The following is a 57,671-nucleotide window of genomic DNA, read 5'->3' on the forward strand; positions in this document are numbered from 1 at the left end:
AAGAGATTGCAAGTATAACCAAGGAAAATGCCGATCGATTATTCCGTTTAAATGATTAAATCAAGGTTAATTTGCTTATATTACGGAAATGTAACGTTAATTAGAGAATGTAACCTTTTCTTAATATAGATGAAATAAACCTTCTTAAACCAAGTGCAAACACTGATATCAATGGTTTTAAGTGATTACAGCAAGAGAAAAGCCCATTTGACAGGCCTATACGTTGTTTATATAATACAACAGCGGGAACGAAGGAGGCAAATGAGCATGAAGAATCTTTTAAATTTATTGCCAGCATTTCGATCGAAATTGGTAATCCCTGTTATATCAGTAATAGCATTATTCCTATTTGTAGGCTTTGTATCATTTGAAGCAACTAAGGTAGAAGTTAATGTTACACAAAATGGTGAAACAACAACAGTTGAGACACATGCTGAAACTGTAGCAGACCTAATAGATGAACTAGAACTAAATGTGGGAGAACACGACTTACTTTCGCATAAAACAGACGAACTTATAACAGCTAATATGGATATTCAATATAAACAAGCAAAAAACCTCGTATTAACAATTGATGAGGAAGAAGAGGTTTACTACACAACGCAGGATACAGTAGCTTCGTTTTTAGAAGAAGCGCAAGTAGAAGTTGGCGATCATGATGTGCTATCAGTAGATCCTTCTGCTGCAATTGAAAATGACTTGGAAATTGAACTTAATAAAGCAATGCAGGTAACCATTAATGATGGTGGAGAAGAAAAACAAGTTTGGACTACAGAAGAGACTATATCTGACTTGCTAGCTGATCAATCCATTGAATTAAATGAGTTAGACCGTGTAGAACCGGAAGAAACAAAAGATGTCATAGCTGATTCAGCTGTAACAATAACCCGCGTAGAAAAAGTAACGGATATAGTGGAAGAAACGATAGACTATTCTACTGTAACGAAAAGCGATAACTCTTTAACAAAAGGCAAAGAAGAAGTTGTAACTGCTGGAGAAGAAGGTTTAGTTGAAAAGAAATATGAGGTTACCCTAGAAAATGGGGAAGAAGTAGAGAGAGAACTTATTAATGAAGAAATTAAAAAAGAAAGTGAAAAACGTGTTGTCGCAGTTGGAACAAAAGAAGAAGTTGCAACAACAACTGTAGCAAGCACTGCGACTGAAACGGTTTCTCGTGGAGATAGCAGTAGTAAAACACTTTACATGAAGGCAACAGCATATACAGCGAATTGCAACGGATGTTCAGGTATAACAAGCACTGGCATTGATTTAAAAAGCAACCCAAACGCAAAAGTTATTGCAGTTGATTCAAGTGTTATTCCTTTAGGAACGAAAGTATGGGTTGAAGGATATGGTAATGCTGTCGCTGGTGATACAGGTGGCGCTATAAGTGGAAATAAGATAGATGTACATGTATCTTCAAATAGCGAAGCGCTGAGCTTTGGTGTTAGAAATGTTAAAGTTAAAATTTTAGACTAATTTAAAATAAAGACGCCTTTACCCACTGTGGTGAGGGTGTTTTTTTGTTTCTTAGATATGGCTAGTCTTTCATTTTTTGGTTGAAGACTCTATAATGAAAAAGATAAATGCATACATGAACGGTATGGAGGAAATAAAAGTGCAAATTAAAGAAGTTATTGTAGTAGAGGGAAAAGACGATACAGCAAAAGTAAAACAAGCTGTAGATGCAGATACGATTGAAACAAACGGCTCCGCTGTCAATGATCGAATTATAGAACAAATTATGCATGCGCAACAAAAACGTGGGGTAATCATTTTCACAGATCCAGATTATCCAGGACAGCGTATTCGCCACATTGTTTCGAATGCAGTGCCGGGTTGTAAACATGCATTTTTAACAAAAACAGAGGCGCGAGCAAAAAGAGATAAGGGAATTGGAATTGAACATGCAAAGATTGAAACAATAAAAGAGGCATTAGCTGCTGTTTATCAATTGGATGATACATATGTTAGTGAGATTAGTCGAGAGGATTTACTTGCTTTTGGTTTGATAGGTGGTCGACATGCCAAAGAACGGAGAGAAAAATTAACAGAACAACTCCGAATGGGTTATGCTAACGGAAAACAGCTAATTAAACGATTACAAATGTTTAGAATTACAAGAGAAACCTTTGAAGAAACAATGGTTACTATATTGCAGGAGGAACAAGATGAATAAACATAAGGCAATCGCCACACCAACAAAAACAAAAGAAATATTAAATAAATATGGTTTCTCATTCAAAAAAAGTTTAGGGCAAAACTTTATTATTGATGTAAATATTTTAACAAAAATTTTAGAAAAAGCAGAAGTGACAAAAGAAGTTGGTGTAATTGAAATCGGGCCGGGTATGGGTGCGTTGACCGAACAAATTGCGATTCACGCAAAGCAAGTAGTGGCATTTGAGATTGATCAACGCTTAGCGCCTATTCTAGAAGAAACACTTATGGAATATGATAATGTTTCTATCGTTTATCAAGACGTATTAGAAGCGGATGTGGCAAGTATCATATTAGAACATTTTGAGGTGGATCAAAAGGTCAAACTAGTAGCGAATTTGCCCTACTACGTAACGACACCAATATTAATGAAGTTGCTAATGGCTCGGTTGCCGTTAGCAAGTATAACGGTAATGATTCAAAAGGAAGTAGCAGATCGAATGGCTGCTAAACCTAACACGAAAAGTTACGGTTCATTGTCGATTGCTGTGCAATACTACACAGAAGCGTCCGTCGTATTACATGTTCCAAAGACTGTTTTTATGCCACAACCTAATGTTGACTCTGCTGTCCTTCATTTAGAAATACGCGATAAACCACTTGTAGAAGTAAATGATGAGGATTTTTTCTTTGACTTAGTAAGAGCTTGTTTTGGACAACGCCGAAAAACATTAAGGAACAATTTAGTACGCCATTTTACAGATGAATATACGAAAGAAGCACTTGAAATAAAACTTCAAGAGGCGAATATTGATGGAACAAGACGCGGAGAATCTTTATCGATTCAAGAATTTGCTGATTTAGCAAATGTATTTTCAGGCTAAGATGGGTTCGGTTTATCGTTTCATCCGCACAACTTTTCACCTCGACACATAGGTTATGTTATAAGATTTTTCGACTGTGAATATGAGGTGGAAAGCGAATGTCTTTTATGGTTGGTGAGTTAGTCACAAGAGAGTCCTATCAGCATGATATATTGTTTCGGATAAGTTCCGTTTCAAATCAATCAGCAGTGTTACATGGTGAAGATATCCGTTTAGAGGCAGATGCACTACTGGAAGATTTAGAAAAAGTACCAGAACGAGATATCGAAAAAATTAAAATAAAAGGTAAAGAAAAAGAGGACTATTCTTTTCGTTTATTTCGTCAAGATTATCAATTAATGAAAGAAAAGCGTACCTATGAGTCAACGAGTGGTTATCAGCAAGATTCAAATTTTTTTCAATTACCAGCACGTGTCTTGCATTTAGATGGTGACCGTCTTTACTTAAAGAAGTGTATTGACTTATATCAACGGATGGGTTTACAAGTACATGGTTTGTATGTAGATGAAAAAGAAATGCCAAATGAAATTGGGCGTTTAGTTAAAAAGATTCAACCAGATATGATTGTTATTACTGGGCATGATGCCTTTTCTAGGAACAAAGGTGAGAAAAATGATATTCGAGCATACCGACACTCAAAATATTTCGTTGATACAGTTAGAGAAGCGCGAGCAATAGTCCCTAATGTTGATCAGCTAGTTATTTTTGCAGGTGCATGTCAATCACACTTTGAGTCATTAATTAGAGCTGGAGCTAACTTTGCCAGTTCTCCATCTAGGATAAACATACATGCGCTAGACCCGGTTTATATAACGGCTAAAGTTGCTTACACGTCATTTATGGATAAGGTTAGTGTCTATGAAGCATTACGTAATACGCTAACAGGAGAAAAAGGTTTAGGTGGAATTGAAACAAAGGGTTTACTTCGAACTGGTATGCCGTATGTGAAAGAAGACTTAACAAGTGATTAGAAGAATATCAAAGGAAATGGCTGAAAAACGCTATTTCTTTTTTTGTACACATAATTTTACAGGTTTGTGAGAGAATAATAAATAATTAGCCGCGAACGAAACATTTTGTTGACAAACAAATATGTATATTGTTATAATTAATCCTTTTGTTGACGGTAATACAAGCTTGTGGTATACTAATCTTAGTGAGGTGGAGTATATTGGCGAAAACATTAGTCGAAATAAAACGAGGTCTTGATGGTCAAATTGGTAAACGTTTAAGGTTAACGGCCAATGGTGGAAGAAGAAAGACAGTAGAACGTTATGGTACACTAGAAGAAACATATCCAGCAGTCTTTATTGTGGCTTTGGATCAAGAAGAAAATGCTTTTGAACGTGTTTCTTATAGTTATGCAGATGTTTTGACAGAAACAGTAGAGCTAAACTTCATCGAAGGCAGGACTGCACTAGCAGTTGGAGAACAGTAGACTTTGTTTACTGTTTTTTTGTGCTTTAATTTCCAATAAAACAAATAATTACTAAGGTTTATTTAATTGTTATTGCTCACACTATAAATGCAACCTATTTCATAAAAAGAAAGGAGCGATCTCTCTCCGATGAGCAGACGTAAAGGAATTATGTCCAATCAATTAAAAGAAGAGATTGCAAAAGAATTAGGTTTTTATGAAACAGTTCAAAAAGAAGGTTGGGGCGGTATCCGTGCTCGTGATGCAGGTAATATGGTAAAGCGAGCAGTGGAAATGGCCGAAGAACAATTAATACGAGACAAATCCAATTAGTTGGGTTTGTCTCTTTTTTAAATATATAGTATGTTATCATTGGATAAAGTACGTAAGAGTGCGTAAAACGTGATTATGTAAAGAAGAATGAAGTGGGTGAATGGGATGTATGTTTTAGAGAAGGCGCCAGCTAAAATTAACTTATCGCTGGATGTGTTACATAAACGTCCAGATAATTATCATGAGATTGAAATGGTAATGACAACAGTTGATCTGGCTGACCGAATTGAATTAACTAGCATTGATACGGATAAAATTGTAATGGGTTCAGAAAGTCGATTTATACCAAACGACGAACGAAACCTTGCTTATCGTGCGGCAAAGTTGATTAAAGATAAATACCATATAAATAAAGGTGTACATATAACGGTTGAAAAGTTTATTCCTGTAGCTTCGGGTTTAGCTGGTGGTAGTAGTGATGCAGCGGCTACACTCCGTGGATTAAATCGACTTTGGTCGCTTAATATCCCAACTGCTGAATTGGCGGAGATAGGCTCTGAAATAGGTTCGGATGTTTCATTTTGTGTATATAATTCAACTGCTGTGGTAAGAGGGAGAGGCGAAAAAATCACAGAGTTACCATCGCCTCCAACTTGTTGGGTGGTGCTTGCCAAACCGATGATAGGTGTTTCAACGCCAAGTATCTATCAGCATTTGGAATTAGATAACATTAAACACCCCGATACAGAGGGGATGATAGATGCGATCAAATCAAATGACTATATAAAAATGACGAATAAATTAGGGAATGTATTGGAAGGAGTTACGCTTCCTTTATATCCTGAAGTACAACAAATAAAAAATAAAATGATTAGTTCGGGTGCAGATGCAGTTCTAATGAGTGGGAGTGGTCCAACAATGTTTTCACTTGTTGCACAAGAAAGCCGAGCATATCGAATTTATAATAGTTTACGTGGTTTTTGTGAAGAAGTGTTTGTAGTACAAATGTTAGGGTGAAAACAAGGACTTGATTAAACACGTATAAAATGATATATTTAATTAAAAATATTCGGGTTTTGAGGTGTGAAAATGAAAAGAAGCGATCGGTTGATAGGAATGACACATTATGTTTTGGAACATCCAATGCAATTGATTTCGTTGCCATATTTCTCAGATAAATATTTAGCAGCAAAATCATCTATAAGTGAAGATTTGGCTATCATGAATAATATGTTTCAAAAAGAAGGAATTGGTTATCTAGAATCAGTTTCTGGAGCTGCTGGTGGCGTTCGTTATATTCCGCAGTATGCCCACCAAAAGAGTGAGGATTTTATTGAAAAGTTATGTCGTCGTTTAGAGGATCCGGAACGACTATTGCCAGGTGGTTATTTGTTTATGAGCGATATTTTAGGTGAACCTGAGACAATAAGAGAAATAGGAAGGCTTTTTGCAACGGAATTTTCCTCACTAGGAATTGAAGCAATTGTTACTGTAGCAACAAAAGGAATTCCTTTAGCTTATGCAGTAGCTTCTTTCTTAAATGTTCCGGTTGTAATTGTAAGACGCGACCCGAAAATTACTGAGGGTTCTACCGTTAGCATTAACTATGTTTCTGGATCGACAAGAAAGATTCAAACAATGGTTCTAACAAAGCGTAGTTTAAAACAGGGTACAACAGTTTGTATCATTGATGATTTTATGAAAGCTGGCGGTACAATTGATGGTATGAAAAATTTATTAAAGGAATTTAATGCCAATGTAGCTGCAATCGGTGTGTTAGCGGAGGCTGAAGATGAGGAAGAGGAACGCGTAGTAGAAGAATATACGTCACTTGTACAAATAGCTAACGTTGATGTGCGAAATAAGCATGTTGAACTACGTAAAGGTAACTATTTTGCTCACTAGTAACATCTGTACGTAGAATCCTTAAAGCGTTATCATATTAGATTCTATAGGTATTTATGACATCTTTTTGGCTTATTTTTGTCAAGTTAAACAAAAAACATAATTTAAACAAATAATTTTTAAATATAAGCAGGATTTCCTGCTTTTTTGTTGAATCTATGGTAATAAGTTCAAATTGGGAAAAGGTGGTGAACATAATGGAAGTAACAGACGTTAGATTACGCCGCGTGAATACCGAAGGAAGAATGCGAGCAATTGCTTCTATTACATTAGATCAGGAGTTTGTCGTGCATGATATTCGTGTAATTGATGGCAACAACGGTTTATTTGTAGCTATGCCTTCTAAAAGGACTCCAGACGGAGAGTTCAGAGATATTGCGCACCCTATTAATTCTAATACACGTGCTAAGATACAGGATGCTGTATTAGAAGAGTATCATCAGGCTGGAGAAATAGATGAAGTAGAGTATGAGGAAGCAGGAGCAGGAGCTTCTTAAATTGTTTCATCTGAATGACAGTAAGAGTCTAATCTAAAAAGATTAGGCTTTTTTGTTTATAGAACATATAAAGAATAGAAAGAAGTCTCGATAGATTTACCTCGTATTTTAATAATTACAAGGTTTTAAAAATAATAAAGTATGTAGAACGTTAAGTTAATTAAGTAAGGTATGAGATATTGTAGTATACTGTTGAAATGGTCGCTGTTTTAAGATATATTCGATAATGGATATCTAAAGATGTTTTGAATACGTAGATAAACTGTTATACTTATCTCTAGGTTATAAAATAAAAATATTATTGAAATAGATACATATTGAATGGAGGAAAACTTCATGACGAATAAATATGCTGTTGTGCTTGCTGCAGGACAAGGTACTCGAATGAAATCAAAGTTATATAAAGTATTACATCCTGTAATGGGACGCCCGATGGTGCAACACGTAATTGATCAATTACAAGCAGTGCAACTTAATAAAATTATTACGATTGTAGGTTTTGGAGCAGAAAAAGTGAAAGAACAACTCGGTTCTGATTCAGAATTTGTAATTCAGAAAGAACAATTAGGAACAGGCCATGCAGTAAGACAGGCTGAACCAATACTTCTAAATGAAGAAGGTGTTACACTCGTGATTTGTGGTGATACACCATTGCTAAGCAAAGAAACAATACAGGCGTTATTTGATCACCACGAACAATCAGAAGCTAGAGCCACTGTTCTTACAACTTCTATAACGGACCCTAGTGGTTATGGTCGTGTTATTAGAGATGATAACAATAATGTTGCAAAAATTGTCGAGCATAAGGATGCAACGGCGGAACAATTAGCTGTAAATGAAATTAATACAGGAACTTATTGTTTTGATAACCAAACATTATTTCAAGCACTAAAGAAAGTATCAAACGATAATGTACAAGGAGAATATTATTTACCTGATGTGATGGAGATTATAAAGAATGATGGTCAAAAAATTTCAGCATACCAAACAGAAGATGCTGAGGAAACTATCGGAGTTAACGATCGCATTGCATTAGCAAAAGCAGAAAAATTAATGAAGAACCGAATAAATAACAACCATATGAAAAATGGTGTTACTATTATTGATCCTGATCATACATATATAGAGCCAAAAGTCACTATTGCAAGTGATGTGGTGATTGAACCAGGTTGTGTTCTCCGTGGTGATACATCTATTGCTACTGATTGTGTTATTGGACCAAATAGTGAGATTAATAATTGTGATATAGGGGAAAATACTACCATAAAACAAAGCGTTGCCCAAGATAGTCAGATAGGAAAAGACGTTCAAATTGGACCATATGCTCATATTCGTCCGGAAGCAGAAATAGGCGATGAAGTGAAAATCGGTAATTTTGTCGAGATTAAAAAATCACGTATTGACTCAAAGAGTAAAGTATCCCATTTAAGTTATATAGGTGATGCAGAAATAGGTGAAAATGTAAACGTTGGTTGTGGAACGATTACAGTTAACTATGATGGGAAAAATAAACATCTTACAAAAATTGAAGATGATGCCTTTATTGGTTGTAATTCAAATTTAATTGCCCCGGTTACGATTGGAAAAGGTTCTTATGTAGCAGCGGGTTCAACAATTAGCAAGAATGTCCCGACAAATGCGCTATCAATAGCCCGATCAAAACAAGAAAATAAAATAGATTATGCTGAAAAGATAAAAAATAAACTTAAATAGGTTAAATGGAGGTTCGACTAAATGTCAACGGAATATAAAGATTCTTTTTTGAAAGTCTTTACGCTAAATTCTAATCCTACTCTAGCTGAGGAGATAGCCGAGCAAATAGGCGTTACATTGGGTGAGTGTTCCGTCACTTCCTTTAGTGATGGAGAAATTCAAATTAATATAGAAGAAAGTGTGCGTGGCTGTGATGTATATGTTGTACAATCAACTAGTGGCCCTGTGAATCAGCATATAATGGAATTACTTATCATGATTGATGCGTTAAAACGCGCATCAGCAAAAACAATTAACATCGTCATGCCTTACTATGGCTATGCAAGACAAGATAGAAAGGCGCGAGCAAGAGAGCCGATTACTGCGAAATTAGTAGCAGACTTATTACAAGTAGCTGGTGCATCACGTGTTATCTCATTAGATTTACATGCACCACAAATTCAAGGATTCTTCAACATTCCGGTTGACCAACTAGTAGGTGTACCAATTTTATCAGATTATTGGTCTGAAAAAGGTTTAGAGGATGTCGTAGTTGTCTCTCCAGACCATGGTGGTGTGACTAGAGCAAGACAGTTAGCAGATCGATTAAAGGCTCCTATTGCAATCATTGATAAGCGACGACCTCGTCCAAATGTAGCAGAAGTGATGAACATTGTTGGTAATGTGCAAGGGAAGACAGCCATTTTGATTGATGATATTATCGATACAGCAGGTACAATTACATTAGCGGCAGATGCTCTAATTGAAAGTGGAGCAAAAGAAGTGTATGCTTGTTGTACACACCCAGTTTTATCAGGTCCCGCAATGGATAGGATTGGTAATTCATCTATTAAAGAATTGGTCGTAACGAATTCTATTGCGTTACCTAAAGAAAAACAAACAGAGAAAGTTATTACATTATCAGTAGCGCCGTTGATTAGCGAAGCTATCATTCGTGTACACGAGCAATTATCAGTAAGTGTATTATTTGATTAACTATTTATGTTTAACATTTTTATAATAGGGAAATACAAGAGATACTAGGTAGATAAATATTAAAGTAGTGAAAATTATTGGAGGTCGAGAAACGTGTCAGTAAAACTTAAAGCAAATAGTAGAAAAGATTTAAAAAATTCAAGTACAAAGCAAATAAGAAGTGAAGGATTTATCCCAGCAGTTCTTTATGGTAATGATAAAGAGCCAAAAACGATTTCTGTTAACAGCATTCAATTGTTGAAAACAGTACGTGATGAGGGTAAAAACGCAATTATTTCATTGGATGTAGAAGGCGAAGTAGTGGATGTAATGCTACATGATTATCAGGTTGAACCAATTAAAGATCAATTAATTCATGCAGACTTCTATATTGTTAACATGTCACAAGAAATGGATGTATTAGTTCCAATTCACTTAGATGGCGAAGCGCAAGGTACGAAAGATGGCGGTGTTTTACAACAACCATTATATGAATTATCAGTTCGTGCAAAACCGGCTGATATTCCTGAAGAAATAAAGGTTGATGTATCTGCATTAGAGATTGGTGATAGTATTATGGTCTCAGATCTAAAAGAAGGTAAAAACTTTGAAATCTTAGAAGATGAAAATGCAACAATCGTAACTGTTTCTGTTCCTGATGAAGAACCAGAAGAAGTAACAGAAGAAGAAGATGCAGAGCCAGAAGTTATTAATGAAAAAGCAGCAGAAGAAGAATAATAACAACGAAAAATAGTTAAATAAAAAAGCTTGGGCTTGATTAGCCCAAGCTTTTCCGCTATGTATTAAATCAAATTAGTATACTTATAAACTCAACTGTTTCAAATAAGCACTAATCATTGACTGTGTTATGTTTGGGCTATATTTGATCTTTTACTTAACAGTAATGAAAAAGGCCTGCTTTCTAACATGTACGCTTGATAGAGGTTAAAATTAATATATTAGCTGCTTGTCACAGATTTTTATTATGCTTATTACAACAGGGGCTCACTTTGTGCTGATTGATTGTAGCGTAAGGCAGTCGACTCCTGCGGGAAAAGCAAGATCTGAAGATCCACTTCGTAAAGCGATTTTTCTTTACGAAGTTAGCCTGAAGACTTGCCCGCGGAAAGCGACTGCCTGTAGCGGAAATCAACATGGCAGTTACGACAGAGTCTATGGTATTTCAAATAAAATTGACGAGACTCCAGTAGGAACAGCAAATGTTTTCGATGGGATGAGTAATCGCAATCCCACGGGCTGAAGATCCACTCGGAAGCGTTATTTGCTTCCGAGTTAGCTGAAGCCGTGCCTACGGAAAGGGAGTCAATTTTATTTGAGAAGCTGGTGATAAACTCTAGCTACGACGGGGTTTCTCTCAAGTTCGTCAGATAAAAATGCAGATGATTTTAATAGAAGTATGAAGGAAACTTCAATTTTGGATTGTAATACTTCCTTTTTAAACCAATGATTAAGTGCCTGTTGTACACTTTACACTGTGAAAGTTGAGTTATAAAGTAAATAGTAAGAGAAAGACGTGAACGCTATGAAATGTATTGTTGGATTAGGAAATCCAGGTATGAAATATAAAAATACGCGACACAATATTGGGTTTATGGTTATGGATGAACTAGCGAGACGCAATAAGTGGGAAATTAATAAAAAAAAATTTAATGGTGATTATACAATTGAAATGGTTAATCAAGAAAAAATAATTTTATTGAAGCCGCAAACTTTTATGAATTTATCTGGTGAATCATTACGCCCGTTAATGGAATTTTATGAATTAGAAGCTGAGGATGTTCTTGTCGTATATGATGATTTAGACTTACCAACTGGTAAAATACGTTTACGACAAAAAGGTGGTCATGGTGGACATAATGGTATAAGATCAATAATTGATCAATTGGGTACGAAAGATTTTAACCGATTACGTATCGGGATTGATCGTCCAATAACTAACATGTCTGTAGTTGATCATGTTCTTGGGAAATTTGATAAGTCACAACTAGTATTAGTAAATGATAGTATTGAAAAGGCAGTAGAAGCCTCAGAATCTTGGATGCAAAAGTCTTTTCAAGAAGTCATGAATGATTTTAATCAATAGACATATAATAGAGAACAGTAAATGATGTATAAAGATACCTCCAGTGGACAGACTAATAAAAGGGAAAATGCGCTGTTGGAGGTTAAATGCATGACAATAAATTATAAATGCAAACATTGTAGCCAAGTGCTAGGAACTTTAGAAGAACAAATGGTAGACACAAATACTTTGGGTTGGCAACATTTATCATTACAAGAAAAGAAAGAAATGATCCATTATCAATCAAATGGTGATATTGAAATCCATGCGATATGTGAGGATTGTCAGGAAACATTAGAACATAACCCTGAATATCACGCGTTAGATTATTTTATTCAATAAGAATTTTGGTGTAATGGAGTTTTTGATGAAAAAACAGTCGATAAAAAATGGTAGAAAAGCGAAAATGGCTTTGGTTTGTTAACCAAGGCATTTTTGTACGTTATAGATGGATTGGAAAGCATACACTGTATCGCATCGTTTTAGGGGGAAACATTATGCAAGGAATAAAAGAGTATTTAAATAGCTATGATGATTTTAATTCGGTTATTGACGGCGTAAAAGTTGGTCTAAGTGAGCAACTTGTTAGTGGTTTATCTGGTTCAGCACGTAGTACGTTAGTTGCTATGTTACAAACCGCAGTTGATAAGCCGGTTTTACTAGTAACACATCAATTAACTCAAGCACAGCAGCTCTATGATGATTTAATTGAATTATCAGATCAAGACAATGTATATCTTTATCCAGTAAATGAATTAGTAGCATCCGAAATCGCTATAGCAAGTCCAGAAATGCGAAGTCAACGAATTACCGCTCTAACAAAGTGGTCTCAAGCGAAAAATGGCGTATTAGTTGCACCTGTTTCGGCTTTAAAAAGAGTATTGCCACCAAAACATTATTGGGATACCTATCAATTAAGTTTTGAGATTGGAAAGGAGATCCCAATTAAACAGTATATGACATCATTACTGGAAATGGGCTACGATCGAGTCGACATGGTATCTAGTCCTGGTGAATACAGTATGCGCGGTGGGATTATTGATATGTATCCGATTACAGAGTCAAATCCAATACGGGTCGAGCTATTTGATGAGGAAGTGGATTCAATTCGTTTTTTTGATGCCGCATCCCAGCGTTCATTAGAGAAATTAGATCATATGACAATAACTCCTGTTACGGAGCTTCTTTTAACGAATAAGGATATACAACTAGGTGCAAATCGATTAGAAGCAGAATTAGCTGCATCGTTAAAAAAATTAAAAGACTCTGGTGCAAAAGAAGTGTTGTCAGAAACAATTAGTCACGATATTGATCGAATGAAAGAGCTAGAACGTTTTCAAGAAATGTATAAGTATGGTGGTTTTTTCTATGAGACTCCTGCTAGTTTACTAGACTATTTACCAAAAGACGGTTGTATTGTTTTAGAAGAGATGAGTCGTATACAAGAAACCGCTATACATCTAGACGAAGAAGAAGCCCAATGGCATAACTCGCTGTTGGAAGTTAATAAAATGGTACGTGCTTTATTTATCTCTTATGATTGGCATACAGTTTGGCAAAAAATGACACACCCGAAAATTTATTTATCGGTATTTCTTCGTCATGTTCCAAACACAACACCACAAAATATTGTCAATCTTTCTTGTCGTGTCATGCAAGAGTTTCATGGACAAATGAATTTATTGCAAAATGAAATGGATCGTTGGAAGAAAGGCGATTATTCCATTATTGTTTTAGTTCCAGACGCCCAAAGAGCTGAAAAGGTTCAGTCCATATTACGGGATTATGATATGGAAGCTGTTCTTGCTGACCAATCCATTTCGTTACCTACACAGAATATCACCATTATGATTGGTGGGCTTAATGGAGGCTTTGAGTTACCGCTACATAAGTTGGCGATCTTAACAGAAAATGAATTATTCAAAAAAAATACGATACGTCCTAAAAGGAAACAAAAACAAAACATTTCAAATGCAGAACGAATTAAAAATTACCAAGAATTGAAAATTGGTGATTATGTTGTTCATGTTCATCACGGAATAGGTCGCTTTGTTGGTATTGAAACACTTGTTGTAAATGAAGTTCATAAAGATTATATGCTATTAAAATATTCTGGTGATGACAAGTTATTTGTACCAATTGACCAGATTGACTTAGTACAAAAATATGTAGGATCAGAAGGAAAAGAACCAAAACTTTATAAGCTTGGTGGAACGGAATGGAAGAAAGTAAAAAGTAAAGTTCAATCTACAGTTGAAGATATTGCAGATGATTTAATTGAATTGTATGCAGAACGTGAGGCCGCAAAAGGATATGCCTTTGCAGAGGATACCGCTATGCAACGTGAGTTTGAAGATGTCTTTCCTTATCAAGAAACAGAGGATCAACTACGGTGTATCGAAGAAATCAAACAAGATATGCAACGTATTCAACCAATGGATCGTTTGCTTTGTGGTGATGTAGGGTATGGTAAAACAGAAGTAGCGATTCGTGCAGCTTTTAAAGCGATCACAGAAGGCAAACAGGTCGCTATTTTAGTTCCAACTACGATATTAGCTCAACAGCACTATGAGACGGTTACGGAACGTTTTCAAGATTATCCAATTAACATTGGCTTGTTAAGTCGTTTTCGTACCCGAAAAGAGCAAAAGGCTACACTAGAAGGTATGGAAAAGGGTCTTGTTGACCTAGTGATTGGTACACATCGTTTGTTATCTAAGGATGTTATTTACAAAGATATTGGTTTATTGGTTGTTGATGAAGAACAACGATTTGGTGTGAAGCATAAAGAAAAGATTAAACAATTAAAAACAAATATTGATGTGTTAACTTTAACAGCAACACCAATACCAAGAACATTGCATATGTCTATGCTAGGAGTCAGAGACTTATCTGTAATTGAGACACCTCCAGCAAATCGTTTTCCGATTCAGACCTATGTATTGGAGTATAATCCTGTTTTTCTAAGAGAAGCAATAGAACGTGAAATGGGACGTGGTGGACAAGTATTCTTCTTATACAATCGTGTTGAAAACATTGAAAGAATGGCACAACAGATTAGTTCATTAGTCGGTGATGCTAGAGTAGCCGTAGCTCATGGCCAAATGAATGAGTCAGAGTTAGAGAATATAATGCTAAGTTTTCTAGAAGGTGAGTATGATGTGCTTGTTAGCACTACTATCATTGAAACTGGTGTGGATATACCAAATGTAAACACATTAATTGTGTATGATGCTGATCGTATGGGACTAAGTCAACTTTATCAGTTAAGAGGACGTGTAGGACGTAGTAATCGTATTGCATATGCTTACTTCACTTACCAAAAGGATAAGGTATTAACCGAAGTTGCGGAAAAACGATTACAGTCAATTAAAGAATTTACTGAACTTGGATCAGGTTTTAAAATTGCAATGCGTGATCTATCAATTCGAGGAGCTGGTAATATTATAGGTGCCCAACAACATGGATTTATTGATTCAGTAGGTTTTGATATGTATTCACAAATGCTAAAAGAAGCCATTGATAAGCGGAAAGTTGACTTGACAGATGAAGTGGAAGTTGTACCATTCGAACCTGAAATGAAGCTTACGATAGATGCTTATATTCCAGATACGTATATCCCAGATGGTAAACAAAAAATCGATATGTATAAACGTTTTCAAGCGATTACTACGTTGGAAGATGTAGAAGATGTTCGTGAAGAATTAACCGATCGTTTTGGCGATTATCCATTAGAAGTTGCAAATCTAATTGATGTTACAACTTTGAAAGTGGAAGCGAAAAAGAATAGCGTAGAATCGATTAAAGAGAAGAAGAAACAAATTGAAATAATAGTAGATCAACAAAAAAGCCAAGAGATTGATGGAGAAAAATTATTTGAATATACCACGCAGTTTGGACGCGATATGCAACTTGGTACAGATAATCTAAATTTGAAAATTAGTTTTACATTAACAGAAAAAGTGTATCCCAAGCGCTATGAACACGTGTTAGCTTTTATCAAAGCTTTAGGAGCAATGCAACGAGATGTTATTAAAAAGGATGTATAGTTCTTTTAACAAGCAACCATACTAAATATTACAACGGGTTATTTCTGTTTCTATATAGCCATTCAGAAACAGAACCAGTGTAATAATCATCAGAGAAAGAGAGGTAACACTCATAATGAAAGCTACAGGAATTGTACGTCGCATTGATGATTTAGGAAGAGTAGTTATTCCAAAAGAGATAAGAAGGACGTTACGAATAAGAGAAGGGGACCCATTAGAGATCTTTGTTGATCGTGAAGGGGAAGTGATATTAAAGAAATATTCACCAATTCGTGAACTTGGAACTTTTGCAAAAGAATATGCTGAAGCTATTTTTGAATCTATCGGAAATGGAGTTTTAATTTGTGACCGTGATAACTTTATAGCGGTAGCAGGTGAATCTAAAAAGGACTATTTAGGAAAAAATATATCACAATCAATAGAAAAAGTTATGGAAGATCGGACAGGTTTAATGAAACCTGATAATGTCGCATTAGAATTAGTTGCTGATCAAGAAATATTGAATGCTTCTTACGTCATGCATCCAATTATCGCAAATGGAGATCCGATTGGCTGTGTCATTATATTTTCAACTGAAAAGTCAATGTCAACCGTAGAGCAAAAAGCAGCAGAGACAGCAGCAAGTTTCTTAGCGAGACAAATGGATTGAGAATATGAAAAAAAGTGATGGGCCTTATGGTTAGCCATCACTTTTTTTGCTTTATTATTACTTAGTACTTGCCAATTATAACGTTTGCATATAGGATTAATAGTAGTAATGGGATGAATGGCAATAGCTTTGGGGGATTGTTATGGAACAAGAGCTTATGGTTGAAAAAGTCTTAAATAATAATGTCATTATTGCAACTCATCCGATTTATAAGGAAGTTGTTTTAATAGGAAAAGGCATTGGTTTTAACAAGAAACAGGGAGATGCTGTTCCGTTTGATCAAGCAGATAAGACTTTTCTATTAAAGGATAAGCAAGAAAAAGAACAGTATATGCATTTATTAGCTCATCTAGATAATGAGCTTATTAGCTTTATGAATGATATTTTGTTTTATATCGAAGAGCGAATGGGACATTCTTTGAATGAGCATATTCATGTTGCACTAACGGATCATTTAGCATTTGCGATTAATCGCGTGCATAAAAATATTCAGTTTAACAGTCCATTTTTGTTTGAAATTGAATCACTTTATCCAAAAGAATATCAAGTAGCGACTGAAGTAGTGGCTAAGATAAAAGAACGGTTAGATGTGGTTTTCCCAGATGGAGAAGTTGGATTTATTGCTTTGCATATTCATAGCGCAGTCACAGATAAATCGCTACATGATATTAATAAGCATCATCAGTTAATTACTAAGATGATTAAAGTAATAGAGGAGAACTTAGAGGTAAAAGTAGAAAAAGGAAATGTTAACTACAATCGTTTAATTCAACATTTACATAGAGCTATTGACCGTGTTTATCAAGGGGAAAAACTAGGTGAGCAAAAAACATTAGCAGAAATGTTGAAGATGACTTATCCTTTATGCTATAATCTTTCATGGAAGTTAATCAAAGTGATGCAGAGACAATTAAATAGGCCAGTAGATGATACCGAAGTATTATATTTGACAATTCATCTACAGCGTTTAACTGATAAAATTTAGTTACGTGTTACTGATACGATCAGGCATGAGTACAGAAGTTATCTTAGTTATTGATAGGATACACGTATCCAACCAATAACAAGAACTTTTATACTCATGCCTTTTTTGTGTGTTTATAACCTATAACTATTAGATTTAGTTGTTCTAGTGAGATTTTACAATTATGAAAAACGCTATTACATTCATTATATTTAATTTATTACACATACTAGAACCTGCATTACTATAAAAAGGAGGAATTCGTAATGTCAAACATATTTGGTACATTACAAAAAGTCGGGAAAGCACTTATGCTCCCTGTTGCGTTATTACCAGCTGCAGGTATTTTACTTGCATTTGGAACTAGTTTTGCTCAAGATCAATGGACAGAGCAGTTTACATGGTTTGCTAATCCGGGCGTATTAAAAGTTTTAGAGGTAATGGAAGCAGCTGGGGGAATTGTATTTGATAACTTACCGCTACTATTTGCTGTTGGGGTAGCGATCGGATTATCTAAAGGAGACGGTGTGGCAGGACTTGCTGCAATCATTGGTTATTTGATTATGAATGTAACGATGGGTGTATTCGAAAATGTAACACCAGACATGGCAGCAAATGAACCAGCCTACACAAATATGTTAGGAATTGATACCGTACAAACTGGTGTTTTTGGTGGTATTATAGTCGGTTTGCTTGCCTCGTTTCTCTATAATAGATATTTTAATATTGAATTACCACAATTCTTAGGTTTTTTTGCTGGGAAACGTTTTGTGCCAATTATTACAGCATTTAGTTCACTAATTTTAGGTATTATCATGGTATTTGTATGGCCATTTGCACAAGATGGCTTAAACGCATTATCACACTTAATGTTAGAAACAAACCGTACACTTTCAACATTTATCTTTGGTGTAATTGAACGTTCATTAATCCCGTTTGGTTTACACCATATTTTCTATTCACCATTCTGGTTTGAGTTTGGACAATATACCAACGCAGCTGGAGAGATTGTACGTGGTGACCAAACGATTTTCTTCGCACAATTAAAAGATGGTGTAGACTTTACAGCTGGTAACTTTATGACTGGTAAATTTCCATTTATGATGTTCGGACTTCCAGCAGCTGCACTAGCAATTTATCACACAGCTAGACCTGAAAAGAAAAAGCTTGTTGCAGGTATCATGGGTTCTGCTGCACTTACATCTTTCTTAACTGGTATTACAGAACCACTTGAATTCTCATTTTTATTTGTAGCACCTATATTATTTGGTATTCATGCAGTTTTTGCAGGTCTATCATTTATGACGATGTACTTGTTAGATGTTAAAATTGGTATGACATTTTCAGGTGGGCTAATTGATTTTATCCTATTTGGAGTTATGCCAAATAGAACGGAATGGTTCTGGGTAATTGTTGTTGGTCTTGTATTTGCTGTCATTTACTACTTTGGTTTCCGTTGGGCAATCTTGAAATTCAACCTAGCGACTCCAGGTCGTGAAAAAGCAGAAGAAGGCGATGATGATATACAAGAGAGTGGCGACGAAGATGATCGTCCATATGAGATACTTAAAGCAATGGGCGGACAAGAAAACATCACGAATTTAGATGCTTGTATAACACGCCTGCGTGTAAGTGTTGCTGATAAAGGAAATGTAGATAAAAAACGTCTGAAAAACTTAGGTGCTTCTGGTGTAATGGAAGTCGGCAATAACATTCAGGCAATATTTGGTACATCTTCAGACACGATTCGTGGCCAAATGCAAGATATTATTGATGGCAAAACACCACGTCAAAAGGAAGAAGAAAGTGATTCAACATCGCCTATGATTTCTGGTAAAATCGACTTAAGTAGTCCAATGGCAGGTGAAATTTTACCAATTTCGGAAGTGCCAGATCAGGTTTTCTCACAAAAAATGATGGGTGATGGCTTTGCGGTTAAACCAACTGCAGGAAAAGTAGTTGCTCCAGTAAACGGAAAAGTACTAAATATTTTCCCTACGAAGCACGCAATTGGTCTTCAAGCAGAAAATGGATTAGAACTATTGATCCATATCGGAATTGACACAGTGAAGCTTAAAGGTGAAGGTTTCACACAAAAAGTAGAAGAAGGACAAGAAGTGAAACAAGGAGATATCTTGATGGAAGTAGACTTAGATTATATTGCTGAAAATGCTGCATCAACGATCACACCGATTATTTTCACTAATCTACAAGAAGGTCAATCTATAGAAGTTAAAGCAGGACAAGTAAATGAAAATCAAGGCGGAATCGTCGAGATAAAATAAATAAATGTAACCTCTCTATCCTTAACAGGTTAGAGAGGTTTTTTTTTGTGGTATAATAGCATCCAGAAAGTATGATGTTAGACATAGAAAGGCACATGCTATGAAAAAAGAAAAATCAGATAAACAATTCTTTCAAGGAGCTCTATTGATCACACTAGCAGGGTTAATTAGTAAGATCTTAAGTGCAGGTTACCGGATACCATTACAAAACATTACAGGAGATGTAGGTTTTTATATATATCAACAAATATACCCTTTTTTAGGAATGGCATTGATGCTCGGTTTGTATGGATTTCCCTCAGCGATATCGAAATTAGTTGCGGAACAAAATGAGACCGACGATGGACAAATGCCTCTTTCTTTTTATTATCCGATATTTGGTTTAACCTCCCTTTTTTCCATAAGCCTAGTAGTGGCTATTTACTATTGTGCCCCTTTTATAGCCCAACTAATGGGTGATATTCAATTAATTGATCCGCTAAGAATGACGGCACTACCTTTCTTAGTTATTCCGCTTGTATCTGGATTGCGGGGAATTTTCCAAGGGTATAATAATATGCTACCAACTGCTAGTTCACAGATTATGGAACAAATTGTACGTGTTGGGTTTATAATTATGACCGCAATTTTTATAATTTCAAACCAAAAATCGTTATACATGATTGGCTCAGGAGCGGCTTTAGCTTCATTTTTAGGTGCTATTTGCGCATCTGTTGTATTATTACTATTTTGGAGAAAACAAAAAAGACAAACAACTGGCTTTGAAACGCGGTCTATTGATTGGAAGCGTACCGTTCGTGTTATCCTTGTCTATGGCATCGTAATTAGCATTAATCATATGCTACTACTGTTATTTCAATTTGCAGATGCGTTTACACTAATACCAGGTCTTTTGAAAAGCGATTTAGTCTTATTAGAAGCGCAGACTTGGAAAGGCATATTTGACCGCGGTCAACCATTGGTTCAGTTAGGAATCGTCATTGGATCCTCACTAGCATTAGCATTACTTCCAACAATCACTACACAGCGTTTAAACAGTAAACCAGATCAATTTTACGATTATATAAAAAGCTCGTGGAAATTCAGCCTTTATTTATCTGCTGGTGCCACCGCGGGATTGATTGCCCTTTTTCCTTATGTGAATATTTTGTTATTTAAAGATACAAGTGGTACGGTTACATTACAAATACTATCTATCACAATTGTATTGGCGTCCTTAAGTATTACTACAGCAACTATTTTACAAGGGCTAGGATATGTCTATCGAACAGCTTTATTTGTACTTATCGGAGTAGGTTTAAAGTGGGTGCTAAATATATATTTGGTACCATACTTTGGAGTTGTTGGTGCATCAATGGCAACGGTAACAAGTGCCGCGGTTGTATTTGTTTTTAACCTTTACCAAATTAAAAAAACATTACCACGTTTAAAACTAATTGATGTACCATGGTTACGTTTTTTCCTATCAATTAGTGGAATGCTCACTTTTATATTTGGAATGAACCGATATGGATATCAGTTATTGCAGGTGCAATCACGTATGGATCATCTAGGTTTTGTACTAGTGATAATTATCATAGGGGCCTTGATTTATCTTTTCTTATTAATACAATTAAAGGCTTTTACTGAAAAAGAAATCGACATTATACCGTTTGGGAACTTTATTTCGCAAATTATGAAAGGAGAGAAAGAAAAAAATGGTAGGAAGAATTGAAATAGTAGGTTTAGGTGCTGGGGATATTGATCAACTTCCGCTTGGCATTTATCGAAAGTTAACGAAGCAGGAATTACCGCTTTATTTACGGACAGTCGATCACCCTGTTATTGATGCGTTAAAAGCAGATGACATTACATATACTTCCTTCGATGCTATTTATGAAGCAAATGACCAATTTGAAGGAGTTTATCAAACGATTGCCAAAAAGTTAGTAGAAGCAGCAAAAAATACTGGATCTATTTTATACGCTGTACCAGGTCATCCTATGCTTGCTGAGAAGACGGTCCAATTATTACTGCAACAAACAGAAGTAGATGTAACTATAATCGGAGGACAAAGCTATTTGGACGCATTGTTCACAGCATTAAAGATTGATCCAATTGATGGTTTTCAATTCTTGGACGCAACAAGTTACCAACGAAGTCAAATTGATTACCGTAATCAGATTGTTTTTTGTCAGGTGTACGATAGTTTTGTTGCTTCTGAAGTAAAGTTAACCTTATTAGAGGATCTACCACCAGAGCATCCTATTACTATTGTAGAAGCAGTAGGAAGCGGGAATGAATCGCTGCATACGATCCCGCTAGTCGAGTTGGATCAAGGTGTTACGCTAAGTAATTTAACAAGTGTATATGTACCTCCGGTTAAAGAAGACCAGATTAATCAGAAGTTTTTTCGTCTACGTGACGTAATAGCTAAGTTGAGAGGACCGGATGGATGTCCATGGGATCAAAAACAGACACACCATTCCTTGCGCAACTATTTAATAGAAGAAGCTTATGAATTAATTGATGCGATTAATCAAGAAGATGATGATGCAATTGCAGAAGAACTTGGTGATGTATTATTACAAGTTATGTTACATAGTCAAATTGGAGAAGATGCAGGTTATTTCACAATTGATGATGTTATAAAAGGGATTACGGATAAAATGATTCGAAGGCACCCACATGTATTTGATACAGTGGAAGTAAATGATGAATTAGAGGTAATAGCTAACTGGGAAGCAATTAAAAGGCAAGAGAAAACCCAGCGTCCAATATCAATTTTGGACAGGGTACCAGATGCAGCTTCGCCGTTAATAAAGGCAGAAGGATTACAAAAAGAAGCAGCAAAAGTTGGGTTTGATTGGACAAACCCGGAGCCTATCTGGGATAAAGTTACAGAAGAGCTAGCAGAGGTTAAGGATGCACTTGAAAATGGAACGAATTTGCAAGTTGAAAAAGAATTTGGAGATATTCTATTTGCTATTGTTAACCTAGCAAGATATTATAAAATTAACAGTGAAATTGCTCTAGAGCAAACAAACCAGAAATTTATAGATAGGTTTCATTACATCGAAGCAGAAGTAAATAAAAGAGAATCGCTTTTGGAGTCAATGACTCTGTTAGAATTAGATCAATTATGGCAAGAAGCTAAAAAATTAGAATAAAAGTTTAGGGAGTGAGCAAATACATTATGCGATTGGATAAATTTTTAAAAGTATCCAGATTAATTAAACGCCGTACATTGGCAAAAGAAGTAGCGGATCAAGGTCGTATTAGTATCAACGGTAACCAAGCAAAGGCATCATCGAATGTGGCGGTTGGTGATGAGTTAATCATTCAATTTGGTCAAAAACGATTAACGATTCTAATTGAATCCGTCCGAGAAGTTGTGAAGAAGGACGAGGCAACCACCTTATATACAGTTAAAAAGGAAGAAGCTGTTAATTAGTTTCTCTTTGTTCTAAACTTGTCCTTCCTGACATACATTGTATGGATAAAGGGAGGGACTTTTCATGGTTAATGAGACGAATTACTATCCATCAACGACTGTCCAAACAGAACATCAGGTTCGTATAAATAATCGAAGAAGTATTGATATTAGTGGCGTTAAAGAAGTTGATAGCTTTGATAATCAGGAATTTTTATTGCAAACTGTTATGGGTTACATCATGATTCGTGGTGAGAATTTACAAATCAAGAATTTAGATGTTGGTGAAGGGAATATAGCGATAAAAGGTAAAATATTTGAACTCTCTTATATTGATGAACAACAAGGAGATAAAGCTAAAGGACTCTTTAGTAAGCTTTTTAAATGACGCTGACAACGCAATTTGTTACGATGGCAGTAATGTTTATTAGCGGAGTTTATTTGGGTGCTGCACTTGATACGTTTCGACGGTTTGAAGTGTATTGGAATAAAAATGTTCTGTTTCATTACGGAATGGAAATAAGTTTCTGGCTCTTACAAACGCTTATCTTGTTCTATTCATTATTCTTGGTTAATCAAGGTGAATTAAGAGTTTATATTCTCCTTGCTATATTATGTGGTTTTGCGACATATAAGAGCTTATTTGTTTCTGTTTATCTAGGTCTATTAGAACGTTTTATTGTTTGTATACGTGCTATTTATCGATTTTTTTATCAATTGGTACAAGTTATGTTCATTAAACCGATTATGTGGCTAATTCAACTGTTATTGGCTTTGCTGTTACTGTTTGGCCGTGTTCTTTACTTTGTATTACGAATTATTTTTCGTATTATTTACTGGCCATTACAATTGATAGGTAAAGGCTGTTGGCTTCTATTACCTAAGACTGTGAAAAATTACTTCGTTTCTTTAGCAGGATTTTATAGTAGAATAGAGAATAATATAAGTAAAAGGTGGAAAAACAGCTGGAATAAAAGGAGGTAGTTGCTAGGTGGGACGAAGAGAAAGAAAAGTAGCAAAGATAAACTCTAGATATATGGAACAATATGATGCACATGTACAAAGACAACGAAAGAAAAAGAGTAGACTGCGTCGTCGCCTAACACTATTTGCTATCATCGTAGGTGTCACTTTTGCAAGCGTCTTAACGTATCATATTAGTCAACGTGTGGTATACGCACAAAAACAAGAACAGTTAGAAACATTAGAAGAACAGGCAACAGCCTTGACGAATACGGAAAAAGACTTAGAAGAGGAAATTAAGTTATTAGAAGATGAGGAATACGTTCTTCAAATTGCTAAAACGAATTACTTTTTTACAGAGGAAGGCGAGATAGTTTTCAAGCTTCCACAAGAAGATCCCGCCTATTGACACGCTTTTCAGTGCTTAGATATAATATAGATGTAGAACATCTTTTTTAAAATCTTAAGGAGGAGCATTTTTTTTATGTCAATTGAAGTAGGCGGTAAGTTGCAGGGCAAGGTAACTGGTATTACTAATTTTGGGGCATTCATCGAACTACCAGGAGGTTCCACAGGGTTAGTGCATATTAGCGAAGTTGCCGATAAATATGTGAAGGACATTAATGAACATCTAACTGTCGGTGATCAAGTAACGGTAAAGGTAATTAATGTCGAAAAAGATGGCAAAATTGGATTGTCAATTAAAAAGGCAATAGATAACCCATCAAAAGGTAATCGAAAGAACAAGAATCCGAAGAAAAGCCGAGAGCGCGCCGAATCGTTTGAAGATAAAATGAGTAGTTTTTTAAAAGATTCTGAAGATCGTTTAGCATCTTTACGTAAAAACACGGAGTCAAAACGAGGTGGTAGAGGTGCTAAGAAAGGCTAACTTACTGTCTAATTGATATGAATAAAATGCTAGCCTAAAAATACAGTGAACGTTAAATACAAATTTTAATATGCAGCATTAAAAAGGCCACTTTCGTTTTCTGCGATGGTGGTTTTTTGATGTAATAAGACTTAAAAAATATAAGATTATCTAGTAACATAAAATTTGCTCAAGTTTTCACAAAATATACATACTTTCAATCTCTATAAGTCTTAAATATATGATAAGATTTATTTGTAAGGTAATCAATCATACTTAATAGGGGGAAATAAAAATGAAATTCAAACTATTTTTAGCAATGATTCTTTCAGTATCTTTATTAGCGGCTTGTGGATCTGATGAGGATGCTTCGTCAACAGAAGGTACAGAAGAGGAAACAACAGAAGAAGAAGCAGATGTAGTAACAACCGCTTCAATCGTTGACGAAGCAGAAGCTTTTGTTGATGCAGTTAGTGAAGACGGAACTTGGATTATTGCAACACTAAATGACATTGAAATCGATCAAGAAGTTGTAGTAGCTGGAGAGTTCCACAATAGTGGCGATGAAGCAGAGGATATTTACCGTAAAATTGCAGTATACACGCAAGATGACGATCATAATATCACTGATTCCTTCACGCTTACAGTTCCACAATTAACTGTACAAAGTGAAAACTTAAATTTCCAAGGCGGTACACTTGCTGGTGATGTTTATGTAGAGGCTAATGGCTTTCAACTTCATGAATCAGCAAATATAGATGGAAATCTTACATTTGCAACTCAAGAATTTCAAGATTCAGCTGATATATCAGGTGAAGTTTCCGGTGAAACTACTGTAGAATAATTATTACTGTATTAAAAAAGCTACCATGAAACATGTGGTAGCTTTTTGATTCAACTAACAAAACACAGATGTCTGTGATTTTTTTTATTGAAATTGGATACAATACTATGGTAGGGTATATGTATAAATAGTAAAAGGAAGTGTGTAACATGATTAATGAAGTGAATTTACCGACTGATAGCGATAAAAAACCAATTAAACCACGAAGTGAATCGGAGCAACAAAAAGTTATTAATCGTTTAAAGCGAATTGAAGGTCAGGTTAGAGGAATTCAAAAAATGGTCGAGGAAGAACGATATTGTATTGATATATTAGTTCAAATAAGTGCAATTAATTCCGCGTTAAAAAATACAGGTTTTCAATTACTTGAACGACATATGCATCATTGTGTTTCACATGCAATTACGACAGGAAATGGTGAAGAGTCAATTGATGAACTAATGAAAGTTATGCAACAGTTTTCAAAGTAGTAGAAAGATATAAGAAAGCTTTAATTGGAGGTGAATTTTATGACTAAAAAAATTGATGTTGCGATTACAGGAATGACGTGTGCATCTTGTTCTACCCGAATAGAAAAAGCGCTAAACAAGATGGATGGTGTAAAAGCAAACGTTAATCTTGCATTGGAAAAGGCATCGATTCAATATGATGAAGAAAAAGTCTCAGTTACTGATCTTTCGGAGAAAATATCAAAAATTGGATATGATATTGGAACTGAAAAGGTCGAGTTTGATATATATGGTATGACTTGTTCCGCCTGTTCCGCTCGAATTGAGAAAGTTTTAAACAAAATGGACGGTGTGAAAGCTTCTGTTAACTTAACAACAGAGAAAGGTTTAGTCGAATATCAACCTGGTATTGTTAGTGTCGATCAAATTACCGAAAAAGTAGCTAAGTTAGGGTATGAGGCAAAAAGTAGTCAAGATAGGGAAGAACAAAAAGATCATAAAGAAGCTGAAATTAGTGAAAAGAAAATTAAGTTATTAATCTCATCCACCTTAACATTACCGCTACTTTATGCGATGGTTGGTCATCTGCCTTGGGATATAGGTCTCCCTATGCCTGGTGTCTTAATGAATCCTTGGATCCAGTTTATCTTAGCAACACCGGTCCAATTTTATATTGGAGGTCCATTCTACACAGGTGCCTATAAGAGTTTGAGAAATAAGAGTGCTAATATGGATGTGCTTGTCGCATTGGGAACATCCGCTGCTTACTTTTATAGCTTAGTAGAAGGTATTCGAGCAACAGTGAACACAGGTTACGTGCCACATTTATATTATGAAACAAGCGCTGTATTGATCACGTTAATCTTAGTAGGGAAACTAGTTGAAGCAATGGCTAAAGGAAGAACAACCGCGGCTATTTCTAAGTTGTTAAGTTTGCAAGCAAAAGACGCAACCGTCATACGGGATAAAGTTGAAATGAAAGTCCCGTTAGAACAAGTAGTTTTAGGAGATAAGGTTGTTGTTAAACCAGGAGAAAAGATTCCTGTTGACGGTGTAATTGTTTCTGGGAAATCAGCTGTAGATGAATCGATGATTACAGGCGAATCAATTCCCGTTGAGAAAACAATTGATGATCATCTTTTTGGTGCGACGATTAATAAAAACGGCACATTACAAATAGAAGCTACAAAAGTTGGAAAGGATACTGCTTTAGCAACTATTGTAAAGGTAGTAGAGGATGCACAAGGATCAAAGGCACCTATACAAAGATTAGCCGATGTTATATCCGGAATTTTTGTTCCAATAGTAGTAGGTATTGCGATCCTAACATTTCTAATTTGGTTCTTTGTGGTAGAACCACAAAATTGGCCAGCAGCTTTAGAAGCATCAATTGCTGTTCTTGTTATTGCATGTCCTTGTGCATTAGGATTGGCGACACCAACTTCCATTATGGTTGGAACAGGAAAAGGTGCAGAAACTGGAGTGCTTTTTAAAGGTGGCGAACATCTAGAGACAGCACATAAAATCGATACAATTATATTAGATAAGACAGGTACGCTAACAAAAGGTAAGCCAGAAGTAACGGATATGCAATACTTTACAGGTGATGCGCTAGCCTATTTAGTTGCCGCTGAGAAGTCATCTGAACATCCACTTGCTGAAGCTATAGTTGAATATGGTAAGAAAGAGAGTGTTGATTTATTAGAAGCTGATGCATTTGAAGCCATACCTGGTCATGGTATTAAGGCAGATATAAACGGAAAAAGTATACTTGTGGGAACACGTAAATTAATGAAAGAAAGCAATATAGTATTTAGTAGCTATGAGGATCAAATGGAGAAATATGAAATAGACGGTAAAACGGCGATGTTAATTGCAATGGATAATAAAATTGCTGGAATAGTTGCTGTAGCTGATACAGTAAAAGAAAATGCCAAAGATGCTGTTACGCAGCTAAAAGCACAAAACATTGGTGTCTATATGATTACTGGTGATAATGAACGTACTGCAAATGCAATTGCGAAACAGGTTGGGATTACTAATGTCTTTGCAGAAGTGTTACCAGAAGATAAGGCGAATCATGTGAAAACACTTCAAGAGCAGGGCAAAAAAGTTGCAATGGTAGGTGACGGAATTAATGATGCACCCGCTTTAGCGACTGCAGATATAGGCATTGCTATTGGAACAGGTACAGACGTTGCCATTGAAACCGCTGGTATTACATTAGTAGGTGGAGACCTTGGTAATATTCCTAAAGCGATTGGTTTAAGTCGTAAAACAATGACAAACATTCGTCAAAACCTTTTTTGGGCATTAGCGTATAACACAGCAGGAATTCCCATTGCTGCTTTAGGACTTCTTCAACCATGGATTGCTGGTGCGGCAATGGCATTCAGTTCAGTATCTGTTGTGTCCAATGCTCTACGTTTAAAACGCACGAAAATATAAATAATAACTAGGAGGAATTAGTAATGAAGCATATAACATTAGAAGTAAAGGGTATGACGTGTAATCATTGTGAAAAAGCGGTAAATGGTGCACTAGTTGAGTTAGATGGAATTGATAAGGTAGAAGTAAACCTTGAAACAGGAAAAGTTGATGTAAGCTATGATGCATCTAAAGTTGATCAAGATAAAATGAAAGAAGCGGTTGAAGAACAGGGATATGATGTAGCGTAATATCCTAATAATTTATTATTCCTAATAGTTCACCTCTAGGATGACTTCGATATATAATCGGAGTCATCTTTTTTAAAAGGTCAGAAAGATGAAAGAATAGCCACTTAAGTAAATCCCATTTATTTCATTATCTTCGAACCCTTTTTTTATAAATCTTTAATTTTGTCGAAATATGTCGATGTAAGAAGTGGACAATAAATATCTTTATGTTATTAATTATATTAAGCTTTATAGAGAAAGAAAGGAATTATAAACTAAATGAATAAAAATAAATTAATGCTCATGTTGGCATCGGGTGTCGTTTTTATATCGGTGGTTGTACATATTCTTCATAAACTTCATTTGATAAGTCCGATGCATGGAACGATCATGCTACCAGATTACTACAATCTAGTTTCTACTATTATTTTAGTTATACCAATCCTGCTGTTGATTGTAACTTGTTTTTATTATGCAAAGAAAAAAGATCACCATAGCATTCCACTGTTGATTACACTTACGCTAACATTCGCTAGTATAAGTACCATCACTGGTGGGGAGGGCATGGTTGAATATCACTTTTCTTTATTTATGGTAGTTGCTATCTTAGCCTATTATGAAAATATAAAGCTATTGTTCATTATGACGAGTATTTTGGTTTTACAGCACTTACTAGGATTTTTTGTCCCTAGTTTTACTGTATTTATTTTTGGCGCTTTAGAGTATTCTTTTTCTATGTTGTTACTGCATGCTCTTTTTCTAGCTATAACAACTGGAGCTACTACGTGGCAGATCTTATCTAAGACAAAACATACGGCATTGTTACAAAATGAAAACGAAAATAATCATATAATCATTGAAGAAATCATGAAGCAATTAACAGATACGAGTGAAAAGGTTTTAGATACAGTTAAGAATCTAAAGGATAGCTCACAAGAATCACAACTTATGAGTAATCAAATAACAACGTCTATTCAACAAATGACCGCCGATACGGATACCCAACTTACAATGGCATATGAAAGTGGCACGCTTTTAGAAGAAATGACTGCAGGTATTCAGCAAATAGCATCTAGTGCATCAATTGTTGTTAAAGCTTCGAGTCAAACAACGGAAGAAGCTAAACTAGGAAAAGAAACTGTGTTTGCAACGATCGATCAGATCGATGTAATTTCTAATTCTTTTGAAGACTTATCAAAAGTTATTGTTAATCTAGAAAAACGGTCATCAGAAATTAATGAAATTATTACTGTTATATCGGATATTTCATCGCAAACAAATTTATTAGCACTTAATGCGGCAATTGAAGCAGCAAGAGCAGGGGAATATGGTAAAGGATTTGCTGTAGTAGCAGATGAAGTTAGAAAATTAGCTGAACAATCGGAACAGTCTGTTGAGAAGGTTGGGAATTTGGTTAAAGAGATTCAAACTGATACAAATACTGCAACTAAATCTATGCAAACTGGAACAAAAGAAGTCAAAGAAGGGATCCGCTTAGTTAACCAAACGGGTACCGTCTTTGAAAGCATTATTGTATCTGCGGAGAAGGTTTATAAACAAATACATGAAACATCAACAACATCAGACGAAATAGCTGCTAGTTCTGAACATGTTTCTACATCGATGCAAAACATGACGGCTGTTAGTAAAGGTACCGCAGAAAGTAGTGACCGTATTTCGAGCGCATCGGAAAAACAACAAGTATCGATGGAAACTATTAATGAAATTGCTAACTCTTTAAATGATCTTGTTGATGAGCTAAATACCCTTACGCTTGACCTTGGTAACAAATCCTAACACATATATTTTAACTTCTCTAAATTCATAAAATTATTGCTGAATTTTAAAATATAAGAAGCTTGTCCCCCTTTCTTGAAGAAGAAAGGGTTTTTTTTGGTCTTATAGTTATTGACAAAAATTATAAACATCAAATATAATAGGTAGGTTACCTAATTATTAGTTAGGCAACCTATCTAAGTAAGATAAAGAAATACGAGGTGTACTAGATGAATTTTTGGAATCAAGACTCAACTTCTCAACGATTAATAAAATCAGCTCGGCAATTTAGAAAGCTGGATTGGAATAAAGAGACGATTGGTAAATTTAAACCAAGCGAGATAGAAGTACTATTTTGTATTAGAAAGTTAGGTGAAGAACAAGACGTCACTGTTTCAGATATTAGTAAATTTCTCCGTGTAACATCACCTACTGTTACGCAAATAATTAATCGTCTAGATGAAAGTGGCTTAGTGGAAAGGCAGATCAATAAAGAGGATAGAAGGTCAATTAAAGTAACGTTAACAGATGAGGGAGATGTAATCACTGAACAAGCAGCAGAAAAATATGCCGCATCAATTAATGGATTAATTGAATTCTTAGGTGATGATCAAAGTGAACAATTAATTAAATTAATGGACAAAGTATTCCTTTATTATAATGACAAAAAGAAAATTTAATATAGACAATACGGAGATGAATAATAGTAATGTTAAAATTATTTCAAATGCTTAAACCATATAGAGTATTTATAAGTTTTGTCCTGGTACTTGTGTCTATACAAACGTTATCACAATTGTATCTACCGACATTAATGGCTGATATTGTTGATAATGGAATTGTAAACGGAGATATCCCTTATATCACAAAAATTGGTGCGTTTATGTTAGTAGTAGCCTTGATTACGATGGTTGCCTCTATCCTTGCAAGTTTCTTTTCAGCTAAAGTCGCAGTAGGATTCGGTAAAGATCTGAGAAGACGTGTATTTAATCATGTAGAGAATTTTTCATTACATGAGTTTAATCAGATTGGTACGTCATCATTAATTACAAGAACCACAAATGATATAAATCAACTTCAACAAGTGACGATAATGCTCTTGCGTATGTTACTTGCTGCACCAATGATGGCTATTGGTGGAATCATTATGGCGGTCTCTAAAGATGCAAAGTTATCGCTTGTTTTTGTGGTTGCTATTCCAATACTTATTTTAACTATATCACTAATAGCCATTAAAGGAATGCCATTATTTAAGGCTTTACAGAAAAAACTAGATCATTTAAATCTTGTTTTTAGGGAGTATTTAACCGGAATAAGAGTAATTCGCTCATTTAATCGGGAAAATTATGAAATGAAGCGGTATGACAAGATAAATAATGACTTTATGGATACAGCTACAACCGTTAATAAAATTATGGTATCACTTATGCCAATTATGATGATCATCCTGAACTTCTCTACTATCGCAATCCTTTGGTTTGGAAGTATCCGAATAAGTAATGGTGGGATGCAAGTCGGAGATTTAATGGCTTTTATTCAGTATGGCATGCAAATTATGTTCTCATTTATTATGGTTTCGATTGTTTTTGTTATGATTCCCAGAGCCCAAGTTTCATCAACACGAATCAATGAGGTACTCGAAATGAAATTTGAAATAAAAGACCCTATAAAACAAAAAAACAATAAAAATAAACAAGGATACATCGCATTTAATCATGTGAACTTTAGTTATCCTGGTGCAGAACAGGCCGCCATTTCTGATTTAACATTTGATGCAAAGCCTGGTGAAGTAACGGCAGTTCTCGGTGGAACAGGTTCAGGTAAATCAAGTTTAATTAATCTTATTCCTCGCTTTTACGATGTGACTAGCGGTAGCATCTTAATTGATGAAGTAGACATTCGTGATATGTCACAAGCCGATTTAAGAGATAAGATTGGATTAACACCACAAAAGGCAACGCTTTTTACAGGGACAGTTGCTGAAAATATTAGGTATGGTAAACAAGATGCATCAGATGAAGAGGTAATACATGCAGCAACAGTTGCTCAAGCAAATGGATTTATTGAATCAATGGAAGGTAGCTATAATGCATCCATTACACAGGGTGGTTCTAATGTATCTGGGGGACAAAAGCAACGATTAGCTATTGCTCGAACACTCGTGAAACGACCAGAAATTTATTTGTTTGATGACAGTTTTTCTGCGCTTGACTTTAAAACAGAAGCAACTCTACGCGATGCTTTATCACAGGAAGTCAAAAAAGCTACAGTTATCATTGTTGCACAAAGAGTAGCAACTGTTATGGATGCAGACCGTATTATTGTTTTAAATGAAGGTAAAACAGCTGGTATTGGTACCCATAAAGAGTTAATGTCCAATTGTAACGTCTATCGAGAGATTGTATCCTCACAGTTATCAGAGGAGGAAATAGCATGAGCAGGGAGATACATGATAAACAACCGAGAAAAGGCCTAGGGATGCCTTTGAAAAAGGCAAAGGATTTCAAAGGAACACTCAAGCGTTTGATTGGCTATTTGGCTCCACATAAACTGAGGTTAATAGTCGTATTCTTCGCAGCTATCATAAGCACAATATTTACAATCTTAAGTCCAATATTTCTGGGAAAAGCAACAACTACGATCTTTGAAGGATTAATGGCTAAAGTAAATGGTGTTTCGGGTATAACAATTGACTTTGACTATATTGGCCAACTAATATTTATTTTAGTCTTTTTGTATCTGTTTAGTGCTGCTTTTAGTTATGTTCAACAGTTTATCATGGTAGAAGTTTCACAAAAGATAGTATATAAATTACGTAAAGATACAAATGAAAAAGTAACTCGATTACCTTTAAAGTTTTTAGATTCACATTCTAATGGTGACATTTTAAGCCGTGCTACTAATGATATTGATAATATAAGCAATACACTTCAACAAAGTGTCACACAGGTAATTACTTCTATTGTTACAATTATCGGTATTATCATCATGATGTTTACAATAAGTCCATTAATGACAATAATCGTACTTCTAACTTTGCCATTAAGTATTGTCTTGACAACGATAATAGTAAAAAAATCACAAGGGTACTTTAAAGGTCAACAAAGAACATTAGGTGATTTGAATGGACATGTGGAAGAAATGTACACGGGTCACCCAATAATAAAAGCGTTTAAACGAGAGGAAATAGCAGAACAGCAATTTGAAGAAATTAATGAGCAACATTACCAGTATGGATGGAAAGCTCAATTTGTTTCTGGTGTTATTCAACCACTTATGGCATTTGTAAACAATATTGGTTATGTGTTGATTTGTGTAGTAGGTGCCGTCTTGGTAACACGCGGTACAATTCGAATTGGTGATATCCAGGCGTTTATTCAATACGCAAGACAATTTTCTCAACCTATAACACAAGCAGCAAATATCTCGAATATTATCCAATCAACAATTGCCTCAGCAGAACGTGTTTTTGAAATATTAGATGAAGAAGAACTTCCGGCTGAAGTTTCTGACGCCAAGGTAATTTCATCGCCAAAGGGTGATGTGACTTTCGAACATGTAAGATTTGGATATAATAATAATGAGATCATCATTAATGATTTGAATATTGATGTTAAGAAGGGTCAGACGATTGCAATTGTGGGGCCAACAGGTGCAGGTAAAACAACGTTAATTAACCTGCTTATGCGTTTTTATGATGTTAATCAAGGGAAAATTACGATTGACCAAGTTGATATTACAGAATTAAAGCGTGAGAGTCTAAGAAGTATGTTCGGTATGGTTCTTCAAGATACATGGTTATTTAATGGAACAATTAAAGAGAATATTGCTTATGGTAACGAAAAAGCGAATGAGGAGGATATTATAAAAGCAGCTAAAATAGCTAATGCTGACCATTTTATTCGAACATTACCAGAAGGCTATGACACAAGATTAAATGAAGAAGCATCTAATCTTTCACAAGGGGAGAAGCAGTTATTAACTATTTCCCGGGCAATATTGGCTGATCCTACGATTATGATTCTTGATGAAGCTACTAGTAGTGTTGATACTAGAACAGAAGGTTTTATTCAAACTGCCATGAATGAACTAATGAAAAACAGAACGAGTTTTGTTATTGCACATAGACTTTCCACTATTAAAAAAGCAGATTGTATTCTCGTTATGAATGAAGGGAATGTGATTGAACAAGGAACGCATGCAGAACTTTTACGTCAAGAAGGATTCTATGCAGAGCTTTATAATAGTCAATTTACAACTCAAAAGACTTTGGAGACAGCGCCTGATTTTTAGGTATAGCAAGAATGTGGTTTTTATAAACACTTCTCTTATGATCTAACTATGCTTTAGTAGATACGATAGGAGCAGTTTATATATTAGAAAGAAGGAACACAACATGGTTAACAATCAAGCTCAAGGCGAACAAAAACTTAATAAAGTACCGCTTATGATCGTACTAATATCAGGCGCATTTGCTGCTATTCTGAATCAGACGCTTTTAGCGACAGCATTGCCTCATATTATGGAAGATTTGAATTTAGATGCCAACACAGCGCAATGGTTGCAGTCTATTTTTATGTTAGTTAATGGAATAATGATACCAATTACAGCGTTTTTAATAGGGAGATTTACGACACGTGGTTTGTTTCTTACAGCAATGGGATTGTTTGGTGTTGGCACATTGGTTTGTGCAGTAGCTCCGACCTTTTCGTTGTTAATGGTAGGAAGAATTTTGCAGGCCTCTGGTGCAGGTATTATCATGCCACTAATGCAAACCATTCTGTTTCTTATTTTCCCAATTGAAAAACGGGGAAGCGCAATGGGGATGTTTGGATTAGTAATTGCTTTCGCACCAGCAATTGGACCAACTTTATCCGGTTATCTGGTCGATCAATTTCCTTGGCGTAGCTTGTTTTATGTTATTCTGCCGATAATTGCTATTGATATTATCGTCGCTTACTTCATTCTTAGAAATGTAACAGAGCGAAGAGATCAAAAAATTGATATACTATCGATTATGTTATCTAGTTTTGGATTTGGTGGTTTGTTATACGGCTTCAGTACGGCAGGAAATAGTGGTTGGGGTAGTTTAGAAGTAATTATTGCAATGATTGTCGGTGCTATAAGTCTATTATGGTTTATATTAAGACAATTGAAGTTAGACCAACCCATTCTTGAATTCAGAGTGTTTAAGAACAAAGTTTTCACTATAACGACCATTCTTGGTATGATCGTCTTCATTGCTATGATTGGTGGATCTGTAATCTTACCTTTATTTATGCAAACCATGCTAGGTTTTACGGCATTAGAATCAGGTTTAATGTTAATGCCAGGAGCTTTATTAATGGGTGTTATGAGTCCTATTGCTGGAAGGTTATTTGATAGATTTGGCGCAAGATGGCTTGCAATTATTGGCTTACTAATCTTAACCATTACAACGTTCATGTTTACCAATTTAACGGTAGAAACGACCTTTACTTTTCTCGCAGTTGTTAATGCAGGAAGAATGTTTGGTGTTGCACTGGTAATGATGCCAGCTACAACAGCAGGTTTAAATCAGCTACCTATTGATTTAATACCACATGGTACCGCGATGAATAATACGATGCGTCAAGTAGCAGGAGCTGTTGGTGTCGCATTACTTGTAACTGTTATGACTAGCAGTGCATTGCCTGAAGAAGGAATGAGTGGTCTTATTCGAGGTGTAAATGTATCGTTTATTGTTGCGGGTTTTACAGCAATTATTGGTTTTGTATTAGCCTTCTTTATTAAAGGTAAAGTTAAGGAGTAACTGGAAATTTGTGTTTTTAAGTTATGATATTCTATTAGTAGTAATAAAAACGAATGCCGAGTAACTATTATGAATAATTTTCATGGTAATTACTTGGTTTTTTGTATAGAAAATATAGGCGGGAGGAAATACTAGATGGAGAAAGTGGCTGTTGTTACGGGTTCCTCAAGCGGTTTAGGTTTATTTACAACGATTGCCTTAGCGAATAAGGGGTTTACTGTCATTGCAACAATGCGTGATCCTAACAAATCGGATATATTCAGAACGATTACTACAAAGCATGCAATATTAGATAAAATCGAAGTATTCGCCTTAGATGTTACCAATGCGGAGTCTGTTGAAAAATTTCGTGTGAAGGTCGAGAGTTTAAATCGTCTTGACGTACTTGTCAATAATGCAGGTATTGCGATTGGTGGATTTGTAGAAGACATTTCAATTGATGACTATCGTAGGCAGTTTGAAACAAATGTATTTGGATTGATGGCTGTTACACAGGCAGTAATTCCAAAGTTACGAAAACAAGCAAAAGGTACCATCATTAATATGAGCAGTATAAGTGGTAAAGTTGGTTTTCCTGGTCTTTCTCCCTATGTGTCATCCAAACATGCCATCGAAGGTTATTCAGAAAGTTTACGTTTAGAAATGCAACCATACGGTGTACAAGTTGCTTTAGTTGAACCTGGATCATTTGCAACAAATATTTGGTCATCGGGAATGGAAATTGTAAACGGCACGTATGATGAACAATCACCTTATTATACGTATATGAAACAGTTACTAACAACATTAGACAATGGAAAAGAAAGACATGGGGATCCTAGAATGGTGGCTGATCTAATTTGTAAGCTTGCAATGATGAAGCGTGTGGATAAATTTAGATATCCAATCGGAAGAGGTGTAAGTTTACAGTTTAGATTGAAACAATTGTTGCCATGGAGGCGTTGGGAACGTTTAGTTATTCATACGATATTAAAATAAATAGATCATTTTTTGCTATATTGTATTATAATAAGCTAGTAATAAAAGAATGCTAAAGAGGAGATAGATGATGACCGAAAAGAAACTTAGTACGCAAGAAATAGTTAAGCAACAACTGGAAAGAAAGAAACAAGCTCAAGCTAATGGAAAAAATACAATGAACTTAAATGGTTCAAGTCAACGTATGAAAAGCCAACAAACGAAAAAACCAAGTAATACACGAAGAAAAGTTGGCGGTTGATTACGTTCCCATCTAAAAAAATGTCTATATAGATATAAAACGCATGTAAATCACATGCGTTTTATTTTGGTGTTTTTTAACTTGTTATAGTATTAATCGGTATGATATTTACTTGTTGTATGTGCTAACGTATTTGATAATTGTAAAAGCTTGTTGCCAATTTCATTCGTTCCTTCCATTTGTTCAATTTGATTTTCACTAGCGGCCACCATTTCTTCTGAGCTTGCCAGTGTTTCTTGCGATACAGAAGCTAAATTATTTGCTGAAAGCTCTAACTGTGGCAACTCTCTTGTTATATCTGTTAATTCAGTATGCATATGTTTTATTCTACTACTTACATCCGTTATTTCATTCATTAATAGATCAAATGATTGTTTAGAGGTATCTGCCATCTTTAAAGTTGAGGTTGTTTTAAGTAGTACATGTTCAAATGCTAAGACGGCTTCGTTCGTTATCCCTTCCATGTTTGTAACAGTCTTAGTAATCTCTTCAGTTGCAAGTGAAGATTGGTCAGCTAGATTACGAACCTCCTGTGCTACTACCGCAAAACCTTTTCCTGCTTCACCAGCACGGGCTGCTTCAATTGAAGCGTTTAGTGCTAATAATTTCGTTTGATCGACAATCGTTTTTACTAAATCAACAAGACCTAGAATAGCATGAGAATTTTTCTTTACCTCTTTGATCGTGAGTGTTAATTGATTAAACTCTGTTTCAAATTCACTAAATGTAAGAATTAATTTGCCAATATTCATTTCACCTGTTTGGGCAGATTGATTCATTTGTTCTGAGCGGTGAGACACACGCTCCATATTCATTAACATGTGTTTCATTTTGGTATTCATTGTTTTAAAGGTTGATAGACTATCATCTGAACTACTTGCTGTTTGTTCTGCCCCAACTTTTACAATTTCAATAGCAGATATGAATTGATGGCTAGTTGAAAGGGTATGTTCTGAAGCGATTTTTAGCTCTTCGCCTGTAGATGACAATGCATTTGTCGTATTTTTCACTTCAGTTATCATATTTATCATGTTTTCAATCATTGCATTATAGCTTTTATGTAATGAAATAAGTTCAGGTATCGTAGTTTGAATAGCTGGTGCAAACTTTAGATTTCCCTCGCGAACATATTTCATTGTGCTACGAAGGTAGTTAAGTGGTTTGGTAATTGATCGTACAAAGAGCATGCTGAGTAAAGTGGTAATTATTATGCTAATGGCGGTAACAATAATAATAAAATAACCAAGATTGTATATTTGCCCCATATAAGAATCCGTAGGTACAATCATCGTGTAAATACCATCTATCTCTTTCATCTCATGGAAAGAGAGTGTATAATCTACGCCATCAATTTTTTGATGCATAATCCCATTGCTATTTTTGGATAAATCCTCAATAAATTGTTCTGATAATGTGGGTAGAGATTCACTACTAGTTTGAAAAGGAATAACTTCATTATTTTTGATGTAAAAGAAGTCAGAATTTATCCCATCTTGCTTCAGTTTTTCTTGTTGAGATCGTACATTTGTTTCCAGTTGTTGTAGGAAATATGATGGGTCACTTACATAAACAAAGTTTAAGTTTTCTGCAATGTATTGCATTAAGTCGACTTCTCGTACTAATCTATCTTCTATTGTTTGAATCGTTAATTCCTTTGCTTTTGTATAAGAGCTAAATCCAACTAGAATGATAGCAATTCCTAATAAGGAAATAAATAATAGACTAAGCCTTGTACTTAAATTTAACTTTTTCATGATTTTCTTCATTAATTAACCTCCAATAGTAGTTCAATTGTCCTATCTATAGGAGTATACAGAACTTATATGAAGCTAGTATGAAGTTAAGGTAAATTTTTTTCTTAAAAGAATAATGAAACTAAAATGATTATTCTAATTTGCGACAGGATGTTACAATATGTATAATTCAGTAATAGAAGAAGGTTAAAAGTAGCCTACTAAACTTGCGAAAAGAGGGTTAAGCTTATGTCAAAAATAGTTGTAATTCATGAAAATGATGATTGGACTGAACATTTAACGAAACGTTTAGAGGCATTGGGTTTTCCTTATGAATTATGGCATTTAGATAAAGGAATTATAGATCTCAGCTCTATACCTCCAGAAGGTGTTTATTATAATCGAATGAGTGCATCTTCCCATTCAAGAGGGCACCGATTTGCCCCCGAATTAACAGGTGCTGTGCTAACATGGTTGGAAAGTCATGATCGTACTGTATTTAATGGGAGTAAAGCATTAAATCTTGAACTTAGCAAAATTAATCAATACGCTGCATTAGAGAGAAGTGGTATAAAGACACCTAAAACTATTGGAGCAGTTGGACGTGACCAGATTGTTGAGGCAGCTAAAAAGTTAGGAAAAGTACCATTTATCACAAAACATAATCGTGCGGGTAAAGGGTTAGGAGTTCAATTGTTCTATTCAATTGAAGGACTAGCGTCGTATTTAGACGGAGATGACTTTGAGGAACCAATTGATGGTATAACACTGATCCAGGAATATATAGAATCACCAAAATCTTTCATTACTAGAGCGGAGTTCGTCGGTGGCAAATTTATATATGCAGTCAGGGTTGACACATCTGAAGGATTCGAGTTATGCCCAGCTGATGCTTGCCGAATTGATGATAAGTTCTGTCCGGTAGGAGAAGAGGAAGAAAGACTAATGTTTGAAATTATTGAAGATATGGATACAGCACTAATTCAAAAATATGAGAATTTCCTTCGTGAAAATGATATTGCTGTTGCGGGTATTGAGTTTATTAGTAATGATAAAGGTGAGCTTTTCACCTATGATGTTAATACAAATACAAACTATAATTCAGATGCAGAAGCCAAGGCGAATAAATTTGGAATGTTAGAACTTGCAACACTTTTAGGAAACGCTTTGAAACAAGAACAATAATATGCGATATAAGAAACCCCTTATCCTATTAGTCTATTGGATAAGGGGTTTTTAGAATTAGCTTATAACTATCGATTTCTATTTAGTAAACTAGTAGTAACGTGATATAAAGTATCTTTATAAGTGCCATCGGGAAGTTTTTGCATTTCTTTTAACGCCTTTTTTGTATATCTTTCAGCAAGTGCTTGCGCCTTTTCTACTCCTTTTTCTTTTTCAAGTGTTGAAATGATTAGGTGTCTTTCTTGTTCGGTAAAAGGTTCTTGCTTATTCAATATATTTTTTAATGTTCGTGGGTCACTTTGCATTGCATAAATTAATGGAAGGGTATAGATCCCCTGTTGCAGATCTGACATGACCGGTTTACCAATCGTTTTTTCATTCCCTCTATAATCAAGAATGTCATCCATAATTTGAAATGCCATCCCGATATAATGGCCCATATTCCATGCTGTCATTGTCTGTTTACGTGAGGCCTTGCTTTCAATAGCACCTGAATAGCAACTGACTGCAAATAGTTGTGCTGTTTTCCCTGAAATTCGTGCTAGGTAACTTTTTACACTAGTAGGTGGCTGATATCGAGAATGTAATTGATCTAATTCGCCACTTAATATTTTCTCCATACTACGCGAGTTAAATTCTAAGTGTGCTAATGATGTAGCATGTCTTGAGAGAATAGTAAAACAAACGGAAAATAAATAGTCACCAGAATAAATCGCAAATTGATTGCCGTGTGTGGTGTGAATAGTCGGTTGTCCATGTCTTGATGACGCTCCATCGATTACATCATCGTGAATTAATGTAGCCATATGCAATGTTTCTAATGCTGCGGAAACAGCGATTGCTTTCTCTTTATCTTGTTCAGGTCCTATTTCAGAGCAAAGTAAGGAATAAGCAGGACGCAGTAATTTACCACCTGAGTAAATGAGGTCTTTAATTGTTTTCTCAATTGTTTTATCACGAACACGAATATGCGCATTGATTAGTTCTAACCCTTTTTCTAAGTCCGTTTTTAAAGCAGGGTAGTTATTCCACATAGGATGTACACGCATGATGAAAACCCCTTTCATTAAAAATCATGTTACTTTAATTCTTGTAAGTCTCTATAATAATGTAGCTTTTCAATATGTGTTAATAGGTAGTTAGCAGCAATTCCAATGGCAATACCAGATAGAATTCCAATAAAAGCTAATACAGGTAAATATAAAAGAACGGTCCATGTTTGAGCAATCCAACTGGCTACGGTAAGTTGTCCGACATTGTGGAGCACAGCTCCTGTAGTACTGACACCGATTAAACTTATCCGTTTCGAGCCGAGTTTCTTAACTGCTAGCATCCCGATAAAACTAAGAATAGCTCCAGCGGCACTATACATAAAAGTAGAAATAGTGCCTCCTAGTAGGGTGGCTAGGACTAAACGTATGGCTACAACTTTACCTGCATCTCTAACGGATAAGGTATATATGGCCATGCATGTAATAATATTAGCTAAACCAAGTTTTGCTCCTGGAGCGATTGCAAAAGGAAAAGGGATTGCACGTTCTAATAAACTAATAATCACCGCTTGCGCAGCTAATAACGATATATAAACAAGACGTTGATTTTTGGTCATCGTGCCACTTCCAATCTCTTGCTGCATAGAATCTCGTGTTTCAACTAGACTTCATATTTGTTGTCTTAAAAAACAACAAAAGGTAAAAAAGAAACATGCGTTAATAATACTATGATACCAATGTTTCATTACTTTAGCACCATCATTGTGCATCCTTCTTATTTTCCCTTCATTGTTTTTAAAAAATGAGGGGATGAATAGTGAAAGGCTTAAAGAACCTCTCACTATTCCTCTTCAACCTACTTCTTATCTTGATAAATTGCTTGTTCTTTCCCATACCACCAGTTACCTACTTTGCGCTGAATGTAAGGTATTACCCAGTAGTCTAAACCGAACGTACGTCCAGAGCCATTTAATAAGGCAATTGCTGCTGGAAGGGCCCATATTTTATCCCATCCAAGCATAGCGGATAGAGTAAACATTACGAGGAATCCAGCGCTTGCTGCACTTGCTAACCATGTGAATAGACCAGCAAGAATTGCTAACCCAATTGCCAATTCAACAAACACCATGAATTTCTGCATGAAAACAGCCATTTCAGGCGTAGGCAAGACTATTTGCATAAACCATTCAAAAATACCAGGCATCTTGCTGAAAATAGGTGTTGACCATTCTGTAGCCGTTTCTGCTGCTTCACTTGCACCACTTGTGGTCGTTTGTAACCATTCAAACGGCATTCTGACTGTTGATCCGACTAACCATGAATCCTCTCCTAGGCCATTAAATAGCTGAGGAATAGTTGAAAAACTAGCTGTTGCTGTTTCCCACGTTTCTTTACCCCATATTTTCGCACCAGCTTCCACTAGCCAAAAACCTGCTACGAAAAGACGTAATGGTAAACTCCATAGTACATTTCCATGTCTTGTTAAGAAATCGTGGAAAATATTACGTTTATCTTTTGTTTCAAAGAATTCGTGTCGGATATAATGAAACATATAATAGCCACTTCTGATTCCGAAGAAATAATAAAGGTTAACCATGTGCTTCATAAAGTTTGCTAACCAACCACTTAAGTGAACACCCATTAAATCAGCTACACCGTAACGAGCGCCAATTGACACCATCGTTCCGTGATATTTGCCTTCATACGCTTCTTTTTCTCCACCACTAATTTCAGCAATAATACTTTTAGCTGCTGTCATACCTGTTTGTTCAGCTGCTTCAACAATTTGTGGTGTTGCTTTACCTGGTTCTTCTTCATAATAAGCTAAGTCACCAATTACATAGACATTCTCAAAGTCTTCTGATTCCATATATTGATTTACTTTTAACCGACCTGCACGTGCTGTGGACATACCATAATCTTTGGTATCTGAATTCGCTTTGACCCCAGCTGTCCAAATTAATGTATGTGTAGGTACAGTTTCACCAGATTTTAAGATGATTTCATTTTCCTTAACCTCAACTATAGGGGAATCTTTGAGAATTTTAACGCCTTTTTTTACTAAATAAGCTTCTGCTTTATCTGCATCTCTACGCTCAAGCATATTTAAGATCGTTGGGGCAGCTTCTACTACATATAATGTAATAGCATCTGGATCAATTTTATTGTTTTTTGCTAGACGTTCCTTCCATTCTACCAATTCCCCAACCATCTCAATTCCAGTAAATCCAGAACCACAAACAGTAAATGTCAGCATCGCACAACGTGTTCCATCATCTTTTATGACAGCTGCCTGTGCAACGGTTTTTTCAATATGCTCGCGGAGTTTCACAGCATCTTCCCAAGACCATAACGTGAAACCATTTTCTTTTACACCAGGAGTTCCGAAATCATTTGGCTCTCCACCCATACCAAGAATTAAATAATCAAAATTATATTCTCCATGTTCCGTTGTAACTTTTTTTGCATCGTGATCTACATTGATTACATTGTCTGTTACTAATTTCACTTTCGTACGGTTAAATAAGCGACGTAAGTCAAATTGAATTGCATCAGGCTCTACGCGGTGAGCAGCGACTTCATGTAATTCAGTCATCATTGTGTGATAAGAATGACGGTCAATTAAAGTGATCGTAACAGAATCATCTTTTTTGTACTTTTTTGCAAGTTTTTGTGCGGCATGAACGCCAGCATAACCAGCACCAATAACAATGATATTCTTGTTTGTCATAATAAATTTGCACTCCTCTAATAAAATTTAGAAATCTGAAAACTTCCATTGTGAATCATTGAACAACTAATTTATATTTTACAGCTAGTTCTAGAAAGTGTCTAGAGTTTTTAAAGATTATATATAAATAATTCTATAAAGTTCACAAGTTAGTAATAAAATAAAATAAACTAAAAAGTTCATTAAGTTTTCATATTTAAAGAAACAGCTATACAACAGGCTTTTCTCCATATAAACGTGGAAAAGGAACGGATCGTTAGATAGACACTAAAAATAAGCGATGCTATACTTATAAAATAATAATGTGATTTTGTTCACAATTAGATTATTAGATTATAAGACAGATGTAAGTCTATTATTTTATAGAGAGGTTTTGATAGTGATGAAAATAAAAAACACAGCAATTATAATGTTTATTGTTTTATTTTTTTTAACAAGCTGTAGTTCAGAAGATAACGGTGTGATGGAAACACCTTATAAGCAAACAGAGTTTTTAATGGGCACAGTGGTCACGGTTAAAATTTATAATGAAGAAAAAGAAACGGTTTTAAAAAAGGTGTTTGAACGAATGGAAGTCCTTGCTAGTCAAATTGGTTTAGAAGAGGATGCGGGGGTATCACAAATTGACGAGGTTAATGCTCAAGCGGGTATAGAACCTGTTATAGTATCGGAAGAAATATTTCAGTTAATAAAAGCAGGCAAAGATTATAGTCAAAAAGCCGAGGGTTCATTTGATATTACGATAGGTCCTTTAACGTCACTATGGCATATTGGCTATGATGATGCGCGTAAACCTGATCAAGAAGAGATTGATGCCGTTCTTCCATTAATAGATTATCGAAAGGTTATATTAGATGAAGAGAAGCATACGGTTTATTTAAAAGAGAAAGATATGCGCATAGACTTGGGTGCAATTGCTAAAGGCTTTATAGCTGATCAAGTTAACAAAGTGCTTGAAGAAAATGATGTGACAACAGCTATTATCGATTTAGGTGGAAATATTTATGTGGAAGGAACCAATCCTTCTGGTAAAGAGTGGACTGTTGGAATTCAAGATCCGTTCTCAACACGTGGGGAAACGGTCGGTAAGATAGAAGCAAGTAATCAATCCATTGTAACCTCTGGAGTCTATGAAAGGTATTTAGAAGTAGATGGTGAAAGATACCATCATTTACTCGATCCAAAAGCAGGCTATCCATTTGATAATGAAATCGCAGGCGTAACAATTGTTAGTAAGAAGTCAATAGACGGGGATGCGTTGTCAACATTAATTTTTTCGAAAGGGTTAGAGGATGGAATGGCGTTTATCGAAAAACAGGATGGTGTGGAAGCAATCTTTGTGGATAAAGATAACAAGATCTTTCTTACTTCTGGCTTGGAGGATGAATTCGAATTAACGAATGAATCCTTTATAATCGGAGATAGTTCTTTGAAAAATGAAGGGAGCGAATAAAATGTCTATTTCAACATTTCTAAAATTAGTAGAAATTCAGACTAAGATAGCGAGCGTCTTTCCATTTTTAATTGGTTGCTTATTTGTTTATTATCGTTATGATACGTTCCAACCATTAAATACAGCGATCTTTTTTGTTGCGATGCTTTCCTTTGATCTAACAACAACTGCGATTAATAATTATATGGATTTTAGAAAAGCCTCATCTGAAAGCTATCGAGAGAACCACAATGTGATTGGTCAATATAAAATCAGGGAGATTGTAGTCATTATTACAATTTTAAGTTTATTAACCCTGGCTACAGGTTTAGGAATCTGGCTTGTGTTCCGGACAGATTTATTCGTGTTATTAGTTGGAATGGTTTGTTTTGCAATAGGCATTTTTTATACATTTGGCCCGATTCCCTTGTCTCGCATGCCACTTGGTGAGTTATTCTCTGGTGTATCAATGGGATTCGGTATTGTATTCTTATCTGTATATGTCAATGCATTCGATCAAGGTATTTTACATTTATTATGGGAAGGTAGGACAGTTCTCTTTGAAGCTGATATTCTATTACTATTAGAGATTATGTTAGTTTCCTTCCCATGTATGTTTACCATAGCTAATTTGATGCTAGCTAATAATATTTGTGACTTAAAAGAGGATATTGCCAATCATCGCTTTACACTGCCTTATTACATTGGAAAAAAATATGCTGTCTGGCTGTTTAATGGTTTATATTTTCTTTCATTTTTAGCAATCTTAGTCGCAGTAATTCTCGGTCTATTACCACCTATTGTTATTATTGCACTATTAGTTAGTTATCCAGTCTATCAGCTAGTTCGTAAATTTAATCGGAAACAGATTAAATCAGAAACATTTTCTGTAGCGATAAAAAACCTGGTGTTAGTAAATGGTTCGGTTGTAACCATGTTAATGATATCGATATTTATTCTTTAACTCAACTTTCTCACTTAAAAAAAGCGCTAAAAATTGGCTGTTATGAGTTTGGCGTGTGTTCATTATAAAGGTTGACACTTTTAAAAATGTTTATTACTGCATACCCATAGACTCTGTCGTAACTGCCATGTTGATTTCTGCTACGGAAAGGGAGTCAATTTCATTTGAGGAGCGGGTAAGAACTTTATACCTCTTATGACAGAATTCCTCTCAGTGCGTCAAGTCAAACGCACGGATGATTACAAAGTAGCGTGAAGTTAACTTCTGTTTTGGATCATTCTTGTTATATCAAGATTTAAGCGACTGTTTTATAGTGCGAAGGTTGAATTCTTTAATATATGTTAGAAGGGAAAGGAGAAAGTTTGATGGAGCTATCTACAATTTTAGAAGTACGAGATCTAGCATTTCGTTATGATTTACGAGTGAAAAAACAGACTTTATCTGATGTCTCCCTTTCTGTGAAAAAGGGCGAATGGGTTGCAATTGTTGGAGATAATGGATCAGGAAAATCCACTTTAGCCCGATTACTAGTTGGATTAATGGAAGTGGAAAAAGGAACAATCAATATTAATGGCCTTGAATTAAATGAACTATCAAAATGGGATATTCGTAAACAAGTAGGGATCGTGTTCCAAAATCCTGAAAATCAGTTTATAGGTACAAGCGTTCAAGATGATATCGCGTTTGGTTTGGAAAATATAAATATGCCCTATGATGAAATGAAGAAAAGAGTAGATATCGCACTAGAATTAGTGGGAATGCGTAATCATGCATTAACGGATCCTTCGCAATTATCTGGCGGTCAGAAGCAAAGAGTTGCGATCGCAGGTATTCTTGCCTTAACACCTAAATTAATCATTTTAGATGAAGCGTTTGTTATGCTAGATCCAAAAAGCCGAAGTGGATTATTTGCTACTTTACAGAAGTTAAAAGAGAGAGAGTCAATAGCCATTATATCTATTACCCATGACCGAAATGAGGCAGCACTTGCTGACAGAATCCTGTTGATGGATAATGGCACAATTGTACAAGAAGGTACGCCAAGAGAGGTTTTTATGAAAAACAAACAACTAGAAGCTCCTTTTTCAGAACAACTTCGACGTAACTTGCAAGCCCGTGGTCGAAACATACCGGAGACTTATATGACAGAAGATGAACTGGTGACATGGTTATGCAAATAAAATTTGAAAATGTAACAGCAGATTATCAAATAGGACCGCTAAAAAATGCAAACGTAGTAAAGGACATAGTGCTGACACTGCCAACAAGGTCATTTACAGCAATAGTTGGCCACACTGGTGCCGGTAAATCAAGTTTATTGAAGACAGTTAACGGATTACTATTACCAAGTACGGGAAGTATCATCGTTGGCAATACAGTAATAACAGCAAATAAGGAAAAACAAGCACTAAAGAAAATAAGGAAACATGTAGGAATGGTGTTTCAGTTTCCAGAAGCACAATTATTTGCTGAAACAGTTGAAAAGGATATTCAGTTTGGGCCGATGAATTTTGGTGTATCAGTGGGTGAAGTAAAGGAAAGAACGAAACAAGCTATCTATGCAGTGGGATTAGATGAAGCCATATTAAAAATGTCACCTTTTTCCTTGTCAGGAGGACAACAAAGACGAGTGGCTATTGCTGGTGTTCTAGCGACGAATCCAGATGTCTTACTCTTAGATGAACCCGGAGCAGGTTTAGATCCAGAGGGGAAACGAGGCATTTTATCAATGATAAAAAAGATTCATGTAGAAAGAGGACTAACAACAATTATTGTTACGCATGATATGGATGATGTTGCTAAATATGCTGAAGATGTAGTAGTAATGGAGAAAGGAACGATTGCCGCCCACCAATCAGTAAAAACCTTTTTTTCAGATCCTGAAAGATTGGAAAAATGGCATGTGGAATTGCCAGAGGCCAGAAAGCTGCAATTAAAAATAGAGCGACAAACAGGTGTTAAAATGCCAGATGTATGTTTGACAATCGATGAACTGACAGAAGGATTAATTGAGGTGGGCTTGGCATGAATAAGCTAATATTAGGTCGTTACTTTCCTGGCGATTCACGGATACATCTTTTAGATCCACGAGCAAAATTAATTACTGCTATTTATTTTATAGGTATTATATTTATTGCGAATAACTGGCAAACTTATGTATTGTTAGGTCTTTTCACCTTTATCGTCATGTTTCTTTCGGGAGTGAAAATAAAAACCTATTTACGTGGTGTGCGTCCACTTATCTGGTTAATATTATTTACGGTGTTCCTTCAAGTATTATTCACTGGCGGTGGAACGGTTTATATAGATTGGGGTCCCATAACGATTTCAACATTCGGTTTACTAAATGGACTATATATTTTTTGCCGATTTGTAATGATTATCTTTATCTCAACCGTTGTAACATTAACAACAAAACCTATCGACTTAACAGATGGTATTAATTCCTTACTGCGTCCGTTACGTTTTTTTAAGCTTCCTGTTGATGAAATTGCATTGATGCTTTCTATTTCTTTACGTTTTATTCCGAATTTATTAGATGAAACACAAAAAGTGATGGATGCACAACGGGCACGAGGTACTACTTTTGGAGAAGGATCACTAGTAGATCAAATGAAAAAACTCATTCCTATCATCATGCCGTTATTTGTTAGTTCTTTAAGAAGAGCGGAAAATATGGCTGATGTAATGGAGGTGAGAGGGTATCAATCAGACAAGCCTAGATCAAGTTTTCGAAGGCTAGCTTGGCAAAAATCAGATACTATTAGTTTGTTAGTAATGGCGATTTTAACGGTAGTACTTGTTGTCTTACGTTCTAACGTAGTTACTTATTTATAAATGAACAGAAAAAAACCTTCTTGATATATCAAGAAGGTTTTTCGATAGCGGCGGAGGGGATCGAACCCCCGACCTCACGGGTATGAACCGTACGCTCTCGCCAGCTGAGCTACGCCGCTACGTTATTTCAAAGGCACAAGTGATATCATACAATAGCGCTTAACTTGTGTCAATAGCATTTCATTAAAATGTTTCTAATGAATCAAGTAAGACAAAAATTTGCTATAATAGATAAAGGTGTTTTTTGAATATTAAATATAGTGGGGAAGTCCGACGTAACATACTGCTCTGACATATACGTCGCTTTCCGTGGGCACAGGAGTCTCTGTATATTTCCATCGCTAGAAAGAGGTATCCTCTCGTGAGTTGAAAATCATATTTTATAGAGAAATTAAACTCCATATTTCTATTTTTTGCATAGTTAATTTATTATAGAAAAAACTAGTGGATTAATCTAAATCGACGATACTTTAACTGTACTAGCGGAAAGGGAACCCATTTGCTTCCGTAGCGGGTAAGTTACGTCGGAGTGTATAGATTTTCTGTAAAAAGCTAGCTTTGTAAAAACAGCCTAAAGAAAATATTTATAGAGGAGAGAAAATAGATGATTTGTTTAATTCGACATGGGGAAACTGATTGGAATTTACAAGGAAGAATACAAGGGGGCACAGATATTGAATTAAATGAAAATGGCGTTAAACAAGCAGAGGCATGTAAAACATATTTTGAAGGTGCAGATTGGGATTTAATTATTGCTAGTCCTATGAAAAGAGCAAAGCGTACAGCAGAGATTATTAATAAAGCATTAAATGTAGATTTAGTGGAAATGTCCGACTTTAAAGAGCGAACGTTTGGTGAAGCAGAAGGTCTAACTTTAGCAGAGCGTAACAAACTTTTTCCGGATGGTAACTATCCAGGTCAGGAGTCAAAAGAAGATTTGGAAAGCAGAGTAATGGCTGGAATAGGCTTGATTAACAAGACTTTTCCTAATAAAAAAGTGTTACTTGTTGCACATGGTGCTGTAATTCATGCGATTTTATCTGTAACGTCGGGAGAAGAAATAGATTTTACTAATACGAAACTCTTAAATGCATGTTTGAGTAATATAGAATACACGGAAGATAAATGGCACGTACATAATTATAATCAAATTGATCATTTAACAGTGGATAAGTAAGAAGAAAACGAATCATCTATTGATGGCATACAACAACTTGCAAAAACATCTATCGTATCGATAGATGTTTTTTGCTAGTGAACTTTTTTCTTTCGTCGTTTAATGCATTTTCGACATATGAGAAGATTGACTTATATGCCTATCAAGACAGGCTATAAGCACTTAGAAGTGATGTTTTAAGGTGATAGTTAAATAGGGACTAACTTTTCACTTTATGTTGAAACTAGCTTATCTGTACGGAATGAAGTCGAACATTTTCATACGAGACCCTTGTTGTTTTGACAAAAAAATGAAAAGAATTGTGTTTTAATAAACAGCATACTAAACGAGGAGTGAAAGTATGTTGGATACAATAACAGGAACAAAAGGATTACCCATCCATACGAATAAAGCGGATCAGTTAAAAAAATGGTGGAAGGAAAAACAACGGAATCTCCTATTTGAACAAGGGGGATTATTATATTTTGTCGCCTTTTTATTAGGACGAGCAGTTATCTTGGAATCATTGTCGCCATTTGCTCTAGCTTATTTAGCCTCTGTTTGGTTTGTTCGTAAGGAGAAAGTAAGGCCGTTAATAATAGTAATGATTATCGGTGCTACAACAGTAGGTATTGAGCATGGTTTATTTATAGCTACAGCCTCGTTTGTCTTTGTTTTCTTTGCAGCGATAGTAAAGCAAGTAAAGAACCAACAAAAGATTATACCATTTCTTGTTTTCTTTGCTAGTTTATTACCACGGGTTACACACTATGCCCTTTTTGATACGCTCAATTCTTTTGAATGGACATTAGCGATTGTTGAGGCAGTATTAAGTGCTGTCCTTGTATTGATATTTATGCAGAGTATTCCGCTTTTATCACCAAAAAGATATAAACCTACACTGAAAAATGAAGAAATTATTTCTTTAATTATCTTACTTGCTTCCGTGTTGACTGGAACGATTGGTTGGGAACTACAAGGCGCCAATGTAGAACAGATTGCTTCAAGATACCTTGTCTTATGGTTAGCTTATATTGGTGGTGCCGCGATAGGTTCCACGGTAGGGGTTGTTACGGGTCTTATTCTAAGTTTGGCAAGTGTTAGTAGCCTTTACCAAATGAGTTTATTAGCTTTCGGGGGACTACTAGGAGGTCTATTGAAGGAAGGAAAGAAGCTAGGGGTTGGTTTAGGTTTATTTGTCGGAACAGTATTAATCGGAATTTATGGCGGTGGAATTGCGACGCTGTTTCCTTCTTTATTAGAGACGAGTATCGCTATTTTATTATTTTTCTGTACACCTGATCAATGGATAAGACAAATGTCTAGATATATACCAGGAACAAATGAACACACGATTGAACAACAGCAATATGTCCAAAAAGTAAGAGATGTGACTGCCAATCGAATCGAACAGTTCTCTGATGTTTTTGAGGCTTTATCAAAAAGCTTTGAAGGACAACCAGAGAAAGATATAGAAGATGATCATGATCAGAAAGAATTGGATTACTACTTAAGTAATGTGACGGAGAAGACTTGCCAAAGTTGTTTTAAGAAGGATTGGTGTTGGGGACAACATTTTGATGAAACATATGATTACATGACAGCCTTGAAACAAGACTTGGAAAAAGGACAATCACCAAATAAAATAACGCAATCAAAGTTTTCTAACCATTGTGTGAAATCACAAAAGGTAGTAGAAGTAATGAAAGAAGAATTGTCTTATTATGAGGCAAATCAAAAATTAAAAAAACAAGTTGGAGAAAGTCGACGTTTTGTAGCAGATCAATTACTTGGTGTTGCTGAAGTGATGGGCGATTTTGCAAAAGAAATAGTGAAAGAAAAAGAAAACCATGAACAACAAGAATTAGAGATTATCGCTGCATTAAAACATTTAGGAGTAGAGATAGATAAATTAGAAATCTATAGTTTAAAAAAAGGTGATATAGATATTGAACTTGATTTCTCTGTTTATCAATATAATGGGGAGGGCCCAAAACTAATTGCCCCTGTCATTTCTGATATTTTAGAAGAAACAATCGTTATAAAAGAAGAAGAGATTTCCCCTTTACCAAATGGTTACTGCCATCTTAGCTTTACATCCGCTAGAAAATATACTACCAATATTGGATTAGCACACGCTGCGATAGGTGGAGGATTTATTTCTGGTGATAGCTATTCAACAATGGAACTTAGTTCTGGTAAACATGCTTTGGCTATTAGTGATGGAATGGGAAATGGTGTACGTGCGCATGAAGAAAGTACGGAGACATTAAAACTATTAAAACAGATACTACATTCTGGTATTGATGAACAAGTCGCAATTAAGTCGATAAACTCCATCTTATCGTTACGAACAAATGATGAGATCTACTCGACATTGGATTTAGCGATGATAGACCTTCATCATGCAGGAGTTCAATTTTTAAAAATTGGTTCTACACCAAGTTTTATTAAGCGAGGAGAACAAGTTCATACGATAGAAGCTAGTAATTTACCAATTGGTATTATCCAAGACTTCGACGTAGATGTTGTGGATTTTCAATTAAAAGATGAAGACATATTGATTATGACCAGTGATGGGGTATTTGAGGGGCCAAAGCATATCGAAAACCCAGATATATGGTTAAAACGTAAAATAAAAGAATTGGAGACAAATGATCCACAAGAAATTGCCGACCTATTATTAGAAGAAGTTGTTCGAACGACGGCAGGGGTGATTGAGGATGATATGACTGTTTTAGTAGCTAAAATAACCAAATTCAACCCTAGGTGGTCAAGTATTCCGGTTTATCAAAAGCAAGCAAATTAACAAGCTTTTTGATAACTTAATAGTATAAAGTCCCTTTAATTTGTCGACAATGATGCTAAGTAAAAGCGATAGAAGAAAGGCAAAGGAGGAAGATGGGATGAAGAAAGGGACGTTAAAGCAAATATTATTGATCACGGATGGCTGTTCGAATAAAGGCGAAGACCCTTCTATGGTAGCGGCTTTGATTGCACAACAAGGTATAACCGTCAATGTTATCGGTGTGTTAGAAGATGATCAAAGTGAGAATCCAATGGGGCTAGAAGAGGTGGAAGAGATTGCGTTAGCAGGAGAAGGTGTTAGTCAGATTGTTTACCAACAAGCACTCTCTCAAACAATTCAAACGGTGACAAAGCAAGCAATGACACAAACATTGCAAGGTGTTGTAAATCAAGAGTTAAAGCAAATATTAGGACCAAATCAAACCATCGAGTCGCTACCACCGGAACAACGAGGAGAAGTAATGGAAGTTGTAGAGGAGCTAGGCGAGACGTGTAATATAGAAGTTTTCGTTTTAGTTGATACAAGTGCTAGTATGCAGAATAAACTACCAACTGTTAAAGAAGCATTAATTGATCTATCTATTAGTATGAATGCTCGAATCGGAAAAAATAAATTTGCAATTTCATCATTTCCCGGTAAAAGAAAGCCATTAACTAAAATTACAGATTGGTCAAATAAACTAGATTCTATTTCTTCTGTTTTCCCTAAATTAACAAGTGGGGGTATTACACCTACGGGCCCTGCACTAAAAGAAGCGATGTATCAGTTTGGGAAATCAAGATTAACAAGGAGTATGAATCAAAACGATGAATCAAACATCGAAGAAACAGGGAATTAATCTAAGGCCAGGAACTGTTATGAGGGGAAAGTGGCACAAACAAGTTTATGTTATAAGTAAACAATTGGGGCAGGGTGCTATAGGCTCAGTATATTTGTGCAAAACGAAGGACGGAAAAGAAGGCGCGCTAAAAATAAGTGATAAGGCGAATTCCATTACGACAGAGGTTAATGTATTGAAGCACCTTTCAAAGGTCCAAGGATCAAACCTTGGGCCTTCTTTATACGATGTGGATGATTGGACGGACCCAACGGGAATACGTTATACATTCTATGTAATGGAGTATGTAAAAGGTAAAGACTTACCAGCTTTCTTGCGAGAACGAGGAGAAGGCTGGTTGGGTATCTTGTTTGTACAATTGTTAAAAGACTTGGAACGTCTCCATAAACAAGGGTGGGTATTTGGAGATTTAAAGCTAGATAATGTCATTGTTACCTTTTCACCACCACGCTTACGCTGGATTGATGTTGGTGGTACGACATTAATTGGTCGATCAATTAAGGAATATACTGAATTCTATGACCGTGGTTATTGGCAGGTTGGATCTAGGAAAGCTGAGCCAAGCTATGATTTGTTTGCATTAGCAATGATGGCTTTACACTATGCCTATCCAAACCAATTTGATCGTGGACAGTATCCAATTAAAACATTGCAGGAAAAAATCAGACAATCAAAACAATTATCTCCCTATCAAACATGTTTAGAAAGGGCGCTGAAAGGAGAATACATATCAAGTCTTGAAATGGAAAAAGATTTAAGCCTGAAATTATTAAAGATAACAAAACCTAAAACTACTAATCATCCAACTTCCATGATGAACCAAAAACAACTTGCATCAAAAAACCATGTGAATACAGTATGGAGTGCGTGGTTGGAAAGTTTCGCAATTATAATGGTGGCTTTTGTGTTTTTTGTTATCTATTATCTAAGTACGTAAGTCAGATGGTCATTCTTTTGTAAAACCTAAGCGAAAGACTTCCTATGTGGTAGGGAACATGTTAGGATAGACTTGTTTACCATGCTAATGAAAGAAGTTGAATCGGTAAAATGTTTAAACAAGAAGTAGATACCTTTATTAAACGCTATGCATTATTCAAACCACACAGTACGTTGTTGATTGGTGTATCAGGTGGACCAGATTCGATGGCTTTACTTCATTACTTAAATGTAATTAAAAAAGCATGGGATTTTCAGTTAATTGTTGTATCAGTAGATCATGGATTGCGTGGAGAAGAATCAAAAGTAGATGTGGATTATGTTTCGGCCTTTTGTGCGGAAAAAAACATAGCATTTTATCGCACGGCGTTAGATGTCCCGTCATTTAAAAAAGAGCATAAACTAGGTACACAAGAAGCAGCTCGTAACATGAGGTATCGTTTTTTTGCTGATCAAATGGATCAACATAAAGCGGATTATTTGGTTTTAGGACATCATGGTGATGACCAGATCGAAACAGTTTTGATGCGTCTTACCCGGACGGCTAATCCATCATCCTTAGCTGGAATCCCTGTTAAACGTCCGTTTGCTGACGGCGAGCTTGTGAGACCATTATTATCCGTGACAAAGGAAGAGATTGAATCGTATTGCCAGGAGAATGGGATTATACCAAGAAGAGACCCCTCAAATGAAGAAGATGTCTACACTCGAAATTTTTTCAGAATTCATTTGTTACCTTTATTGAAAAAACAAAATCCTAACTTACATCGTTCTGTCAGAAAATTAAGCGAGTCGATTAGAGCGGATAATGCGTACATGAACGAACAAGCGGAAAAAGTGATGGATGAAATTGTACAACTATCAAATGAAGAAAAGCAAGTGACATGTTCAATTAAACTTTTAAAAAAGCATCCGTTTGCTTTACAAAGGCGCATATTTCATCTAATATTAAGTCATCTATATGATGTACTACCGAATGGTTTACATTTTGGTCATGAGGAACAGTTTTTTGATCTTATACATAGTGAACGGGCAAATGTAACGATAGATTTGCCGAAAGATTTACAGATAACGAAATCGTATCAAACACTGTATTTTCACTTTCGAGAAGAAGAGATAGCATGTTTTTCTGCATATTTATCTGTTCCTAGTCAAGTATATCTACCGACAGGAGCAGTGGTTTCAGCCTCTTTTGTAACGGCCCCCACTGTGCAAGAAGATAAGAATAGACTATTCATTCCGATTAGTGATATAGAGCAAGATGTGCATCTAACCGTTCGATATCGACAAGATGGTGATCGCATGTATGTAAAGGGGTTAGATGGTCGAAAAAAGATAAAAGATATCTTCATTGATAAGAAAATCCCTCTACATAAAAGGAATACATGGCCGTTAATAGTTGATCAACAAGGAAATGTTCTGTGGGTAATTGGGTTAACAAAAGGTGCGGTCAAAGGATATTCTGGCGGGAGTCAATTTATTCAAATTGAATATAGAAGTAATGAAAAAATCTAGGAGGATCGGGATGCACAAAGACATCGAAAAAATATTAGTATCACAGCAAGAAATTGAGGAAAAATGTAAAGAGCTTGGCGCGCAATTATCTGAAGAATATAAAGATCGATTTCCACTAGCGATTGGGGTATTAAAAGGTGCTTTACCATTTATGTCGGATGTTCTTCGCTCTATGGATACATATTTAGAAATGGATTTTATGGATGTTTCCAGCTATGGTGGAGAAATGCGTTCTTCAGGTGAAGTGAAAATTGTAAAAGATTTAAACACAAAAGTTGAAGGTAGAGATTTGCTTATAATTGAAGATATTATTGATAGTGGACTTACATTAAGCTATTTGGTTGATTTATTTAAATATCGTAAAGCAAATTCAATTAAGATTGTTACGATGCTAGATAAACCTGCAGGCCGTACTGTTGACATTGTTGCTGATGTGGTTGGTTTTAAAGTGCCAAATGAATTTGTTGTTGGATATGGATTAGATTATCAAGAAAAGTATCGTAATTTACCTTATATCGGTGTTTTAAAGCCGCACATATATGGTGGAGAATAAGAAGAGTATGTAACATGACAGATCAAATAGTAGCATATCTTTAAAAAAGGAAATGCAATTAGTTGTAATCGTCCTTTTTTATATGATACTATTTACTATAGTTTTCTCACTTGGAGGAGGTAGGCAATGAATCGAATAGTACGTAATGTGATCTTTTATTTTGTCATATTTTTAGTG

At 35.5% G+C, this 57,671-nt stretch carries 54 protein-coding genes and 1 tRNA gene (2 of these 55 cut by a window edge); 50 read left to right on the forward strand and 5 right to left on the reverse strand.

Going from position 1 to position 57,671, the window contains the following annotated elements; all coding sequences use genetic code 11:
- The 37 genes from DM447_RS00275 to DM447_RS18405 form a co-directional block, all read left to right on the forward strand.
- A protein-coding gene (locus tag DM447_RS00275; RefSeq protein ID WP_112179107.1) for a TatD family hydrolase crosses the window boundary here: on the forward strand, positions 1 to 59 show its final stretch. 712 nt of this gene lie to the left of the window's left edge; 59 of the gene's 771 nt are visible here — the last part of the coding sequence; the start codon falls outside the window, past its left edge; it ends in the stop codon at positions 57 to 59.
- A gap of 208 nt (positions 60 to 267) precedes the next feature.
- Positions 268 to 1,479: a resuscitation-promoting factor gene (locus DM447_RS00280; protein ID WP_112179109.1), complete on the forward strand. Its 1,212-nt coding sequence runs from the start codon at positions 268 to 270 to the stop codon at positions 1,477 to 1,479.
- A 94-nt stretch (positions 1,480 to 1,573) separates the two neighbouring features.
- Positions 1,574 to 2,179, forward strand: coding sequence for a ribonuclease M5 (gene rnmV, locus DM447_RS00285; protein WP_422385906.1), 606 nt, complete (start codon positions 1,574 to 1,576; stop codon positions 2,177 to 2,179).
- Positions 2,172 to 3,044: a 16S rRNA (adenine(1518)-N(6)/adenine(1519)-N(6))-dimethyltransferase RsmA gene (gene rsmA, locus DM447_RS00290; protein WP_112179111.1), complete on the forward strand. Its 873-nt coding sequence runs from the start codon at positions 2,172 to 2,174 to the stop codon at positions 3,042 to 3,044. Before rnmV ends, rsmA begins: the two co-directional genes overlap by 8 nt.
- A gap of 98 nt (positions 3,045 to 3,142) precedes the next feature.
- Entirely contained in the window at positions 3,143 to 4,015 is an 873-nt protein-coding gene (gene yabG / locus DM447_RS00295; protein ID WP_112179113.1) for a sporulation peptidase YabG, read from the forward strand.
- A 200-nt stretch (positions 4,016 to 4,215) separates the two neighbouring features.
- Complete coding sequence (gene veg, locus DM447_RS00300; protein WP_112179115.1) at positions 4,216 to 4,482, forward strand: biofilm formation stimulator Veg; 267 nt, start codon at positions 4,216 to 4,218, stop codon at positions 4,480 to 4,482.
- 129 nt (positions 4,483 to 4,611) lie between these two features.
- Positions 4,612 to 4,794: a small, acid-soluble spore protein, alpha/beta type gene (locus DM447_RS00305; protein WP_112179117.1), complete on the forward strand. Its 183-nt coding sequence runs from the start codon at positions 4,612 to 4,614 to the stop codon at positions 4,792 to 4,794.
- Positions 4,795 to 4,899: 105 nt separating this feature from the next.
- Positions 4,900 to 5,751, forward strand: a complete 852-nt coding sequence (gene ispE / locus DM447_RS00310) for a 4-(cytidine 5'-diphospho)-2-C-methyl-D-erythritol kinase (protein ID WP_112179119.1) — start codon at positions 4,900 to 4,902, stop codon at positions 5,749 to 5,751.
- Positions 5,752 to 5,823: 72 nt separating this feature from the next.
- A complete protein-coding gene (gene purR, locus DM447_RS00315) occupies positions 5,824 to 6,639 on the forward strand; it encodes a pur operon repressor (protein WP_112179121.1) in 816 nt (271 codons plus the stop codon).
- A 197-nt stretch (positions 6,640 to 6,836) separates the two neighbouring features.
- Positions 6,837 to 7,136, forward strand: a complete 300-nt coding sequence (spoVG, locus tag DM447_RS00320) for a septation regulator SpoVG (protein ID WP_112179123.1) — start codon at positions 6,837 to 6,839, stop codon at positions 7,134 to 7,136.
- A gap of 336 nt (positions 7,137 to 7,472) precedes the next feature.
- Positions 7,473 to 8,849, forward strand: coding sequence for a bifunctional UDP-N-acetylglucosamine diphosphorylase/glucosamine-1-phosphate N-acetyltransferase GlmU (glmU, locus tag DM447_RS00325; protein ID WP_112179125.1), 1,377 nt, complete (start codon positions 7,473 to 7,475; stop codon positions 8,847 to 8,849).
- Positions 8,850 to 8,870: 21 nt separating this feature from the next.
- On the forward strand, positions 8,871 to 9,824 hold the full coding sequence (locus tag DM447_RS00330; RefSeq protein ID WP_112179126.1) for a ribose-phosphate diphosphokinase: 954 nt from the start codon (positions 8,871 to 8,873) through the stop codon (positions 9,822 to 9,824).
- 93 nt (positions 9,825 to 9,917) lie between these two features.
- Positions 9,918 to 10,541 carry a 50S ribosomal protein L25/general stress protein Ctc gene (locus tag DM447_RS00335; RefSeq protein WP_112179128.1) on the forward strand — a complete coding sequence of 208 codons (624 nt, stop codon included), beginning with the start codon at positions 9,918 to 9,920 and terminating at the stop codon, positions 10,539 to 10,541.
- Between the two features lie 805 nt (positions 10,542 to 11,346).
- Positions 11,347 to 11,907: an aminoacyl-tRNA hydrolase gene (gene pth / locus DM447_RS00345; protein WP_112182602.1), complete on the forward strand. Its 561-nt coding sequence runs from the start codon at positions 11,347 to 11,349 to the stop codon at positions 11,905 to 11,907.
- Positions 11,908 to 11,997: 90 nt separating this feature from the next.
- Positions 11,998 to 12,228 (forward strand): anti-sigma-F factor Fin, encoded by a 231-nt coding sequence (locus DM447_RS00350; RefSeq protein WP_112179132.1) that lies wholly within the window; start codon positions 11,998 to 12,000, stop codon positions 12,226 to 12,228.
- A gap of 155 nt (positions 12,229 to 12,383) precedes the next feature.
- Positions 12,384 to 15,935 (forward strand): transcription-repair coupling factor, encoded by a 3,552-nt coding sequence (gene mfd, locus DM447_RS00355; protein WP_112179134.1) that lies wholly within the window; start codon positions 12,384 to 12,386, stop codon positions 15,933 to 15,935.
- A 115-nt stretch (positions 15,936 to 16,050) separates the two neighbouring features.
- Entirely contained in the window at positions 16,051 to 16,584 is a 534-nt protein-coding gene (gene spoVT / locus DM447_RS00360) for a stage V sporulation protein T (protein ID WP_112179136.1), read from the forward strand.
- Positions 16,585 to 16,726: 142 nt separating this feature from the next.
- Entirely contained in the window at positions 16,727 to 17,569 is an 843-nt protein-coding gene (glcT, locus tag DM447_RS00365; RefSeq protein ID WP_112179137.1) for a glucose PTS transporter transcription antiterminator GlcT, read from the forward strand.
- 245 nt (positions 17,570 to 17,814) lie between these two features.
- The gene (ptsG, locus tag DM447_RS00370) at positions 17,815 to 19,833 is read left to right on the forward strand and encodes a glucose-specific PTS transporter subunit IIBC (RefSeq protein WP_112179138.1); all 2,019 of its coding nucleotides are present in this window, start codon (positions 17,815 to 17,817) and stop codon (positions 19,831 to 19,833) included.
- 100 nt (positions 19,834 to 19,933) lie between these two features.
- Positions 19,934 to 21,547 carry a putative polysaccharide biosynthesis protein gene (locus tag DM447_RS00375; RefSeq protein ID WP_112179140.1) on the forward strand — a complete coding sequence of 538 codons (1,614 nt, stop codon included), beginning with the start codon at positions 19,934 to 19,936 and terminating at the stop codon, positions 21,545 to 21,547.
- Positions 21,531 to 22,982 carry a bifunctional methyltransferase/pyrophosphohydrolase YabN gene (gene yabN, locus DM447_RS00380; RefSeq protein ID WP_112179141.1) on the forward strand — a complete coding sequence of 484 codons (1,452 nt, stop codon included), beginning with the start codon at positions 21,531 to 21,533 and terminating at the stop codon, positions 22,980 to 22,982. The genes DM447_RS00375 and yabN overlap by 17 nt, the downstream gene beginning before the upstream one ends.
- 26 nt (positions 22,983 to 23,008) lie before the next feature.
- Positions 23,009 to 23,266, forward strand: a complete 258-nt coding sequence (locus tag DM447_RS00385) for an RNA-binding S4 domain-containing protein (protein WP_112179143.1) — start codon at positions 23,009 to 23,011, stop codon at positions 23,264 to 23,266.
- A gap of 64 nt (positions 23,267 to 23,330) precedes the next feature.
- Positions 23,331 to 23,633 carry a sporulation protein YabP gene (gene yabP, locus DM447_RS00390; protein WP_112179145.1) on the forward strand — a complete coding sequence of 101 codons (303 nt, stop codon included), beginning with the start codon at positions 23,331 to 23,333 and terminating at the stop codon, positions 23,631 to 23,633.
- The gene (gene yabQ, locus DM447_RS00395) at positions 23,630 to 24,229 is read left to right on the forward strand and encodes a spore cortex biosynthesis protein YabQ (RefSeq protein WP_112179148.1); all 600 of its coding nucleotides are present in this window, start codon (positions 23,630 to 23,632) and stop codon (positions 24,227 to 24,229) included. Before yabP ends, yabQ begins: the two co-directional genes overlap by 4 nt.
- Positions 24,230 to 24,236: 7 nt before the next feature.
- Positions 24,237 to 24,617, forward strand: coding sequence for an FtsB family cell division protein (locus DM447_RS00400; protein WP_112179150.1), 381 nt, complete (start codon positions 24,237 to 24,239; stop codon positions 24,615 to 24,617).
- 75 nt (positions 24,618 to 24,692) lie between these two features.
- Positions 24,693 to 25,097 (forward strand): S1 domain-containing RNA-binding protein, encoded by a 405-nt coding sequence (locus DM447_RS00405; protein ID WP_112179152.1) that lies wholly within the window; start codon positions 24,693 to 24,695, stop codon positions 25,095 to 25,097.
- Positions 25,098 to 25,371: 274 nt separating this feature from the next.
- Positions 25,372 to 25,920, forward strand: coding sequence for a hypothetical protein (locus tag DM447_RS00410; protein ID WP_112179155.1), 549 nt, complete (start codon positions 25,372 to 25,374; stop codon positions 25,918 to 25,920).
- 149 nt (positions 25,921 to 26,069) lie between these two features.
- Positions 26,070 to 26,390 (forward strand): metal-sensing transcriptional repressor, encoded by a 321-nt coding sequence (locus tag DM447_RS00415; protein ID WP_112179156.1) that lies wholly within the window; start codon positions 26,070 to 26,072, stop codon positions 26,388 to 26,390.
- Between the two features lie 39 nt (positions 26,391 to 26,429).
- Positions 26,430 to 28,817 (forward strand): heavy metal translocating P-type ATPase, encoded by a 2,388-nt coding sequence (locus DM447_RS00420; protein WP_112179158.1) that lies wholly within the window; start codon positions 26,430 to 26,432, stop codon positions 28,815 to 28,817.
- A 23-nt stretch (positions 28,818 to 28,840) separates the two neighbouring features.
- A complete protein-coding gene (gene copZ, locus DM447_RS00425) occupies positions 28,841 to 29,047 on the forward strand; it encodes a copper chaperone CopZ (protein ID WP_112179160.1) in 207 nt (68 codons plus the stop codon).
- 258 nt (positions 29,048 to 29,305) lie between these two features.
- Positions 29,306 to 30,823 carry a methyl-accepting chemotaxis protein gene (locus DM447_RS00430; protein ID WP_112179162.1) on the forward strand — a complete coding sequence of 506 codons (1,518 nt, stop codon included), beginning with the start codon at positions 29,306 to 29,308 and terminating at the stop codon, positions 30,821 to 30,823.
- 209 nt (positions 30,824 to 31,032) lie between these two features.
- Positions 31,033 to 31,482: a MarR family winged helix-turn-helix transcriptional regulator gene (locus DM447_RS00435; RefSeq protein WP_112179164.1), complete on the forward strand. Its 450-nt coding sequence runs from the start codon at positions 31,033 to 31,035 to the stop codon at positions 31,480 to 31,482.
- Positions 31,483 to 31,511: 29 nt separating this feature from the next.
- Positions 31,512 to 33,239 (forward strand): ABC transporter ATP-binding protein, encoded by a 1,728-nt coding sequence (locus tag DM447_RS00440; RefSeq protein WP_112179166.1) that lies wholly within the window; start codon positions 31,512 to 31,514, stop codon positions 33,237 to 33,239.
- Entirely contained in the window at positions 33,236 to 35,095 is a 1,860-nt protein-coding gene (locus tag DM447_RS00445; protein WP_112179168.1) for an ABC transporter ATP-binding protein, read from the forward strand. Before DM447_RS00440 ends, DM447_RS00445 begins: the two co-directional genes overlap by 4 nt.
- 103 nt (positions 35,096 to 35,198) lie before the next feature.
- Positions 35,199 to 36,593, forward strand: a complete 1,395-nt coding sequence (locus DM447_RS00450; protein WP_112179170.1) for a DHA2 family efflux MFS transporter permease subunit — start codon at positions 35,199 to 35,201, stop codon at positions 36,591 to 36,593.
- A 135-nt stretch (positions 36,594 to 36,728) separates the two neighbouring features.
- Positions 36,729 to 37,571 (forward strand): SDR family oxidoreductase, encoded by an 843-nt coding sequence (locus DM447_RS00455; RefSeq protein WP_112179172.1) that lies wholly within the window; start codon positions 36,729 to 36,731, stop codon positions 37,569 to 37,571.
- Between the two features lie 70 nt (positions 37,572 to 37,641).
- On the forward strand, positions 37,642 to 37,812 hold the full coding sequence (locus DM447_RS18405; RefSeq protein WP_198663184.1) for a hypothetical protein: 171 nt from the start codon (positions 37,642 to 37,644) through the stop codon (positions 37,810 to 37,812).
- A gap of 92 nt (positions 37,813 to 37,904) precedes the next feature.
- Here DM447_RS18405 and DM447_RS00460 read toward each other — a convergent pair whose 3' ends face one another.
- Positions 37,905 to 39,578 (reverse strand): methyl-accepting chemotaxis protein, encoded by a 1,674-nt coding sequence (locus DM447_RS00460; protein WP_112179173.1) that lies wholly within the window; start codon positions 39,576 to 39,578, stop codon positions 37,905 to 37,907.
- A 216-nt stretch (positions 39,579 to 39,794) separates the two neighbouring features.
- Here DM447_RS00460 and DM447_RS00465 point away from each other — a divergent pair, with 216 nt between their 5' ends.
- Positions 39,795 to 40,730: an ATP-grasp domain-containing protein gene (locus DM447_RS00465; protein ID WP_112179175.1), complete on the forward strand. Its 936-nt coding sequence runs from the start codon at positions 39,795 to 39,797 to the stop codon at positions 40,728 to 40,730.
- Between the two features lie 68 nt (positions 40,731 to 40,798).
- Here DM447_RS00465 and DM447_RS00470 read toward each other — a convergent pair whose 3' ends face one another.
- The 3 genes from DM447_RS00470 to DM447_RS00480 form a co-directional block, all read right to left on the reverse strand.
- Positions 40,799 to 41,779 carry a polyprenyl synthetase family protein gene (locus tag DM447_RS00470; protein ID WP_112179177.1) on the reverse strand — a complete coding sequence of 327 codons (981 nt, stop codon included), beginning with the start codon at positions 41,777 to 41,779 and terminating at the stop codon, positions 40,799 to 40,801.
- 29 nt (positions 41,780 to 41,808) lie between these two features.
- The gene (locus DM447_RS00475; protein WP_112182603.1) at positions 41,809 to 42,339 is read right to left on the reverse strand and encodes a Gx transporter family protein; all 531 of its coding nucleotides are present in this window, start codon (positions 42,337 to 42,339) and stop codon (positions 41,809 to 41,811) included.
- 239 nt (positions 42,340 to 42,578) lie between these two features.
- Positions 42,579 to 44,453: an FAD-dependent oxidoreductase gene (locus DM447_RS00480; RefSeq protein WP_112179179.1), complete on the reverse strand. Its 1,875-nt coding sequence runs from the start codon at positions 44,451 to 44,453 to the stop codon at positions 42,579 to 42,581.
- Between the two features lie 409 nt (positions 44,454 to 44,862).
- Here DM447_RS00480 and DM447_RS00485 point away from each other — a divergent pair, with 409 nt between their 5' ends.
- From DM447_RS00485 to DM447_RS00505, 5 genes are all read left to right on the forward strand, one after another.
- Complete coding sequence (locus DM447_RS00485; RefSeq protein ID WP_241964580.1) at positions 44,863 to 45,906, forward strand: FAD:protein FMN transferase; 1,044 nt, start codon at positions 44,863 to 44,865, stop codon at positions 45,904 to 45,906.
- Position 45,907: 1 nt separating this feature from the next.
- Positions 45,908 to 46,849 carry a 1,4-dihydroxy-2-naphthoate polyprenyltransferase gene (gene menA, locus DM447_RS00490; protein ID WP_112179180.1) on the forward strand — a complete coding sequence of 314 codons (942 nt, stop codon included), beginning with the start codon at positions 45,908 to 45,910 and terminating at the stop codon, positions 46,847 to 46,849.
- A 365-nt stretch (positions 46,850 to 47,214) separates the two neighbouring features.
- Positions 47,215 to 48,030 (forward strand): energy-coupling factor transporter ATPase, encoded by an 816-nt coding sequence (locus DM447_RS00495; protein WP_112179182.1) that lies wholly within the window; start codon positions 47,215 to 47,217, stop codon positions 48,028 to 48,030.
- Positions 48,021 to 48,878: an energy-coupling factor transporter ATPase gene (locus DM447_RS00500; RefSeq protein ID WP_112179184.1), complete on the forward strand. Its 858-nt coding sequence runs from the start codon at positions 48,021 to 48,023 to the stop codon at positions 48,876 to 48,878. Before DM447_RS00495 ends, DM447_RS00500 begins: the two co-directional genes overlap by 10 nt.
- Positions 48,875 to 49,687, forward strand: a complete 813-nt coding sequence (locus DM447_RS00505; protein ID WP_112179185.1) for an energy-coupling factor transporter transmembrane component T family protein — start codon at positions 48,875 to 48,877, stop codon at positions 49,685 to 49,687. Before DM447_RS00500 ends, DM447_RS00505 begins: the two co-directional genes overlap by 4 nt.
- Before the next feature lie 45 nt (positions 49,688 to 49,732).
- Here DM447_RS00505 and DM447_RS00510 read toward each other — a convergent pair.
- Positions 49,733 to 49,806 (reverse strand) — tRNA-Met (locus DM447_RS00510).
- Positions 49,807 to 50,291: 485 nt separating this feature from the next.
- On the opposite strand from DM447_RS00510, the gene DM447_RS00515 reads away from it, so the two are divergent.
- From DM447_RS00515 to ftsH, 7 genes are all read left to right on the forward strand, one after another.
- Entirely contained in the window at positions 50,292 to 50,864 is a 573-nt protein-coding gene (locus DM447_RS00515) for a histidine phosphatase family protein (RefSeq protein ID WP_112179187.1), read from the forward strand.
- Positions 50,865 to 51,204: 340 nt separating this feature from the next.
- A complete protein-coding gene (gene spoIIE, locus DM447_RS00520; protein ID WP_112179189.1) occupies positions 51,205 to 53,652 on the forward strand; it encodes a stage II sporulation protein E in 2,448 nt (815 codons plus the stop codon).
- A 52-nt stretch (positions 53,653 to 53,704) separates the two neighbouring features.
- Positions 53,705 to 54,490 (forward strand): vWA domain-containing protein, encoded by a 786-nt coding sequence (locus DM447_RS00525; protein ID WP_255421368.1) that lies wholly within the window; start codon positions 53,705 to 53,707, stop codon positions 54,488 to 54,490.
- Positions 54,459 to 55,427, forward strand: coding sequence for a protein kinase domain-containing protein (locus tag DM447_RS00530; protein ID WP_112179193.1), 969 nt, complete (start codon positions 54,459 to 54,461; stop codon positions 55,425 to 55,427). The genes DM447_RS00525 and DM447_RS00530 overlap by 32 nt, the downstream gene beginning before the upstream one ends.
- A gap of 110 nt (positions 55,428 to 55,537) precedes the next feature.
- The gene (tilS, locus tag DM447_RS00535) at positions 55,538 to 56,941 is read left to right on the forward strand and encodes a tRNA lysidine(34) synthetase TilS (protein ID WP_112179195.1); all 1,404 of its coding nucleotides are present in this window, start codon (positions 55,538 to 55,540) and stop codon (positions 56,939 to 56,941) included.
- A 10-nt stretch (positions 56,942 to 56,951) separates the two neighbouring features.
- Positions 56,952 to 57,494 (forward strand): hypoxanthine phosphoribosyltransferase, encoded by a 543-nt coding sequence (hpt, locus tag DM447_RS00540; protein WP_112179197.1) that lies wholly within the window; start codon positions 56,952 to 56,954, stop codon positions 57,492 to 57,494.
- Positions 57,495 to 57,620: 126 nt separating this feature from the next.
- On the forward strand, positions 57,621 to 57,671 hold the start of the coding sequence (gene ftsH / locus DM447_RS00545; RefSeq protein ID WP_112179199.1) for an ATP-dependent zinc metalloprotease FtsH. It continues 1,956 nt past the right edge of the window; the window shows 51 of its 2,007 coding nt (coding positions 1-51); the start codon lies at positions 57,621 to 57,623; the stop codon falls past the right edge of the window.

Source organism: Paraliobacillus zengyii, from assembly GCF_003268595.1.
In the GTDB taxonomy this organism is placed as follows: domain Bacteria; phylum Bacillota; class Bacilli; order Bacillales; family Amphibacillaceae; genus Paraliobacillus_A; species Paraliobacillus_A zengyii.

Excerpts from the sequence above, each read along its gene's own strand:
- DM447_RS00280 (WP_112179109.1), top strand. The coding sequence starts at position 268 with ATGAAGAATCTTTTAAATTTATTGCCAGCATTTCGATCGAAATTGGTA.
- rnmV (WP_422385906.1), top strand. The coding sequence starts at position 1,574 with ATGAAAAAGATAAATGCATACATGAACGGTATGGAGGAAATAAAAGTG.
- rsmA (WP_112179111.1), top strand. The coding sequence starts at position 2,172 with ATGAATAAACATAAGGCAATCGCCACACCAACAAAAACAAAAGAAATA.
- yabG (WP_112179113.1), top strand. The coding sequence starts at position 3,143 with ATGTCTTTTATGGTTGGTGAGTTAGTCACAAGAGAGTCCTATCAGCAT.
- DM447_RS00305 (WP_112179117.1), top strand. The coding sequence starts at position 4,612 with ATGAGCAGACGTAAAGGAATTATGTCCAATCAATTAAAAGAAGAGATT.
- ispE (WP_112179119.1), top strand. The coding sequence starts at position 4,900 with ATGTATGTTTTAGAGAAGGCGCCAGCTAAAATTAACTTATCGCTGGAT.
- purR (WP_112179121.1), top strand. The coding sequence starts at position 5,824 with ATGAAAAGAAGCGATCGGTTGATAGGAATGACACATTATGTTTTGGAA.
- spoVG (WP_112179123.1), top strand. The coding sequence starts at position 6,837 with ATGGAAGTAACAGACGTTAGATTACGCCGCGTGAATACCGAAGGAAGA.
- glmU (WP_112179125.1), top strand. The coding sequence starts at position 7,473 with ATGACGAATAAATATGCTGTTGTGCTTGCTGCAGGACAAGGTACTCGA.
- DM447_RS00330 (WP_112179126.1), top strand. The coding sequence starts at position 8,871 with ATGTCAACGGAATATAAAGATTCTTTTTTGAAAGTCTTTACGCTAAAT.
- pth (WP_112182602.1), top strand. The coding sequence starts at position 11,347 with ATGAAATGTATTGTTGGATTAGGAAATCCAGGTATGAAATATAAAAAT.
- DM447_RS00350 (WP_112179132.1), top strand. The coding sequence starts at position 11,998 with ATGACAATAAATTATAAATGCAAACATTGTAGCCAAGTGCTAGGAACT.
- mfd (WP_112179134.1), top strand. The coding sequence starts at position 12,384 with ATGCAAGGAATAAAAGAGTATTTAAATAGCTATGATGATTTTAATTCG.
- spoVT (WP_112179136.1), top strand. The coding sequence starts at position 16,051 with ATGAAAGCTACAGGAATTGTACGTCGCATTGATGATTTAGGAAGAGTA.
- glcT (WP_112179137.1), top strand. The coding sequence starts at position 16,727 with ATGGAACAAGAGCTTATGGTTGAAAAAGTCTTAAATAATAATGTCATT.
- ptsG (WP_112179138.1), top strand. The coding sequence starts at position 17,815 with ATGTCAAACATATTTGGTACATTACAAAAAGTCGGGAAAGCACTTATG.
- DM447_RS00375 (WP_112179140.1), top strand. The coding sequence starts at position 19,934 with ATGAAAAAAGAAAAATCAGATAAACAATTCTTTCAAGGAGCTCTATTG.
- yabN (WP_112179141.1), top strand. The coding sequence starts at position 21,531 with ATGGTAGGAAGAATTGAAATAGTAGGTTTAGGTGCTGGGGATATTGAT.
- DM447_RS00385 (WP_112179143.1), top strand. The coding sequence starts at position 23,009 with ATGCGATTGGATAAATTTTTAAAAGTATCCAGATTAATTAAACGCCGT.
- yabP (WP_112179145.1), top strand. The coding sequence starts at position 23,331 with ATGGTTAATGAGACGAATTACTATCCATCAACGACTGTCCAAACAGAA.
- yabQ (WP_112179148.1), top strand. The coding sequence starts at position 23,630 with ATGACGCTGACAACGCAATTTGTTACGATGGCAGTAATGTTTATTAGC.
- DM447_RS00405 (WP_112179152.1), top strand. The coding sequence starts at position 24,693 with ATGTCAATTGAAGTAGGCGGTAAGTTGCAGGGCAAGGTAACTGGTATT.
- DM447_RS00410 (WP_112179155.1), top strand. The coding sequence starts at position 25,372 with ATGAAATTCAAACTATTTTTAGCAATGATTCTTTCAGTATCTTTATTA.
- DM447_RS00415 (WP_112179156.1), top strand. The coding sequence starts at position 26,070 with ATGATTAATGAAGTGAATTTACCGACTGATAGCGATAAAAAACCAATT.
- DM447_RS00420 (WP_112179158.1), top strand. The coding sequence starts at position 26,430 with ATGACTAAAAAAATTGATGTTGCGATTACAGGAATGACGTGTGCATCT.
- copZ (WP_112179160.1), top strand. The coding sequence starts at position 28,841 with ATGAAGCATATAACATTAGAAGTAAAGGGTATGACGTGTAATCATTGT.
- DM447_RS00430 (WP_112179162.1), top strand. The coding sequence starts at position 29,306 with ATGAATAAAAATAAATTAATGCTCATGTTGGCATCGGGTGTCGTTTTT.
- DM447_RS00435 (WP_112179164.1), top strand. The coding sequence starts at position 31,033 with ATGAATTTTTGGAATCAAGACTCAACTTCTCAACGATTAATAAAATCA.
- DM447_RS00440 (WP_112179166.1), top strand. The coding sequence starts at position 31,512 with ATGTTAAAATTATTTCAAATGCTTAAACCATATAGAGTATTTATAAGT.
- DM447_RS00445 (WP_112179168.1), top strand. The coding sequence starts at position 33,236 with ATGAGCAGGGAGATACATGATAAACAACCGAGAAAAGGCCTAGGGATG.
- DM447_RS00450 (WP_112179170.1), top strand. The coding sequence starts at position 35,199 with ATGGTTAACAATCAAGCTCAAGGCGAACAAAAACTTAATAAAGTACCG.
- DM447_RS00455 (WP_112179172.1), top strand. The coding sequence starts at position 36,729 with ATGGAGAAAGTGGCTGTTGTTACGGGTTCCTCAAGCGGTTTAGGTTTA.
- DM447_RS18405 (WP_198663184.1), top strand. The coding sequence starts at position 37,642 with ATGACCGAAAAGAAACTTAGTACGCAAGAAATAGTTAAGCAACAACTG.
- DM447_RS00460 (WP_112179173.1), bottom strand. The coding sequence starts at position 39,578 with ATGAAGAAAATCATGAAAAAGTTAAATTTAAGTACAAGGCTTAGTCTA.
- DM447_RS00465 (WP_112179175.1), top strand. The coding sequence starts at position 39,795 with ATGTCAAAAATAGTTGTAATTCATGAAAATGATGATTGGACTGAACAT.
- DM447_RS00470 (WP_112179177.1), bottom strand. The coding sequence starts at position 41,779 with ATGCGTGTACATCCTATGTGGAATAACTACCCTGCTTTAAAAACGGAC.
- DM447_RS00475 (WP_112182603.1), bottom strand. The coding sequence starts at position 42,339 with ATGACCAAAAATCAACGTCTTGTTTATATATCGTTATTAGCTGCGCAA.
- DM447_RS00480 (WP_112179179.1), bottom strand. The coding sequence starts at position 44,453 with ATGACAAACAAGAATATCATTGTTATTGGTGCTGGTTATGCTGGCGTT.
- DM447_RS00485 (WP_241964580.1), top strand. The coding sequence starts at position 44,863 with ATGTTTATTGTTTTATTTTTTTTAACAAGCTGTAGTTCAGAAGATAAC.
- menA (WP_112179180.1), top strand. The coding sequence starts at position 45,908 with ATGTCTATTTCAACATTTCTAAAATTAGTAGAAATTCAGACTAAGATA.
- DM447_RS00495 (WP_112179182.1), top strand. The coding sequence starts at position 47,215 with ATGGAGCTATCTACAATTTTAGAAGTACGAGATCTAGCATTTCGTTAT.
- DM447_RS00500 (WP_112179184.1), top strand. The coding sequence starts at position 48,021 with ATGCAAATAAAATTTGAAAATGTAACAGCAGATTATCAAATAGGACCG.
- DM447_RS00505 (WP_112179185.1), top strand. The coding sequence starts at position 48,875 with ATGAATAAGCTAATATTAGGTCGTTACTTTCCTGGCGATTCACGGATA.
- DM447_RS00515 (WP_112179187.1), top strand. The coding sequence starts at position 50,292 with ATGATTTGTTTAATTCGACATGGGGAAACTGATTGGAATTTACAAGGA.
- spoIIE (WP_112179189.1), top strand. The coding sequence starts at position 51,205 with ATGTTGGATACAATAACAGGAACAAAAGGATTACCCATCCATACGAAT.
- DM447_RS00525 (WP_255421368.1), top strand. The coding sequence starts at position 53,705 with ATGCTAAGTAAAAGCGATAGAAGAAAGGCAAAGGAGGAAGATGGGATG.
- DM447_RS00530 (WP_112179193.1), top strand. The coding sequence starts at position 54,459 with ATGAATCAAACATCGAAGAAACAGGGAATTAATCTAAGGCCAGGAACT.
- tilS (WP_112179195.1), top strand. The coding sequence starts at position 55,538 with ATGTTTAAACAAGAAGTAGATACCTTTATTAAACGCTATGCATTATTC.
- hpt (WP_112179197.1), top strand. The coding sequence starts at position 56,952 with ATGCACAAAGACATCGAAAAAATATTAGTATCACAGCAAGAAATTGAG.